Source organism: Caenispirillum salinarum AK4, from assembly GCF_000315795.1.
Lineage (GTDB): Bacteria > Pseudomonadota > Alphaproteobacteria > Rhodospirillales > Rhodospirillaceae > Caenispirillum > Caenispirillum salinarum.
The window spans coordinates 1-55,993 of sequence record NZ_ANHY01000010.1; the positions used below are offsets into that span (position 1 = coordinate 1).

Sequence of the window (55,993 nt, forward strand, 5' to 3'; positions counted from 1 at the left end):
GAGGTCGAGGTGAAGGAGAAGAAGGACCGCGTGGACGACGCCCTGCACGCCACCCGCGCGGCCGTCGAGGAAGGCATCGTCGCCGGCGGCGGCGTGGCGCTCCTGTATGCCGTCAAGGCGCTGGAAGGCCTGACCCCCGCCAACGACGACCAGAAGGTCGGCATCGAGATCGTCCGCCGCGCCCTGCAGGCGCCGGTGCGTCAGATCGCCATCAACGCCGGTCACGACGGCTCGGTGGTCGCCGGCAAGCTGCTGGAATCCAGCGACACCAACTGGGGCTTCAACGCCCAGACCGGCGAATACGTCGACCTGGTGAAAGCCGGCGTCGTCGACCCGACCAAGGTGGTCCGCACCGCGCTGCAGGACGCGTCCTCGGTCGCCGGCCTGCTCATCACCACCGAGGCGATGGTGGCCGAGAAGCCCGAGAAGAAGTCCGGCGGCGCCGGCATGGGCGACATGGGCATGGGCGGCATGGACTTCTAAGTCCGGCTGCTCCCTAAGCCTGAACACGCGGCGGGGCCGTCTCTGAAAGGAGGCGGCCCCGCTTCCGTTCCAGTGGCCGGCGCGCGAGCCGCCGAAACGGCAACCAACCGGACGGGCCCCTGCGCGTTTCCCTCCGTCAGCAACAGGAGAGACCGCTTCGCCCATGCCCGCCTTTCCCATCGATCCGGCGCCCGACGCATCGCTCGCGTTCCTGCGCGAGGGCTATGCCTTCATTTCAAACCGCTGCCGCAGGCTGGGGTCGGACGCCTTTCACACCCGCCTGCTCGGCCGCCCCGTCACCTGCGCTTCGGGCGCCGAGGCGGCCCAAATGTTCTACGAGCCCCGCCGCTTCACCCGCAATGGCGCCATGCCCAAAAGCGCCCTGAAGCTTCTGCAGGACGAAGGCAGCGTCGCCACCCTGGACGACGAGGCCCACCGCGTGCGCAAGGCCATGTTCCTCTCGCTGCTCGGCCCTGACCGTGCCCCCGAGGTGGCCCGCCTGGCGACCGAGGCCCTGCGCGAAAGTCTGGCGGCCTGGAGCCTCCAGCGCGATGAGCGGGTCCGCCTGCATTCCGCTTTGCACGCCATTCTCTGCCGCGCCGCCTGCGCCTGGGCGGCGGTGCCGGCGGATGCCGCGCGCATCGACCGCCTGACGCACGAACTGGCGGCCATGATCAACAACGCCGGCGCCTTCGGCCCACGCAACTGGCAGGCCCGCCTGCGCCGGAAGGAGGCGGAACGCTTTATGGCCGGCCTGGTGGAGGACGTCCGCGCCGGCCGCCGTCATCCGCCCGAGGACAGCCCCCTGGCCGTCATCGCCCGCCACCGCGACGCCGACGGCCGCGCCATGACGCCCGAGGTCTGCGCGGTGGAAATGCTCAACATCCTGCGTCCCGCCGATGCCATCGCACGGTTCCTGGCCTTCGGCGTCCTCGCCATGCACCGGCACCCCGCCGCCCGCGATGCCCTGCGCGCCGAGGCGACGCCGGGACCCCGCACCCATGCCTTCGTGCAGGAGGTGCGGCGGTTCTATCCCTTCTTCCCCGCCGTCGGCGGCAAGGCGCGCGAGGCGTTCTCCTGGCGGGGGCATGATTTTTCGGCGGGCGACTGGGTGATCCTGGACCTCTACGGCACCGACCACGACGCCCGCCTGTGGCCCGAGCCCGAGGCGTTCCGCCCCGAGCGGTTCCTGAACCGCGAGCCTGACGCCTATGCGCTCATTCCCCAGGGGGGCGGCGACCACGCCGTCAACCATCGCTGTCCCGGAGAGTGGGTGACCATCGAAACCATGACCGCCATGCTGCACGTGCTGGCGACGGAAGTGGCATACGACGTGCCCGATCAGGACCTGGGCATCTCCTTGCGCCGGATGCCCGCCCTGCCCGCCGACGGCATGGTCATCACCAACGTGCGGATGCGGACATGACGGAGCACGACCGCGCGCAAGCGCCGGCCCAGGTGCGCCGCCCCCGGCTCAGCGCCCCGCCGGTTTCCCCGGCACCGCCGCCACGCCGTCGAGCCAGAAGTCGCACAGCGCGCTGATCTTGGCGACCAGTTCATCCATGTCCAGCGGCTTGGTGACGTAGGCGTTGGCATGGGCGCGATAGCTTTCCTCCACGTCCATGCGGCTTTCCGAGGTGGTCAGCACCACCACCGGCAGCGCCTTCAGGGCCGCGTCCCCCTTGATCTCCATCAGCGTCGCGCGACCGTCCTTTCGCGGCATGTTGAGGTCGAGCAGAACCAGATGCGGGCGCGGCGCTTCCGTATAGGGCGGATGGCGGCGCAGGAAGGCCATGGCGTCGTCGCCGTCGCGCACCCATTCCAGGCTGACGGGGCGCCCGGCATCGGCGAAGGCCTCCTGCGTCAGGCGCGCGTCGGCGGGGTTGTCCTCCACCAGCAGAACGACGAAAGGCCCCTCGTCACCGACGGAAGCGCTCATGAAACATCCTCCTCGAGAACCCGGACCCGGGCCGCATCGGCACCGGCCGGAGGCTGTGATGATGATGATGATACCACGGCCGCCCCCGGGGACGGCAGGGAGACCATCGCCAGCCGCTCCGCCGCGGGACTGGCGGGATCGGGCAGCGTGAAGCGGATGGCGGTGCCCGTCTCGCCGTCGCTTTCCGCCCAGATGCGACCGCCGTGACGCTCCACGATGCGGCGGCTGATGGCGAGGCCGATGCCCGTGCCTTCGTAGGCCCCGCGCGTGTGCAGGCGCCGGAACAGCACGAACAGGCTTTTAAGGTGCGCCTGCGCGATGCCGATGCCGTTGTCGGACACGTGCACCTGCCAGAGGTCGCCGGCCCGCACCGCGCCGACGGATATGCGCAGCGGCCGCTCCGGGTGCCGGAACTTGACGGCGTTGCCGATCAGGTGATGCAGCACCAGCGCCAGCTGGCGGCGGTCGCAGGCCACCTCCGGCAGCGGGCCGATGCTCAGGGATGCGCCGGCCTCGGCGACCTCGCGGCTCATGGCGTCGCGCACCTGGGCCACCACGGCGCCCAGGTCCACGGGGTCGCGGCCCGGCGGGGTGACGTCGACGGCGCTGTAGTCCATGAGGTCGCGGAACAGCGCCTTCATGTGCTCCGCCCCCTGCACGACGAACTCGATGTAGCTGTCGGCCTCGGAGTCCAGCTTCTCGCCGTAGCGCCGCCGCAGAAGCTGGGCGAAGCCGGCCATGGCGCGCAGGGGCTCCTGCAGGTCGTGGGCGGCCAGCGAGGCGAAGTGCTTGAGTTCGGCGTTGGAGCGCTGCAGTTCCTCCACCGTCGCCCGCAGGCGGCTTTCGGCCTCCTTGCGCTCGGTGATGTCCTCCTTGACCGCGACGAAGCGGATGATGCGCCCGCGCCCGTCGCGCACCGGGGCGATGGCGGCGTGCTCCCACCACAGGCTGCCGTCCTTGCGGCGATTGAGAAGCTCGCCGCGCCAGACCCGCCCGGCCAGCAGCGTCGACCACAGGCTTTCGTAGTCGTCCCGCCGCATGTGGCCGGAGCGCAGGATGCGCGGCGTCTTGCCGATCACCTCCGGCGCCGAATAGCCGCTGGCCTCGGTGAACTTGGGGTTGACGTAGAGCAGCCGGCCCTGGGTGTCGGTGATCATGACGCTGGCCGCCGACTGCTCGACGGCGCTGGACAGTTGCCGCACCTCGGCCTGGGCGGCGTTGCGCTCGTGGTCGCCGGCCGCCAGCAGCAGGCCGGTGAGCGTCACCATGCCGATGAACACCTGAAGGCTGACAAAGCCGTCCGTGCCGGCGTCCTGGAAGTATCCCGCCCCGGCCGCGGCATGAAAGGCCGCCACCAGCGACAGGCCGCTGCCCACCAGCGCCGCGCCGCCGATGCCGAACCGCAGGGCGCCCCAGATGACGAAGGGCAGCAGCGCCCAAGACACCGCATGGCTGTCCAGCCGCACCCCCACCACATCGCCGTAGACCACCGCCGCCCCGGCCCCGGCGCACAGCAGCAGCACGGCCCCCTCCCCCACCTGGGCGACGCCCGGCGGGTCGTGGCGGGCGGCGTTCAGGGCAAGCAGCGCGGGGGCGACCAGCAGCATCCCGGTGGCATCCCCCACCGCCCAGCCGATGGCGACGTCGCGGAAGGCGGTCCATGTCACCTGCCCCATCTCCGCCACCATGGCCGCGCCGTACAGGCCGTGGGCGGCGCCGCCGACGATGGCGGCCAGCAGCAGAACCAGGACGGCGTTCATGGACGAAAACGGTGACTCGCCGCGCGGCCCGACCGGTCCCGCCAGGCGCGAGACCATCCACCAGCCGATCAGTGCCTCACCAGCGGCACCCAGGCCGGACAGGACCTTGAAGAGAAGCGGCCCGCCGGGTCCGAAGGCGACGACGGCCGCCCCGAGGAACACGCCGACGGCCATGCGCGGCCCCTTGAGCAGCAACGCCGCCAGGGCCACGCCGGTGGGCGGCCAAACAGGCGCGGCGACACCCTCCACGGTGACGAAGGCCAGCCCGGCCCAGGCCGCCAGGGCGTAGAGCACCGCCGTCGCGCCGATGAGGGCGACCTGACGTGTCCACGACTGATGACTGGCGTCCGTCACCCGCTCCCCCCCAGCCGGCTCGCGCGCATGTTGCGGCGGCACGGGAACCATGCCGCAGCAGCAGTGTCCGCCATTCGCGCGGCGACTGCAAGCGGCAGGGGAGTGACGGTTCAGTCCATGGAAACGCGCCCGCGCGCCTGCTTGATGGAGCCGCGCTTTTTCTTGGACTGGATGCGGCGTTCCTTCGCACCCTTGCTGGGGCGGGTCGGGCGGCGCTTGCGGGGAACGTGGAGGGCATCGCGCACCAGACCGGCCAGGCGCTCGCGGGCATCGGCGCGGTTGCGCTCCTGGCTGCGGTGGGCGCGGGCGTCGATGATGATGACGCCCTCCTGCGTCGCCCGGTGCCCGGCCAGCCGCAACAGCCGGTCCAGCACGCCCGGAGGCAGGGCGCTCGAGTGCACGGCGTCCCACCGAAGCTGCACGGCGGTGGACACCTTGTTGACGTTCTGGCCGCCCGGCCCGGAGGCGCGGACGAAGTTTTCCTCCAGTTCGTCCTCGGGGATGGCGATGTTGCGCGTAATCGTCAGCATGGGGCGGAGCTTATACCGAGCGACGCACAAAATCACACAGTTGTCGCTCGGCAAGGCCGACCGGCCGCCGCGCCTTATGGCGCGTGAGGCTGCGTGCCGACTGAACGCAGCGTTGATGATTACAATCATCAACGCGCACTAGAAGCGGAAGCGGCCCTGTCCACGGGCGGGCGCGCGGCCTATGCTGCCGGCGGTTGACCTGGGATTCGCAAGGAGCCTCCGCCCATGACCGCCCCGCCGCTGCTCAGCTTTGACGACTTCCACGAGGGCCAGGTGTTCGACCTGGGCCGCCGCGCCCTGTCGGCCGAGGAGATCAAGGCCTTCGCGCGGGACTGGGACCCCCAGCCCTTCCACACCGACGAGGCGGCGGCGGCGGCGAGCAGCTTTGACGGCCTGTGCGCCAGCGGCTGGCACACGGGCTGCGTCTTCATGCGGATGCTGGTGGACGGGCTGCTCTCGCGCTGCAAGAGCATGGGCTCACCGGGCCTGGACGAGGTGCGCTGGCTGGCCCCCGTGCGGCCGGGGCAGGAACTGGTGGGCCGCGTGACCATCGGCGCCTGCAAGGCGTCTCGCAGCAAGCCCGACCGGGGGTTCATCTCCCTGACGGGCGAGCTTGCGGACGCGGAGACGGGGGCGGTGGTCTACCGGATGGTGGCGCCGGTGATGGTGGGGCGGTGAGGTAGGACCGCGCCTCAAGCCCCGTGTCCGCAGAGAAATTTCTGGCCGGCAGCAGATGGACCCGTTGCACCTGCTCCGCAGCGCTCTTCCCGTATCCGGCGCCGGAATCTGGACACCCTTAACAACAGCCACCAAGAGGGTCCAACGACAGTCGTGAGCAGTCCCGCCGCAAGATTATGCGTAATCCTCAAAATCCAGATCAGACAAGCTGATACTCCTCAGCACTCTCATAATGTCGTGAACCTCCTTAAGCTTCCTTTGAGTAACGACCTTCCTTCTTTTTAATTCGTACTTTGTAGAATAAACTTTTTTTGTCGTATCAAAAAAGTATACACCTCTAGAATTCATAGCCTTAAAGAATGGCCGATCCATTAAATTTTTCGGGTCCGGCAGCCATCCCAGACGAATGGACTCATATGCAAGAAGCCAAACCCAGTCGGCATCAACCCGCTCCGGCCTGAAAGCTTCAACCCAGTCACCCTCCGGCAAGGGTCTTTGACATAACCCCCTCTTTTTCATATCCAAAAGTAAGAGCGCGGTAACGCTGGAGCATTTTTCTGAGATGCCGTCGCATATTTCCTTTGAACGCAGCGGGACATGAAGTCCCCGAAGCGAATAGATGAGCCAAATTAATTCATACATATTATCGTTGATAAGTGCACGCTCTGCCAGACGGGTAAATCTCTGTCCCACTCTTTTCCTGGATATTCTCTTGGTATGGTGGTCGATGTTAAGAAGAAGAGAGCATATTCTGTCCATTGAAACCGGAGAAACAACCGCAGCTTTTAGCAGAAACGATTCTATTTCTTCAGGATCAGGAGTCCTATGTATCCTGTTCTCCAGAATAGAGATAGTATACCCTACAACGGATTCGCTGCGGTTATCGGCTTGCAATTTAAGAGAAAGCGCCAAGAACTCTTTTAATCTTGACCCCTTTAATGTTCCCGGTCGGTGAGACAGGAAAGCAGATAGCTCTGATTTCCACTCTAGCTGGTGAGAAGAGATTACACGCTCGACGGAAGTTTTAGTCCCGTTAATTTCAAGGCCATAACCCCGGTATGCAGACGATATAGAAGCCAATACGCGCTCAGCATGCTCCAACGTTTCCAGGCCGACAAACCAATCATCCTGAAGACGATCCGCAAAATTAAATGCAACATCTGGGCAAATCTTTGTAAAATCATCATCGATTCTAGCAGATATTATCTCTGCAATTACCCGAGACGTCTCTGGGCCTATCGGAATACCAACTGTCTGATTTCGGTTGCAGGCTCTAACAATTCCATCGAGCCGGTCTGCAAGAGATCCTGAGTACAGATTAATATTTTGTTTGACTTTTTCCTTGCCGTACGCAGCCCATGAAATAGAATGAGTGTAAATAGTAGGATAGAAGCGATTTATGTCAGTTTTAACGATCCAGTCTGAAGTTCCTTGTATAAAGCTCTTTTTCACAGCATGAGCAGCAAAATTGATGGTGTCCAAAGCGCTAGAAAAATTTCCACTGAACTGTAGCCTATCGAGGGAATAGCGCCGACGCGAAAGCCATTTGAGAATTATTTTCCAATTCCGAGCGATCTCTAAGCTAAGCACTGCTTGAGGAACTGGGTGCGTAAGGTATATACTCCTTCTCTCATATCCACGCTTTGGCTTCGATATTAACTCGCTTTCCGTATCCGTCAGCTTGTACGAGTAACTTTTTGATTTGAACTTTTTGCCAAATGGTGTCTGCACTTTTCCCGGCGTTTTGCGCGAGAAAACACCAAGTCTCTCCCATTCTAGAAGAATGTCGTGGACGTGCTCACCGAATGGCCGTGACGTGAACGCCGGCGGCAGTTCGCGCGGTAAGTAGCCTCGCGCAACTAGCGCCTTCAGTCGAACTTCCGGATTCATGTGTCCTCACAACTACTTGACACTCCGTGCTTACGGTAGTTGAAGGGGGCTTCATAGACAATCCCGGATTGACCCTCTCACCGCACCGGCACCACCCCCGTCCACACCGGCCAGTCCCGATCCGCGCCAGGGTCGCCCGGCGGGCCGCTGCGGCTCTTGAGGCCCACCTCCACCAGCGGCACCTCGGCAATCGCCGTGGCCGCCGCTTCCTTCGCGTTCAACGGCCGGACCAAGGCGCCGCGGCCCGGCTCCACCTTGTCGATGAAGGGCGGGACCACCGCGTATTTTTCCTCGTCCGAGAGCAGGCGGCCCCGGCCGTAGAGCATCACGCAGCGGTAGTTCATGCTGTGGGCGAAGGCGGATTTCGCCAGGACCAACCCGTCCTCCAGCGTCACCGCAATCGACAACCGCTCGCCGCGCGCGATGGCCTTCATCAGGCCGCTCTTGTGGCCGCCGTGGAGGTAAATCGCCTCGCCGATGCGCCAGTAGTTGGTCGGATGCACCCGCGCCTGCCCCGCCTCGTCCACATAGGCCGCGTGGCAGACGAAGCCCTCGTCCAGGACGGCGTGCACGGCCTCCTTGTCGTAGGTCATGCGGTCCTTGCGGCGCGCCGTCGTGGCGGGCGAGCGGGCATAGGCGGGGCGTTCGGCGCCGGCACAAGCGGCGCCGCGGGGGTCCATCTTCCGGGGCATGTCACAGGTCCAGTCCGAGTGGGCGCGCCGGCGCCTCCTCCCATGCGGGAATACGGCGCCAGCGCCTCAACGGAAACAAGACTGCCGTGACAAGCGGACCCTTTGAAGGGCCGGATTATGCCGCGTGTATGGGGCCACTCGCCGCCGCGGCCGCCGCCGGGCGCCGCACGCCGGCGCGCAGGAAGGCGGGCTCGATGGCGTTGGCGAGCTGCTTGATGCGCAAGCCCATGCTGCGCGCATCCACCCCGGCAAAGCCCAGGATCAGACCCTGCTCGCGGCGGTCCTCGGCCAGGTACATCTGCGACAGCGGCGTCACGTTGATGCCGGCGGCGCGGGCGCGCTCAACCAGGTCGGCGTCCGCCACGCCCTCGGCCGTGCGGGCGATGAGCTGCAGCCCGCCCGAGGCCGGTTGCAGGTCCAGCATGCCGGCCAGGTGCTCGCGCCCGGCTTCCAGCATGGCCGTCTGGCGCTCGGCATAGAGCGAGCGCATGCGCCGGATGTGGGCGGTGAAGTGGCCTTCCTCCATGAAGTCCGACACCACCGACTGGTGGAACACCTGCAACAGCCCGTTGGCGACGATGCGCGCGCGGGTCACGTCCTGCACGAACTGCTCGGGCACCACCATGTAGCCCAGCCGCAGGTCGGGGAACAGGACCTTGGAGAAGGTGCCGACGTAGAACACCCGCCGGCCGCCGTCCAGCCCCTGCAGGGCCGTCAGCGGGCGGCCGCAGTAGCGGTATTCGCTGTCGTAGTCGTCCTCGATGATCCAGGCGTCGTTGCGCCGCGCCCAGTCCAGCAGGGCGAGGCGCCGGGCGACGCTCATCACCGGCCCGGTGGGGTACTGGCGCGAGGGCGTGATGTAGGCCAGCCGCGCGTGCGGGGCGCGGTCCTCGCCGGCGGCCACGTCCAGGCCCTCGCCGTCGACGGGCACCGGCACCAGGTCCAGACCCGCCCCCCGGAAGGCGCCGCGCGCCCCCAGGTATCCCGGGTCCTCGATCCACGCCTTGTCGCCGGGGTCGGCCAGGATGCGGGCGCAGAGGTCGAGGGCGGCCTGCGCGCCGTTGGTGATGATGACCTGCTCGGGCGAACACACCACGCCGCGCGCCGTCGCCAGATAGCTCGCCACCGCCCGGCGCAGGGGCTCGTATCCCGCCGCGGGGCCGTAGTTGCCGATGGCGGTCTCGCGCAGGCGCAGACGTTTGCTCGTCAGCCGCTGCCAGAGGGCGTGCGGAAAGGCGTCCAGCGCCGGAGTGCCGGGACGGAAGTAGGTGGCGGCGCGGCCAGGGTCGGTGACGATGCGCGCCGTCGACAGTATCTGCCCGCGCCGCGACAGGCCGGGGCCACCCTCCTCCGGTTCCGGCGGGGCGCTGGCCTTGGGGTTGTCGCAGCAGGCCTCCACCAGCGTTTCGCAGATGGTGTCGGTGACGTAGGAGCCCGAACCGACGCGCCCCTCGATGAAGCCTTCCGCGTAGAGCTGGTCGAAGGCCGCCGCCACCGTGTTGCGCGACACGCCCAGTTCCTGCGCCAGAACGCGGGTCGACGGCAGACGCGCCTTGGCCGGCAGCTGGCCGCCCAGAATCGCGCGGCGGATGTGCAGATAAACCTGACGGTAGAGCGGCGGGGCCTCGGGCCCGTCCTGAAGGTTGACGGGGCCGATCACCGCGCCCGAAGGGGCCTTACCCATGAGTGGACTCCTGCCGTGGGGGCGCAACGCGCCATCATTGGCCCGATCTTACGGGTGTCAAATGGTCCGCCTTAAGGGCCATTGACCCGCACATCATGGAGCCACTGCCACCGCAAAGCCAGTGTCAATGCGTCAGGCGGCCCCCTCAGGACGGCGAGTCGGAGGGGTCCGGCAGGGGCAATCCGGCCAGCGGCTTGATCTGGTTCAGGATGATGGAGGACCGCAGATTGCCCACGTTGGGCAGGGCCATCAGCCGGTGCATCACGATGTCGCTGAAGCTTTTCAGGTCCGGCGCGGCCACCCGCAGCAGGTAGTCGGCGTCCCCGGTGGTCAGGGCGCACTCCAACACCTCCGGCAGGCCCAGCACCGCGTCCTGGAAGGCCTGCACGGCCTCCTCGCCATGCTCCTTCAGCGACACGGTGACCAGCGCGATCACGTCCAACCCGATGGCCGCAGGGTCCAGCCGCGCCAGATAGCCGCGCACCAGCCCGGCCTGCTCCAGCCGCGCGATGCGGCGCGAGCATTGCGACGGCGACAGGTTCACACGCTCCGATAGGGCGACGTTGGAGATGCGCGCGTCCTCCTGCAGGGCCGCCAGGATCCTGATGTCATAGCCGTCGAGGCCCTCGATGCCGGCTTTCTTCATCATCCTGCTCCCGCGTGCACGGTTCGATCACCAATGTGCGATCTGAACGACAACGACGCAAGGACAGTGCACGCTGCTTGCGATATACTGCGAGGAAACAAAAATGAATGGCAGGCATGGACGGCGGCAACCCGGGCGGTCCGGGGGGCGTCGTTGACGCAAGGACACGGAGGTTCAGTCCCATGGTATTCGAACACGCCCACTTCGACGACCACGAGCGCGTGGTTTTCGTCCGCGACGAGGACAGCGGCCTGAAGGCCATCATCGCCGTCCACTCGACCGTCCTCGGCCCCACCATCGGCGGCTGCCGCGTGCGCGCCTATGCCGACAGCGACGAGGCCCTGACCGACGTGCTGAAGCTGTCGCGCGGCATGACCTACAAGGCCGCCATGGCGGACCTGCCCTTCGGCGGCGCCAAGTCGGTGATCCTCCACGACCCCCGCACGCCCAAAAGCCGCGCCATGCTGCTGGCCATGGGCCGCGCCATCAACAACCTGGGCGGCATGTACACCACCGCCGAGGACATGGGCATGGAGGAAGACGACCTGCGCATCATGCGCCGGACCACGCCCTACGTCGCCGGCCTGCCCGAGGACGGCCTGGGTGTCAGCCCCGGGCCTCTGACCGCCCTTGGCGTCTACCACGGCCTGCGCGCCGCCGCCCGCCACAAGCTCGGCAAGAACTCTCTGCGCGACGTGCATGTGTCGGTGCAGGGCGCCGGCCACGTGGGCGGCCCGCTGATCGAGAGCCTGGCAGCCGACGGCGCCCGCATCACCGTCGCCGATCCCGATGCCGGCCTGGCCGCGCGCATGAAGGCCGATTTCGGTGCCGAGGTGGTTGAGCCCGACGCCATCTACGACGTCAAGGCCGACATCTTCGCCCCCTGCGCCATCGGCGGCACGCTGAACGCCGCGACGGTCGCGCGCCTGGACGTCGGTTGCGTCGCCGGCAGCGCCAACAACCAGCTGGGCGACGACGACGCCGGCCGCATGATGCACGAGAAGGGCATCCTCTATGCCCCGGATTACGTCATCAACGCCGGCGGCCTCATCAAGGTCAGCCTGGACGTCATGGGCATGCGCCACGGCCGGAACCTGGGCGAGGACGCGGTGAAGGAGAAGGTCGTGCGCATCGAGGATCGCACGGCGGAAATCTTCAGCCTGGCGTCCAAACGCGGAATGCGTCCCGAGGAAGCCGCCGACCACCTGGCCCGCGAGCGCATCGGCAAGGGCAAGAGCGCCTGGGCGGCGTAATCACGCTAACTCCGGTCCCTCCGCATCACGGGATAGCCGCCGCAGGCATGGATGGCGAGCGCCACATCCTCGGCCCGGCAGCGCAGGGCGCCGACGTTCACCCGGACCTCGGCGCCCTTCTTCCTGCGGCGGCCGCGCCCCTGGGGATGGAGGGCGACGGCGAAGAAGGCGCGCATACCCCGCCCCCGCAACTCCACCGTCCGCACGTCGGCCCAGGAAATGCGGCGGCCGACGCGGCGGTCGAGGATGCCTTGCTCGTCCACCGTCAGAACCGGGCCGGCGCGCATGAAAAAGCGGGCCGCCGTAAGGCCGAGCCCGCTCGCCAGAATGACCGCAACGATGGCCGAGGCCGCCGCCCCGGTGCCGGCGCCCATGCCGGTGGTCTCGCGCAGCACCTCCGCCGCCTCACCCTCGGCCACGAACAGCAGCGCAAACGCGCCGCCCACCGCCGCCGTCACGGCAAGGCTGGCAAGGGTGAGAACCAGCAGCTTCAGCCGGTCGTATGGGAAGGTGTAGCTCATGACGCCTGCCACCCGTATCAGGATGTTGCGCTGCACCTACAGGTAGAGCACAACGACGCTCGGCTTACGACTCTTTTTTAGTTCAAAACCGCCGGAAGGTGGCAGGCGTCCGGAAGACTCTCCACCTTCAGGTGATCGGCCGCCGCCGCACGGCGCGCTTCCGGCGCACAGTCCTCAACCGAGAGGCGAACGTCATGCGGTCAATGCTGTCATGCCGGAATTTTTTGCGCCGCGAAGGACCGACTCGACTATGGTGGCGTTCTAGACACGGTGGCGCCGCGCAACGGGGCGTGGCACGCCAGGAGCCCGAGGCCGATGAAAGGATACCGCCGCATTGCGATGGTCCTGCTCGCCGCCGGCAGCCTTTCAATGGCGGCCGGCGCGGGCTCTGGCGCGGCCCTCGCGCAGGCCGCCGAGGCACCGTCAGCCGCGCTTACACTGGGCGGCCTGACTCTGGAAAACGGCGGCGGCCCGCTGAACCTCGCAGAGGATGCGCCGTCCCTGTCGCTCGGCCTCGCGCCCAGCCAGGACACCCTGCCGCTCTCCGCCCGCCCCCGCGCCCTGGCCGGCTCGGGCACGGAGATCGCCGACAACGCTGGCAGCCTCGGCACGCGCCTGACGATCGGGCAGCCCCTGGGCCTGGACTTCCTGGGCGGCAGCGTCGACTGGCAGGCCGCCGCGACGCTGGAGCAGGCCCCGCAAGGCGGCGACGCCTACGGGCTGAGCCTGTCCCTCGGCTCCATGGCGGAGTCGCCCGCCGCTCCGCCCTCGGACCTCCGGATCGGCCTCACCTATGGCCGCGAGCCGGAACTGGACGAGCACGGGGTTGTCCTCGACTTCTCCTATAGCTTTTAGCGATACCTCCCATCCGAAGGTCGTTATTGCGGTCGCGAAAGGACGGGCGTAGCCTTTTCGCATGTGCGGAAGACGGGTGCGGAGAGGGCCCATGCGCTATCGCGATGCCACCGACGCCGACGGCGATGCCGTAGCCGCCATCATCGAGGCGGTATTCGGCGAGTATGACGGCTGCACCTTCAACCGGGCGGCGGAGTTTCCCGACCTGGATCATGTCGCCAGCGCCTTCGCCGACCACGAGGGCGGTTTCTGGCTCGCCGAGGACGATGCCGGACGCGCCGTCGGCTGCATCGGCATCACCCGCACCGCGGATCCCGACACCTTCGAACTGCACCGCCTCTACGTCCTGCCGCACGCCCGCGGCACCGGCGCCAGCGCGCGCCTGCTGGCCCAGGCCATCCGCCACGCCCGCGAGCACGGCGCCCACCGCATCATCCTGTGGACCGACACGCGCTTCCACGCCGGCCAGCGCTTCTACGAGCGCCACGGCTTCGTGCGCCTGCCCGGCACCCGCGTGCTGGACGACGAAAGCATGAGCCAGGAATACCGCTACGTCCTCAGCCTGGACGCGGCCTGTCCGGCGGGGTCTGCTCTTTCCGCATCTCGATCATCGCGAAGTCCCAGCGCGGATGCGGGGTGCGGATGGCCGTTGCGCTCCATCCATGGGCGGCATAGAACCGCCGCGCCCCGGCATTAGGCTCCGCCACGTGCAGCCGCGCCACATCGTGCCCGCGGCCGAAGATCTCCCGCTCCGCCACCGCCAGCAGCAGCCGCCCGACGCCGCGCCCCTGCGCTTCCGGTGCCACGAACAGCTCCTGCAGCAGGTCGCCCTCGGTCAGCACCACGCCCAGGGCGCCGCCGCCGTCCGACCGCCTCGCCATCCAGCCACCCAGAAACGTCAGCCGGGCCGAGATGAAACCCGCCGGATCGCGCCGCGCCGCCTCGGCCACAGCCGGGCAGAAGGCGCCGTAGGTCTCGATCACCGTCCGCGCCACCAGCGAGCGGACGGCATCCACGTCCTCGGGCCGGACCGCGCGCAGTTCCACCGTCGCCATCCCCGCCGCCGGATCACATGGCGCCGGCCATGACCTTCCACCAGCGTTTGGCATCGCGCGCGGTCCAGGGGCCGCCGTGGCCGGAGAACAGCACCGTCCCGGCGGGCACTTTCTCCAGGAACCGGGTGATGGAGCGGACCAGGGTCGCCTGATCACCCCCGGGGAAGTCGGTGCGCCCGACGCCGCCCTGGAACAGCGTGTCGCCCGTCAGCGCGAAGCCGGGGAAGACGAAGCACACCCCGCCCGGCGTGTGGCCCGGAGTCGCCACCGTCGCGACCCTGGCGCCGCAGACGTCATGCTCCGGCTCGCCGCTGAACCAGGACACCTCCGGCACCTCCAGCGCCCGGCCGAGCAGCATCTGCCCCCACTGGCCGGCGTTGTCGAGGATCGGCCGCTCGTTGTCCTGCGCGATGACCGGCGCCCCCGTCTCCGCCGCCACGTGGGCGAGCGCGGCGATATGGTCCGGGTGGCCGTGGGTGAGCAGGATGGCGTCCACCGTATCCGCCCCGCCGTTCTCGGTCACCCGTGCGACGATCCGGTCCGCCGCGTCGCCCGGATCGACGATCACCTGCCGGCCCGTCGGGACGTGCTTCACTACATAGCAGTTCTGGTAGTACGGCGGCTCGCTGACGACGACGTGAACCTCGTAATCACCGATGACGGCGGGGCTTTCGAACGGCTGCATGGGCGCATGTTCCTTCCGGTTGTCCAGGCGCGGCGCAGCATAGACGAAGCCGCCCCGCCTTGACAGCCCGCCGCGCCCGTGGCACCACCATCGGCATCATGACCACGACCACGCTCGACCCCATCCTGCGCCCCGTCACGCCGCCGCCGGGCGGCCGCTGACCCATGCGCACCTGAAGCGGGCCGCTTCCGCCGCCCGTCCCTGCACCCGTGATCGAGCGTGCATTCCATGACCCACGAGATATCCTCTTCGCGCCACACCGGCGCGGCCCTCATCGCCATGAGCGCCCTGCTTTGGTCCACGGCCGGGCTGGTCTCCACCGGCCTGTTCGAGCATGTCCACCCCCTGACCGTCGGCTTCTGGCGCGTGGCGCTGGCCGTCCCCACCCTGCTGATCCTCGCCCGCGCCGCCGCCCGCTGGAGGCCGATCACCCGCCGCGCCGCCGGTCTGCTGGCGCTGATCGGCCTGACCCAGGCGGGATACCAGGGGTTCTACTTCCTGGGGGTTTCCGAACTGGGCGCCGGCCGGGCGACGCTTGTGGCACTCTGCGGCGCACCGGTGCTGATCTCGGTGCTCGGCGCGGCTGTGCTGAAGGATCGCCCCGGCCGGCTGGAGTGGGCCGCCGTGCCCGTCGCGGTGGCCGGCGCGGCCCTTCTGATCGGCGCCCCCGCGCCGGGGGTGGAGGGGTCTGTGCTGGGATACGCCGCCGCCGGGGCCGCCGCGCTGTCCTACGCCGTCTTCGCCCTGACGGCGCGGGAGCTGGCGGGGCTCTACCACCCCTTCCAGATCACCGCCATCGGGTTCGCCGTCGCCGCCCTGACGCTTCTGCCTCTGGCCGCCGGAGCCGGCCTGGTGCCGGCGCAGGGCTGGGGAACGCTGGCCTATCTGGGACTGGTGCCGACCGCGCTGGCCTACGCGCTGTTCTTCTTCGGCATGAGGACGGTGACCGCCACGGCCTCGGGCGTGCTGGTGCTGCTGGAACCCGCCGGCGCGGCCGTCCTCGCCGCCCTGCTGCTGGGGGAACGGTACGGGGCGCTGGGGCTGGTCGGCGGCGCGCTGCTGCTGGGGGCGGTGCTGATGGTGAACTTGGCGAAGAGGTGAGGCACTTCAGGGGACCTCGACCCCTCATGCGCCCCCGCATGGTGGCAACACTTCAGGGGACCTCGGTCCCCTGAACCCCTGATTGGGAGGCGCAGCCTCCCAACCCCTCCAGTTTTTTGAAAGTTGGAGCGGTGCTGGCGGCTGATGGCGTGCGTGGGCCCCTGCTTTCGCAGGGGCGACGTATTTTGTATGTTATTGATTTACCACACAAAGATGATCGTCATTCCTGCGAAAGCAGGAATCTACCTACGGCGCCAACCACCTGCCCGGCTCCCACTCAGCAAAAAACTGAGGGGTTCGGGGAGCTGCGCTCCCCGATCGGGCCCACGGGCGGAAGCCCGTTCGGCGTCAGCCGAGAAACAGACCGGCGGAAGCCCGTTCGGCGTCAGCCGAGAAACAGACCGGCGGAAGCCCGCTCGGCGTCAGCCGAAGAGCCGGTCAAATCAGCGGCCGCCCCGCGCCATCCCCGAAGTTCTCCACCACGTAATCGATATCCTTGTCGCCGCGCCCGGAGACGTTGACCAGGATGCATTCCCCGGCCGGGCGGTCCTTGGCGAGCTTCATGGCGTGGGCGAGCGCGTGGGCGCTTTCCAGGGCCGGGATGACGCCCTCGTACCGGCCGAGCGCGTAGAAGGCGTTCAGGGTTTCCTCGTCCGACACGGCGGCGTAGGAGACCCGGCCGCTTTCGTGCAGGAAGCTGTGCTCCGGCCCCACGCCCGGGTAGTCCAGGCCCGAGGCGATGGAGTGCACGGGGGCCGGGTTGCCCTCGGCGTCCTTCAGCATCAGGCACTTGAAGCCGTGGATGATGCCTTCCTCGCCGTAGGAGATGGTGGCGGCGTGCTGGCCCAGTTCCGTGCCGGTGCCGTGGGGCTCGACGCCGTGCAGGGCGACGTCCTCGTCATCGATGAAGCCGGCGAAGATGCCCATGGCGTTGGACCCGCCACCGACGCAGGCCACCACATGGTCGGGCAGCGCGCGGCCGGTGATCTCGGCGAACTGCTCGCGCGCCTCGAAGCCCATGACCGACTGGAAGTCGCGCACCATCATGGGGAACGGGTGCGGCCCCACCACGCTGCCGATGGCGTACATGGTGGTTTCGGGGTCCTTCAGGTAGGACATGAAGGCAGAGTCGACGGCCTCCTTCAGCGTCCGGCCGCCGAAGCCGACGGGGACGATGGTGGCGCCCAGCAGCTTCATGCGGGTGACGTTGGGGTGTTCCTTGGCGATGTCCACCTCGCCCATGTGGATCTCGCACTCCATGCCGAAGTACGCCGCCGCCGTCGCCAGCGCCACGCCGTGCTGGCCGGCGCCCGTTTCGGCGATGAGCTTTGTCTTGCCCATGTGCTTGGCGAGCAGTGCTTCGCCCATGCAGTGGTTGAGCTTGTGCGCGCCGGTGTGGTTGAGGTCCTCGCGCTTGAGGTAGATGGCGGCCCCGCCCAGCTTCTCCGACAGGTTCCCGGCATAGGCCACCGGGGTCGGCCGCCCCTGGAAGTGCTTGCGGATGTGCTTGAGTTCATTGATGAACGGCGCCGACCGCGAGATGCGCAGGTAGGCATCGCGGATGGCGGCCATGTGGGGCTCCAGCTCGGGTGGGATGAAGCTCCCGCCGAACTTGCCGAAGAAGCCCTCTTGGTCGGGGTACTTGCGCAGGTGACTCACGATGATGTCCCTCCCGGTGGTGCGGTCATGGCGTTGGGGGATGAGACACTAGCGGGGTTACGAAAGCGTGAAAAGCGGGCGGTGGTGGGGTGGGAGATTTGGGGGTGGGGCGGTGATGACGTAATGCGGTGGTGGGAATGATGACGTAAAGCTGTTCGACTCCGTTCCGCTCGCCCAGGCTCAAATGATTAGCCGCTTAGCCCCCTGACATTCGTCAGGGTTGCAACGGTATCGGCGAACTCTTAGCATCCGACAACTCAAAGGGGCGCACTGACGCGGATTGATCAAAAAGGACCGGAAGTTTGAGCAATCAAGGTCTTGAGCGCGGTGCCGACCCGCTGATTTTGCACTTCGATGTCTCTGAGCATGCACTTCCGACCCAAGCCTATGAGAAAGGCCTCAGTAGTATTCTGGCCATAGCCGAGAACCTCGGTGAACGGCTTTTTTCCGACCAATTTTCCATTGAGGTTTTTAGCTATCCCGATGAGCCGGGTGGGTTCATCAGCAAAACCAAAATTAAGGCCTCTTTGAAATGGGCGGCCAAAATCGCCAGCGGCATAGCAGTTGCGATTACGATATACGAGTCAGATACGGCCAAAAACGTCGTGAAAAACCTTACGGGTTATGACTTAAAACCAGAACACACAGTTGAAGAAATCGAGACGCTTTTTGAAAAATTGATAGAGTCTATTTTATACACAGAAACCTATCGCCTTGATAGAAAGCTTCCAGATGCCATAAATATCGATAAATCTATCAAAGCCAAAAGTGACTTCTATAAATCGCTCATCCAAAATTCTAAGATCCGTGCGATCGGCTTTGACAGAAGTCATGACTTCCCAATTGGTCGAGACAAATTCCCACATCACCTATCGAAAGACCGAATTAGAGAAATCGAACCCGAAAAAGAACTGGTAGAGGGTATCATTATCTCTCCTGTCACTGTAGATCGTGACAACTCCTGGACCTTCCTCGACAAAAAATCTGGTAAAATCATAAGGGCAAAGATGAGGGATGATGAATTCAAGAAGGAATTCCTCGGCGGCAAGCATCCTCTCAAAGAATCAGTTTCTGATGACACCTTTCTAGTGAATGTCGTTTACAGGATGCAAGAACGGAATGGCGAGCCAGAGATCAGGGAAACGTTAATCTCTGATGTGTTCAGCATGAATGGAAAAGAGATTAAAGAAAGTAAAACCGCGAACGATGGCGGAGAAAAGCAGTCTCCTGACCTACCTCTTTTCGAACATGCGCGCTTTACAGACAAGCGGAGTCGAAGAACCACCTAGTTGAACCCCACGGTTTCTTTCAACCTTCTTAATTATTACTCCACCAACAACGCATCCACCGTCGTATCCAGCGCCGCCGCAAGCTTGCGGTAGGCGTCCACGCTGCCGACCTTCTTCCCCGCCTCGATCTCCGAGACGTACCCCGGCTGCATCCCCGCACGCTCCGCCAGGGCGCGCAGGGTCAGGCCCCGGTATTCACGCCAGACGCGGACGGGGTGCGCTTCGTCCATGATAATCCGGCGGGCGTGCTCTATGGGCAGCGCCTCGCCGCCAGAAGCCTCGCGGGCTGCAAGGATGTCCTCCAGGTCTTCTATCCGCGCCAGAAGCGCGTCGTAGTCCTGGCGCGGCACCATGTCGTTGTGGGCGGGCTCAGTCATAGGCTTCCTTCCTGTGCCGGACGCGCTTGACCACCATCACCCTGATCTCGCCGTCCTCGACGGCGAAGATCACGCGGTAGTCGCCGACGCGCAGACGGTAGAGGTCCGATCCCTGCAAGCTCTTGACGTTGTTCGCCAAGGCGGCCGGGTCCGTCGCGTACTGGTCGATCTTGGTCAGGATCGCCGCGCGAATTCGGGCTGGAAAGGCGCGCATGTCCTTGATCGCCTTCGTGTCGATCCGAACCCGCACGCCTGCCCTCCTCCCCGTCAGGCGTATACGTTCTCAAATTGAGAACAAGTCGTCAAGCGGCCTCAAACCCGCACAATCTTCCCCGGGTTCATGATGTTCTCCGGGTCCAGCGCGCGCTTGATGCTCGCCATCACGTCCAGCATGTCCGGTCCGTGCTCCGCCTCCAGGTAGGCCATCTTGCCGTGGCCGACGCCGTGTTCGCCCGTGCAGGTGCCGTCCATCGCCAGCGCCCGCTCCACGATGCGGGCGTTCAGGCGTTTGGCCTCGGCGATTTCCTCTGCATTATCAGGGTCGAAGACGAACAGCACGTGGAAGTTCCCGTCCCCCACATGCCCCACGATGGGCGTGAACATCGTCGTGCCGTCCAGGTCCGCCTTGGTCTCCACAATGCAGTCCGCCAGGCGCGAGATCGGCACGCACACATCCGACGAGAACGCCTTGCACCCCGGACGCATGGAAATCCCCGCATAGTACGCATTGTGACGAGCGTGCCACAGCCGGCTCCGCTCCTCCTCCGATCGCGCCCACTGGAAGTCCGTCCCGCCGAACTCCGACGCGATGGACTGCACCATCTCCACCTGCTCCCGCACGCCGGTCTCGGAGCCGTGGAACTCGAAGAACAGCGTCGGCACCTCGGCGTAGTCGGTCTTGGAGTAGGCGTTCACCGCCGCGATCTGGGCTTCGTCCAGGAATTCGATCCGCGCGATGGGAACGCCGGCCTGGATGGTGGTGATGACGGTGTTCACCGCCTCCGCCACGCCGGGGAAGGGGCAGACGGCGGCCATCACGGCCTCGGGGATGCCGTGGAGGCGGAGCGTTACCTCCGTCACCACGCCCAGCGTGCCCTCCGACCCCACGAACAGGCGCGTCAGGTCATAGCCCGCCGAGGACTTGCGCGCCCGGCGGCTGGTGCGGATCACCCGGCCGTCGGCCAGCACCACCGTCAGGCCCAGCACCGCCTCGCGCATGGTGCCATAGCGCACCGCGTTGGTGCCGCTCGCCCGCGTGCTCGCCATGCCGCCGATGCTGGCGTCCGCGCCCGGATCGATGGGGAAGAAGAGCCCTGTGTCGCGCAGGTACTCGTTGAGCTGCTTGCGCGTCACGCCGGCCTGGACGGTGACGTCCATATCCTCCGCCCGGACCGCCAGAACCTCTTTCATCTGGCTGACGTCGATGCACACCCCGCCCTGAAGGGCTGCCACATGCCCCTCCAGCGAGGTGCCCGTGCCGAAGGGAATGACCGGCACCTTGCGCGCCGCGCAGGCCTTCACCACCGCCGCGACCTCTTCCGTCGTGCGGCAGAAGGCCACCGCGTCGGGGGCGGCGGGGGTGTGGTAGCTCTCGTCCCGCCCGTGCTGCTCGCGAACCGCCGAGGCGGTGGACAGGCGCTCGCCCAGCAGGCCCTCCAGCTCGGAAATCAGCTCGGGCGGCGCGGCGCGCAGGGGAACGGCGGTGTCGAGAGCGGTCATGGGGAAGGTCCTTGGCGATTGTTGTCGAGGCCACCAAGACACAAAGGACACCAAGAGGGCGGAGTCAAGCGGGACCGCCTTGCGGCGGTGTCATGCGAGGGGGATGCGATCCCCCTCGCGCTCCCGCGTTTCGTTGGGGCGGGAGGGGGCTCGAAGCGTTTTCGCAAGGTGTTTGGCAGCGGATGCATTTATGGCGGCGACGGCATCGCCGGACGCTTCGGGTGCGCCGCAGGATGGCTTGCACCGTATGTGGATTCCCGCTTTCGCGGGAATGACGAGTATTTTATCCCCTGCAAAAGCAGGACCCCCCACACCGCCAGCCGCCCCGCCGCAGCCCACGCACCGGGAGCGCGAGGCGCCGTCGCGCCTCGCATCACCCCATCGCGGCGCAGCCGCGAAGCCCTCGCACCCTTTCGCCTCACCGCAAGTCCGCTTCCACCACCTCATGCCCCGTATGTGCGATGAACCGGCGCAGGTCCTTGGGGGCGATGACCGTTGTGGCTGCGTTGTCCAGCGGGTGATAGCCGCAGCGGGGTTCGGTCATCATCTCGGCATCCAGCACCACGGTCACGCGCGCCTCGCGGTCGTTCATCAGCGAGAACGGCGTCACCGAGCCCGGCGTCACCCCCAGCACCTCCAGCAGCAGGTCCGGCTTGCCGAAGGACAGGCGTTTGGAGCCGATCTTGCCCGGCAGGGTCTTCAGGTCGATGTCCCGGTCACTGGGGCAGGTGACCAGCCACAACTGTTTCTTCGCGTCCTTGAGGAACAGGTTCTTGCAGTGGCGGGCGGGGATGTCGTCCCACACGCCGTTGCCTTCCTCGACGGTGAAGACGGGCTCGTGCTCGTGGGTTTCATGCTCGATCCCCAGGTCTTCGAGCAGGCGCATCAGGTCATCGCGGGTGGCGTGCGGGTTCACGGGCGTCGGTCCTTCGGCTTTTGCGCTGGTCTGTTCGCAGCGCATGGTGCAGGCTGCCGAAACACCTCGTCAAGAAGCCGGAACACGTCATGAGCATCTGGGGGAAGATCATCGGCGGTGCCGCCGGCCTGGTCATGGGCGGGCCGCTGGGCGCCCTTGTGGGCGCGGCCGTCGGCCATGCCGCCTATGACCGCAACCAGCCCTCCGCCGAGGGGGAGAAGGAAAAGAGCCGCCTGTTCCACGGTGACCCGCTGTCGGGCGTGAAGGACCGGGCGCGGCAGGTGGCCTTCACGGTGGCCGTGGTGACGCTGGGCGCGAAGATGGCCAAGGCCGACGGCCATGTCAGCCGTGCCGAGGTGGACGCCTTCAAGCGCGTCTTCAACATTCCACCCGGCGATGTGGCGACGGTCGGCCGCCTGTTCGACCAGGCCAAGCAGTCGGCCGACGGCTTCGAGATCTACGCCCGGCAGGTGGCGTTTCTGTTCAAGGACAGCCCGCAGGTGTTGGAGGAGTTGCTGGGCGCGCTGTTCCTCATCGCCCAGGCCGACGGCGAGGTGAACGCGGCGGAGCTGGCGTTCCTGGAGAAAGTGGCGCAGATCTTCGGCCTGCCGCCGCGGGCCTTCGAACGCGCCCGCGCCACCCACCGCGCCGGGGAAGGCGCGCGCGCCCGCACCACGGCGTTCGATGATCCCTACGCCGTGCTCGGCTGCGCGCGCACAGCCCCGACCGACGAGATCAAGGCCACCCACCGGCGGCTCCTGCGCGAGAACCACCCCGACGTTCTGGTCTCGCAAGGCCTGCCGCAGGAGTTCCTGGAAATGGCCGAGGACAAGATGAAGGCCGTCAACGCCGCCTGGGACCAGATCCAGCGCGAACGCGGGTTGAAATGATCCGCGCCCGGCGCCTCGGCGTTACCGGTCATTCGCATTGATGGAGAGACGCTCATGCGCATCCGCATCACGACGCTCGCCGCGTCCGCCGCCGCTGCTCTGGTGCTGGCGGCCTGCTCCCCCGGCGCCCACCAGCAGGCCGAGGTGCGCGGCACCGCCGGCCCGCCGGGCAGCATCGAGACCCGCGACACCTGGGCGCCCGGCTACCAGTACGACGTGGACGAAGGCAAGTACTATCGCATCAGGCCCGCAGACGGCGACCGACAGGTCCAGTAGCGCGGGCGGAAAACGCCGCCGGATGACCCCGCCGGAGAGCGGACGGCCGCTCCCCGACGGGGCGCGACCTCAGTTGTCGCCGCCGGACGAGCCGCCGCTGGCATGGTCGCCCATGCCGCCGTCCTGCGCCGCGTCACTGACCGAGCCACCGAAGTCCCGGCCGCTCTGCCCGTGGGCGTCAGGCATGCCGCCGCCCTTGCCGCCGCTGGCGTGGTCGCCGATGCCGCCGTCCTGCGCGGCTTCGCTGACAGAGGCGCCGAAGTCCCGGCCGTCCTGGCCATGCCGGTCCGGCATGCCTTCAGCCCAGGCGGCACCGGCCGTCAGGCCGAGGCAGAACGCGGCAGCGGCGGTCATGGTCGCGAAACGCTTCGTCATGTGAAACCTCCCTTGATCGCTGGTCTTCCGACGGGTCCATCCCGTCAGAACAATGGTAATGACGGACACCGCCCGCCGAGCCTGCGATGAGGGTTTAGGCCCCTCGTCGGCCCCTGGGCACGAAAGGCGCAGACTGCGCCGAAATATCGATGCCCGGTCGCCCAAGCGGCCCCACCGCCCTCGCCTGAATGTCACTCGACACGTCGCGGCGCGCCGCGCACCGTGTGGGCGGTTCGTTCGCCTGTTCCTCCAGCCGTGAAAGTCTTTCCCGTGCCGACGCGCGACCTGCTGCTCGGCCTCATGGTGGTATTGCTGTGGGGCTTCAACATCGTCACCGCCAAGTGGGGCGTGGCGGCCATTCCGCCGCTGTTCTTCACGGCGCTGCGGTTTGCCTGCGTGGCCGCGCTGGTGGTGCCGTTCTTTCCCCTGCCCCGCAGCGCATGGCGGCCGATCCTCATCCTGTCGGTGACCTTCGGCACCGGCGGCTTCGGGCTGATGTTCACGTCATTCACGCTGCTGGAGGGCTCCACGGCGGCCATCGTGCAACAGCTGGTGGTGCCGTTCTCCGTCATCGTCGGCATCGTCGCGCTGGGGGAGCGGCCGGGCTGGCGGCGGCTGTCGGGCATCGGCCTGGCGCTGGCGGGCATCGTGCTGATCGCCGGCGAGCCCGGCCGCGCGCCGCTGGCCGGCGTGCTGCTCATGGCGGCGTCGGCGGCGTCGACGGCGATCGGCAATCTCTACCTCAAGAAGCTGACCATGCTGCCGCCGCTGGGCGTGGTGGGCTGGATGTCGCTGCTGGCCGTGCCGCAACTGGCGATCCTGTCGCTGCTGCTGGAGGAGAACCAGCTTGGTTCGCTGGCCGGGGCGGACACGCGCATCTGGCTGTCGCTGCTCTACACGGTGATCGCCGCCTCCATCATCGCCCACAGCCTTTGGGCGGGGCTGGTGCGCCGGCATGAGCTGAGCCGTATCGTCCCCTTCGCGCTGCTGGCGCCGGTGACGAGCGTGCTGTGCGCGACCCTCTTCCTGGGAGAACCGTTGACGCCGCTGAAGGTGGTCGGCGGCCTGGTGACCATGGCCGGCGTCGCCGTCATCCAGCTGCGCCAGGCCTCCCGCGCCCCCGCCCGTCCCGCCGTCGAAACGCCCGCCGAAACCGCCACGCCCGGCGGCGCGCCCTGAAGGAGCCTCCATGCCCGCTCGCGACATCCTGCTGGCACTCCTGGTCCAGGCCATCTGGGGTCTGAACATCGTGGTCGCCAAGGCCGGGGTGGAGGCCCTGCCGCCGCTGTTTTTCACCACGTTGCGCTTCGCCCTGGTGGCGGCGCTGGTGCTGCCGTTCTTCCGTATTCCCTGGCACGCCATGAAGGGGCTGGCGCTCTTGTCGTTCACCTTCGGCACCCTGCACTTCGGCCTGCTGTTCACAGGCCTGAGCGGCATGGGGGCGGCGGCGGCGGCCATCGTCATCCAGCTCGGCCCGCCGTTTGCGGTGCTGCTGGGGGTGCTGATGTTCAAGGAAAAGCTGGGACCCAAGCGGATCATCGGCACCGTGCTGGCGTTCTCCGGCGTCGTGCTTCTGGCCGGCGAGCCGACGGTGCCGAGCCTGGTGCCGCTGGTCATCATGGTGTTCGCGGCCTTCGGCTGGGCGCTTTCGAACGTCGTCGTCAAGCGCCTGCCCGAGGTGAACCCGGTGCTCATGACCGGCTGGCTGAGCGCCATGGCGGTGCCGCAGGTGGGCTTGCTGTCGCTGCTGCTGGAGGACGGGCAGATCCCGGCGCTTCTCTCTGCCGACTGGCGGGGCTGGGGGGCGATCGTCTACACTGCCGCCGGCGCGTCGATCGTCGCCCATTCGCTGTGGTACGGGCTGGTGCGCCGGCACGAGATGGGACAGGTGGCGCCCTTCGGCCTGCTGGCGCCGGTCATCGGCATCGTGGCGGCGGTCCTGCTGCTGGGCGAGCCGCTGACGTGGCAGAAGCTGGCCGGCGGGACCGTCACCATGGTCGGCGTCGCGATCATTCAGTTGCGGTGGGCGCGCCTGCGCAAGCGTCCGCCCGAGGAAGTGGGGAGCCCGACGTAACCATGCTCAAGCCAGTCCGCCATGCGCGGTCGCCCAACCACGGCCCGCGCGAGAAGACGCAGCCCGTGGACATGCTGGTGCTGCACTACACCGGCATGAAAAGCGCGCAGGAGGCCCTGCAGCGCCTGTGCGACGAGGCCAGCTCCGTCTCCGCCCATTACCTGATCGAGGAGGACGGCACCGTCCACGCCCTGGTGCCGGAGAACCGCCGCGCCTGGCACGCCGGGGTGTCCAGCTGGCGCGGGCGCACCGACGTCAACAGCCGCTCCATCGGGATCGAACTGGTCAACCCCGGCCACGAGTTCGGCTACCGCCCCTTCCCCGAGCCGCAGATGACCGCCCTGATCGCGCTGTGCCAGGCGGTGCTGGCGCGCCACCCCATCCCGGCGCGCAACGTGGTCGGCCATGCCGACGTCGCCCCCCTGCGGAAGGAAGACCCCGGCGAGTTGTTCGACTGGAAGCGCCTGGCCGCCGAGGGCATCGGCCTGTGGCCGGCCGACGTGGAGGCCTTCCCCACCGAGCAGCCGCCGTCCATCGCCGCGGTGCAGGAGGAACTGACCGCCATCGGCTATGCCGCCCCGCGCTCGGGCGCGCTGGACGAGGCCACCGCCAAGGCGCTGACCGCCTTCCAGCGCCACTTCCGTCCGGCGGACCTGTCAGGCGTGCCCGACGCCGAGACCTGGGCCATGCTCAAGGCCGTACGGACCGCCGCCGACGCCGACCGCGCCCACCAGCTCGACGGCTGACCGGCGGCGGGGCTTGGTCCTTGACGGGCCGGCCTCATGCTCTATTTTCCGTTGCGCGTCAGTCGGCTGGATGGCCGCTTCGGGTGTCGTTTACGACGGCCCGGGGAGGAAAGTCCGGGCTCCACGGAAGGACGGTGCCGGATAACGTCCGGCGGGGGCGACCCCAGGGAAAGTGCCACAGAAAGCAAACCGCCCGCGCCGGCGGGGCCTCGTGCCCTGGCTCGCGCGGGTAAGGGTGAAAGGGTGCGGTAAGAGCGCACCGCGGGCCCGGCGACGGGACCGGCACGGTAAACCCCACCGGGAGCAAGACCAAGAGTACGGCACGCGCCACAGCCGTGGCGCACGGTGCGTTCCGAGCCGCCGTAGTGGTAGGTTGCTAGAGGCGTCCGGCAACGGGCGTCCCAGATGAATGGCCATCCATCGCCCCTCGCGGGCGGGGACAGAACCCGGCTTACAGGCCGACTGACGCTTTATCCCGCCCTTATGGTCCCACATGGGACGGCATGGGTCGACCTCGCCCTTCGCCCATCCACCGGCCATACACGGTCTCCCACAATTTTTCCACATGCGCGTCCGGTGCATGGCGGGCATGGGTCAGCCATGGGACGGTATGGGACACTGCCGTGGGACGGCATGGGACAGACCCTGAAACCAGCGGTTTTCCAGGCTTTATGGGAGACCTTCGACGCCTGCGGGATGACTGGCCGGGCCGTTTCAGGGCCGGCGACCCATACCGTACCCAAATCGCCGCCCACCACTTTCCCACAGATTTATCCACAGGAACATCTGCCGAACAGTATTTGGACAGACTTTTCCGACTCGTTGGAAACTCTTGTGTTGACGCGGGAGTCCGACCTGTGGACAACTACTTTCGGCCCTGTCAGTGAAACCGGTCACACCCCTAGGTACAGGGGCTTGTGGTTACTCCCCGCGTGTCGTTGACACCCATGATTTCCCATGCGATACCATGAAGGACCAATGGGCGATCGCTTGCGATTCCGACACGCCCAGGCGTCGGGGAACCGCTTCGGTCACAACGGGGAAATCACGGGGGGCGCGCGATGCTCGCGCTGTTCACGGGCACCCACACGAACAAGGTCGACAAGAAGGGCCGCGTCAGCGTTCCGGCGCCCTTCCGCGCGACCTTGTCCGCGCAGGGGTTCGAGGGCGCCTGGCTGTTCCCCAACTTCACCGGCGCCCAGTGCATCGAGGGTTGCGGCGCCGAGTTCATGAAAAAGCTGGCCGCGAAGATCGAGGAAAGCGCTGACCCGTTTTCCGAGACCGAGGACGACTACACGTCGCTGGTCTTTGCGGAAAGCCAGCAGGTCGCCTTCGATCCCGAAGGCCGGATCATCATTCCCAAGGCATTCATGGAATTCGCCGGCATCACCGAGCGGGCGTCCTTCGTCGGCACCGCCAACCGCTTCCAGATCTGGGAGCCCGAGGCACGCGAGGCCTACATGGCCGAAAAGCGCGCCGCCCGCGCCAAGACGCCGCCGCGCCTGTCCGCCCGACCGACCGAGGGAGGCATGGCATGAGCGCACCCGCCCCCCACATCCCGGTCCTGCTGAACGAGGTCGTGAACGGCCTGCAGCCCCGCGACGGCGGCGTCATCGTCGACGGCACCTTCGGCGCCGGCGGCTACACGCGCGCCATCCTGAACGCCGCCGACTGCCGCGTCGTCGGCATCGACCGCGATCCCACGGCACAACGCCACGCCGAGGCCGTGACGGCGGACCACCCCGGCCGCTTCACGCTGATCCCCGGGCGCTTCGGCGAGATGGCCGCCCTGCTGCCGGCCAACGGCTTTCCCGATCCGGTGGACGGCGTGGTGCTGGACATCGGCGTGTCCTCCATGCAGATCGACGAGGCCGAGCGCGGGTTCTCCTTCGCCAAGGACGGCCCGCTCGACATGCGCATGGAAAAGTCCGGCCGCACCGCCGCCGACGTGGTGAACGAGGAAGAGGAAGGGCCGCTCGCCGACCTGATCTATCTTTACGGCGAGGAGCGCCACTCGCGCCGTGTCGCCCGCGCCATCGTCCAGGCGCGCCAGGAAAAGCCGTTCACCCGCACGGGCGAACTGGCCGACGTCATCCGCCGCGTCGTGCGCAAGAGCAAGGACGGCATCGACCCCGCCACGCGGACCTTCCAGGCCCTGCGCATCGTCGTGAACGACGAACTGGGCGAGCTGGAACGCGGCCTGGATGCCGCCGAGCGCCTGCTGAAGCCCGGCGGTCGGCTGGCCGTCGTCACCTTCCACTCGCTGGAGGACCGCGTGGTCAAGCGGTTCATCCGCGAGCGCAGCGGGCGCGCGGGCGGCGTCTCCCGGCACCTGCCGGACGCCGGCGCCGCAGGGCCCGCGCCCACCTTCAAGGACATCACCCGCAAGGCCGTCGGGCCGTCGGCGGAGGAGGCCCGCGCCAACCCGCGCGCCCGTTCCGCGAAGCTGCGGGTGGCGGAGCGCACCGAGGCTCCGGCCCCCTTCGGCAGCCATGCCGCGGGAGGTGCGTCATGATCCGTCCCGCCGCCATCCTGTGGGGCACGCTGGCGCTGGGCGTCGGCACCGGCCTGTTCGTGCTGAAGGTCGAGGTGCAGGCGCTGGAGGACAAGCTGACGCGCCTCAACGCCCAGATCCGCAGCGACCGCGCCGCCGTCCACGTGCTGGAGGCCGAGTGGAGCTACCTCAACGACCCGGCCCGCCTGCGCGACCAGGCGCAGCGGCTGCTGGGCATGAGCCCGTTCGCGCCCAGCCAGGTGAATTCCATTGCGCAGCTGCCACTGCGTCCTGCCCCGCCGCCGCCCGAGGCCGCGCCCGAACCGGAGACGGCCCCGGTTCCCGGCGGTCCCGCCGGGCCCATGGTCCGCGTGCCGGCGGCGCCGGCGGCCGAGGAACTGGCGAGCGCACCGGTTCACGGGGGGACGGATCAATGACGCTCAACGCCCTGCGCCGCCTGGTCAAGAAGGACGCCGGCCCGTTCCTCTATCCCGGCGAAGAGATCCGGCCCAGCAAGCGAGCCTCGCGCGTGTCGCTGCACGGCACGCAGAAGCGCCATGTGGAGATGGGCCGCACGCGGCTGGTGGTCGCCGCCGGCCTGTTCGCCTGCGCCTTCTCGCTGGTGGGCTTCCGGCTGGTGGACCTGATGCTGCTGGACGGCGGCGAGCCGCCCGTCACCACCGCCCGCCGCGCCGCCACCGCCGAGTTCGAGGAAAGCCGCGCCGACATCGTCGACCGCAACGGCGTCCTTCTGGCGACCAACCTGCCGACGGTGAACCTCTACGCCCACCCCTACAAGATCGGCGATCCTGCCACCGCGGCGCGCCGGATCGTGGAGGTCCTGCCCGACCTGTCCTTCGACGACGTGCACCGCAAGCTGGCATCGGGGTCCAAGTTCGTCTACCTGGACCGCAACCTGACGCCGCGCGAAAAGCTGGAAATCAATGCCCTGGGCATCGTCGGCGTGGATTTCGAGGACGCCGAGCGCCGCGTCTATCCGCAGGGTGCGCTGGCCTCGCACGTGGTCGGCGCGACCGACCTGGACAACAACGGCATCGCGGGGCTGGAAGCCTCGCTGAACGAGACGCTGTCCCAGGGCGGCGAGCCGGTGCGCGTGGCGCTGGACGTGCGCGTGCAGCACGCGGTGCGCGAGGAACTGGCCTACGCCATGGCCAAGTTCCGGGCCGTCGGCGCCACCGGCATCGTGCTGGACAGCAAGACGGGCGAGCTGATCTCCATGGTCTCCCTGCCCGACTACGACCCCGAGCACATCGGCGACGCCACCGAGGACCAGCGCTTCAACCGCGCGACGCTGGGCGTCTACGAAATGGGCTCCACCTTCAAACTGTTCAACACGGCCATGGCCCTGGACAGCGGCCGCATCGGTCCCTCCGACCAGTACGACGTGGAGAACCCCATCCGCGTCGCCCGGTTCACCATCCGCGACCACCACCCCGAAAAGGGCGACATGTCGGTGGCCGACATCCTGGTGAACTCGTCCAACATCGGCTCGGTGCGCATGGTGATGGAGTTGGGCACCGAGGCGCAGCAGAAGTTCCTGGACGAGCTGGGCCTGCTGGACCCGGTGTCGCTGGAACTGCCCGAGAACGGCAAGCCGCTGGTGCCGAGCCCGTGGCGCGAGGTCAACACCATGACCATCAGCTTCGGCCACGGCATCGCCGTGACGCCCGTCCACATGGCGCGGGCCACCGCCGCCATGGTCAACGGCGGCGCGCTGACGCCGGTGACGCTGCTCAAGCGCGAGGCGGATGAAGTTCCCCCCGGCCGTGCCGTGATTTCGCCGCAGACGTCGCAGAGGATGCGCGAGCTGATGCGGATGGTCGTCACGGACGGCACGGCCGGCAAGGCCGACGTTCCGGGCTATCGCGTCGGCGGCAAGACGGGGACGGCCGACAAGGTGTCGGCGGCCGGCGGCTACGCCCACCGCGCCGTGCGCACCAGCTTCGCCGGGGCCTTCCCCATGGACAACCCGCGTTACGTGCTACTGGTCGTGCTCGACGAACCCCAATCCACCAAGGACACCTACGGTTTCATCACCTCGGGCTGGAACGCCGCCCCGACGGCGGGCCGCATCGTCGCCCGCATCGCGCCGACGCTGGGCGTCTTCCCCAGCTTCGTGCCGCAGGGCCCGGTCGTCCGCCCCGAACGCCGCCCCATGGACCTCATCCAGGCCGCCGCCGCAAGGGGGACCGATGCGATCGCTGACTGATCTCATCCGCGCCTCCGGGGCCGCCATCGCCGCCGGAGAAGACCGCGCCGAAGCCGTGACGGTTTCCGGGCTCACCGCCGACAGCCGGGCGGTCGGGCCCGGTGCCGTCTTCGCCGCCCTGCCGGGGGCGAAGGCCGACGGCCGCGCCTTCATCGCCCAGGCGGTGCAAAGCGGCGCCGTCGCCGTGCTCGCCCCCACCGGCACGACGCTGCCCGAGGGCGTGGGCGCGGACACGGTGCTGCTGACCCACGATGCGCCGCGGCTCGCCTTCAGCCTCATGGCCGCGGCCTTCCACGGCCGCCAGCCGGAAACGGTGGCCGCCGTGACGGGCACCAACGGCAAGACGTCCACGGCCAACTTCGCCCGGCAGCTCTGGGCCGCGCTGGGGATGCAGGCCGCGAGCCTGGGGACGCTGGGCGTCATCGGCCCCGACTGGACCATCGAGGGCAAGCTGACCACGCCCGACCCGAAACGGCTGCACGCCCTGCTGGCCGAGATCGCCGACCGCGGCGTCACGCACCTGTGCATGGAGGCCTCCAGCCACGGCCTCGACCAGCACCGGCTGTCCGGCGTGATGGTCGCCGCCGGCGGCTTCACCAACCTGTCGCGCGACCACCTGGACTACCATGGCACCATGGAGGCCTACCTGGCCGCCAAGGCCAAGCTGTTCGGCGAGGTGATGCACGAGGGCGGCGCGGCGGTGCTGAACGCCGACATTCCCGAGTTCGCGACCCTCAAGGCCACCGCCGAGGCGCGCGGCCTGCGGGTCATCGACTACGGCCGCGAGGCCGCCGCCATAAAGCTCCTGGATATCGCGCGCACCGCGCACGGCCAGCGCCTGACGCTGGCGCTGGACGGCGCCGATCCGCTGACGGTGGAACTGCCGCTGGCCGGCACGTTCCAGGTGGAAAACGCGCTGTGCGCGCTGGGCCTCGTCATCGGCTGCGGGGCGGAAGCGGAGCGCGCGGCGCGGGCGCTGGAAACGCTGTCGGGCGTGGCCGGGCGGCTGCAACTGGTGGCGACACGCGCGAACGGCGCTGCCGTCTACGTCGACTACGCCCACACCCCCGACGCCCTGGAAACGGTGCTGGAGGCCCTGCGCCCGCATGCGGCCGGCCGGCTGGTCTGCGTCTTCGGCGCGGGCGGCGACCGCGACCCCGGCAAGCGCCCGCTCATGGGGCAGGCCGTGGCGAAGCTGGCCGACGTCGCCATCGTCACCGACGACAACCCCCGCACCGAGGACCCCGCCGCCATCCGCTCCGCCGTCATGCAGGGCTGCCCGGAGGGGCTCGACGTGGGCGACCGCCGCGCCGCGATTGCGGAGGGCGTGCGCCAGCTCGGCCCCGGCGACGTGCTGCTGGTGGCCGGCAAGGGGCACGAGACCGGGCAGACGGTGGGCACGGTGGTTCATCCCTTCGACGACGCGGCCGAGGCCCGTGCCGCCGTCGAGGCTGCCGACGGGAGGGTCGCATGACCGACGCCACGAACACGCCCCTGCCTCCTTCCGCCCGTCCGGCGCTGTGGACTGCCGCCGAGGCGGCCGCCGCCAGCGGCGGCAAGGCCTCGGGTGACTGGACCTGCACCGGCGTCTCCATCGACAGCCGCACGGTCGGTGCCGGCGACCTGTTCATCGCCATCGCCGGCCCCACCCACGACGGACACGCCTTCGTCGCCGACGCCCTGGCGAAGGGTGCGGTCGCCGCCATGGTCCATGCGGTGCCCGAAGGCTTCAGCCAGCCGGAAAAGCTGCTGGTGGTCGACGACACCTTCGCCGGCCTTCAGGCGCTGGGCCGGGCGGCGCGGGAACGGCTGACCGGCAAGGTCATCGCCGTCACCGGCAGCGTCGGCAAGACCGGCACCAAGGAAATGCTCGCGCTGGCCTGCGCGCGGCTCGGCGGCGGCGCCGTTCACGCCACGCAGGGAAACCTGAACAACCACTGGGGCCTGCCGCTCACCCTGGCCCGGTGCCCGCGCGACGCGGCCTGGTGCATCCTGGAAATGGGCATGAACCATGCCGAGGAAATCCGGCCCCTGAGCCGCCTCGCCAAGCCCCACGTGGCCGTCATCACGGCGGTGGAGGCCGTGCACCTGGAGCACTTCGACAGCGTGGAGGGCATCGCCCGCGCCAAGGCCGAGATCATGGACGGCGTGGTGGAGGGCGGCACGGCCGTCCTGCCCCGCGACAACCCGCACCATTCCCTGCTGCTGGCAACGGCGGAGCGCCTGGACCTGCGCACCACCAGCTTCGGCGCACACATCCACGCCAGCGCCCGCCTGCTTCACACCAACACCACCGACACCGGCCTGCGCGTGCTGGCGGACTTCTACGGCGCCAACCTGGAATACACGGTGGGCGCCACCGGCCGCCACTGGGCGATCAACAGCCTGGCGGTGCTGGCCGCCATCCGTGCGGCGGGCGGTGACGCGGCCGAAGCGGCTCTCGCGCTGAGCGCGATGACGCCGCCCAAAGGTCGCGGCAAACGTCAATCCATTTCTTTGCCGGAAAGCCGCGGCGGAGGGCTTCTCACGATCATCGATGAGAGTTACAACGCCTCGCCCGTGTCGATGCGGGCAGCCCTGACGGTGCTGGACGGCATGACGCCCGGGCGCGGCGGACGCCGCGTCGCGGTGCTCGGCGACATGCTGGAACTGGGCGGCGAGAGCGACGCGCTTCACGCCGGCCTGGCCGACGCCGTTTCGGGCTCGCGCATCGACCGCGTCCATACCTGCGGCACCCACATGGCGCATCTCGCGTCCGCCCTGCCCCAAGACCGGCGCGGCCGCCACGCCGACGACAGCACCGCCCTGGCCCAGCTGGTGGCGGCGGATGTGCGGGGCGGCGACGTGGTGATGGTCAAGGGCTCGCTGGGCAGCCGCATGGCGACCGTGCTGGAGGCACTGCTGGCGCTGGATGCCGACGGCAAGGGTGGCGGAACCGATCACGACGACACGGGCAACGGGTAAAGAGAGAGCTAGGGGAAAGACCTCGGGACCATGCTGTATTTCCTGTCCCAACTGTCCGGCGAACTGGGCGCGCTGAACCTCTTCCGGTACCTGACCTTCCGGGCCGGCGGCGCTGTCGTGACGTCGTTGATCGTGGCCTTCATCGTCGGGCCCATGCTGATCCGCTGGCTGCGGAAGAAGCAGCGCGAGGGCCAGCCCATCCGCGACGACGGGCCCGAAAGCCACCTTTTGACCAAGAAGGGCACGCCCACCATGGGCGGCCTGATGATCCTGTTCGCCACCCTGGTCTCCACCCTTTTGTGGGCGGACCTGACCAACGTGTTCGTCTGGGCCGTGCTGCTGGTCACCGTCGGCTACGGCCTGCTGGGGTTCGCCGACGACTACCTGAAGGTCACCAAGCGCAACACCAAGGGCGTGTCGGGCAAGGGCAAGCTGGCCGCGCAGTTCGGCATCGCGCTGGTCGCCGCGCTGCTCATCAGCTACGGCACCACGGGCAACCTGGACAACCACCTTGCCATGCCGTTCCTCAAGAACGTGCTTCTGGACATGGGCCTGCTGTACGTGCCCTTCGCCATGCTGGTGATGGTGGGCAGTTCCAACGCCGTCAACCTGACCGACGGACTGGACGGCCTGGCCATCGTGCCGGTGATGATCGCGTCGGGCGTCTTCATGCTGATCAGCTACCTGGTCGGCAACGCCATTTTCGCCGACTACCTGCAGATCCATCATGTGATCGGCACCGGCGAGCTTGCCATCCTGTGCGCCGCCCTGGTCGGCGCCGGCATGGGCTTTTTGTGGTTCAACGCGCCCCCGGCCATGATCTTCATGGGCGACACGGGCTCGCTGGCTCTCGGTGGTGCCCTTGGCGCCATCGCGGTGGCCACCAAGCATGAGATCGTTCTTGCGATCGTTGGTGGCCTGTTCGTGCTGGAGACCGTGAGCGTCATCGTTCAGGTCGCCAGCTTTAAACTGACCGGAAAGCGGGTCTTCCGCATGGCTCCGCTCCACCACCACTTCGAGAAAAAAGGGTGGGCGGAAAGCACGGTGGTCATCCGCTTCTGGATCATTGCCGGCATCCTGGCGATCGCCGGTCTGAGCACCCTGAAACTCCGCTGACGGAGTGTCCGGGGAAGGTACGAGAGAGAAGAAGAGAGAGACCGCCCGGCGATCCCCACGGCACAAAAAAGGGGGACGCCGGGCGGGCGAGATCGAAGAGGAACACCGGGCGCGCACGCGCCGGGACAGGACCTTCAGGGGGATTTGAAACGGTGACCATGGTGATCCCGCACTACGCCGGCCGCACGGTGGCGGTCCTCGGCCTCGGCAAGACCGGGCTGACGGCGGCGCGTGCGCTGTCCATGGGCGGCGCCCGCGTCAAGTGCTGGGACGACACCGCCGACCGCCGGGCCGAGGCCGAGGCCGCCGGCTTCACCTGCGTCGAGCCCACGCCCCGGTCCTGGAGCGACATCGTTGCCTGCGTCTGGAGCCCCGGCATTCCCCACACCTTCCCGAAGCCGCACCCGGCCAAGGCGATCCTCGAGGCCAAGGGCATCGCGCCGGTCTGCGACATCGAGCTTCTGCTGAACCGCTGCGCCGACGCCTTCACAGTCGCCATCACCGGCACCAACGGCAAGTCCACCACGACCGCCCTGATCGGCCACATCCTGGCGTGCGCCGGCCATCGGGTGGAAGTGGGCGGCAACCTGGGCACGCCGGTTCTGGAACTCGCGCCCCTGCCCTTCCACGGCACCTATGTGCTGGAGATGTCGAGCTACCAGCTCGAGCTGACGCCGTCGCTGTCGCCGGACGTGGCCTTGCTGCTCAACATCACGCCCGACCATTTGGCCCGCCACGGCGGCATGGACGGCTATGTCGCGGCGAAGGAGCGGATTTTCGCCAACCAGTGGCAGCCCGCCGTCGCCGTCATCGGCCAGGACGACAAGCACTGCCGCGCCATGACGCGCCGCGTTGCCCACGCCTGCAACGCCGACGTGATCCCCGTGCGCGCCGACGGCGAGGAACCGGGCGGCATCTTCACGCTGGACGGCGTGCTGTTCGACGCGACGGAGCGGGGCGGGCCGCGCGAGGTCTGCGACCTGCGGACCATACCCGCCCTGCCAGGCGCCCACAACTGGCAGAACGCCTGCGCCGCCTATGCCGCCTGCCGGGCGCGGGGCGTGCATCCGCAGACCATCGTCGCCGCCATGCGCACCTTCCCCGGCCTCGCCCACCGCCAGGAGACGGTGGCGATGATCGACGGCGTGCGCTTCGTCAACGACAGCAAGGCGACCAACGCCGAAGCGGCCGAAAAGGCGCTGACCTGCTACGGCGCCGTCTACTGGATCGCCGGCGGCCAGGCCAAGGAAGGCGGCATCGACGCGCTGAAACCCCACTTCAAGCGCATCCGCCACGCCTTCCTCATCGGCGAGGCGGCCGCGGAATTCGCCACGGTGCTGAAGGCCGAGGGCGTGCCCGTCACCATGGCCGGCACCCTGGATGAGGCCGTTCCCGCCGCCGCCGTGCGCGCCGCCCGCGACGACGTGCGCGACCCGGTCGTCCTGCTGTCGCCGGCCTGTGCGTCGTGGGACCAGTTCAAGAGCTTCGAGCACCGGGGCGACACCTTCCGCGCCCTGGTCGCGCGCATGGAGGCGCGCGGCGCCGCCGCCGGTGGAGGCGCCGCATGACGACCATCTCCATCTCGCGCACCGACACGAGCATTCTCGGCCGCTGGTGGTGGACGGTCGATCGCCTGATGCTGGCCGCCGTGGTGGCGCTGATCGGCATCGGCGTGTTCCTGGTCATGGCCGCCGGCCCCGCCGCCGCCGGGCGCATCGGCGTCGACCCCTTCCACTTCGTCAGCCGGCAGGCGGTGTTCCTGCCCATGGCGCTCGCGGTCATGCTGTTCGTCTCGCTGCTGGACCCGCGCACGGTGCGGCGCCTGGCCGTGCTGGGCTTTGCCGGCACGGTGGTGGCGCTGGCGGCGACGCTGGTGGTCGGCACCGAAATCAAGGGCGCGGCCCGGTGGATTCACCTGGGCCCCCTGTCGGTGCAGCCGTCGGAGTTCGTGAAACCATTCTTCGCCGTCACCGCCGCCTGGATGTTCGCCGCCGCGCGCGAGCATGAAGGCTTCCCCGGCCAGTGGATCAGCATCGGCCTGTACGCCGTGGTGGCGGCCCTGCTGCTGGCCCAGCCGGACGTCGGCATGACGCTGGTGGTTTCCAGCGTCTGGGCGGCGCAGTTCTTCCTGGCCGGCCTGCCCATGGTGCTGGTGGTGCTGTTCGCCGCCGCCGGCCTGGGCGCGGCGGTGGGCGCCTACTTCCTGTTCGACCACGTCAAAAGCCGCGTCGACCGCTTCCTGGACCCGGCCAGCGGCGACACCTACCAGATCGACAAGGCGATGGAAGCCTTCCGCGACGGCGGCCTGTTCGGCCGCGGCCCCGGCGAGGGCCGGGTGAAGGAGCTGCTGCCCGACGCCCACACCGACTTCATCTTCGCCGTCGCCGGGGAAGAGTTCGGCCTGCTGCTGTGCCTGGTGATCGTCGCCCTGTTCGCCTTCATCGTGCTGCGCGGCATCTCGCGCGCCATGCAGGAGGACAACCTGTTCGTCCTGCTGGCCGTCGGCGGTCTGGTCTGCCAGTTCGGCCTGCAGGCGCTCATCAACATGGCGTCCAGCCTGCACCTGATGCCCACCAAGGGGATGACGCTGCCCTTCGTGTCCTACGGCGGCTCGTCGACGCTGGCTCTGGCGCTGGCCTTCGGGATGCTGCTGGCGCTCACCCGGCGTCGCCCCGCCGGACAGGGAGGCTTCTGATGGCCAGGATCGTCCTTACCGCCGGCGGCACCGGCGGCCACGTCTTCCCCGCCGAGGCCCTGGCCGCGACCCTGCTGGAGCGCGGCCACGACCTGACGCTGGTCACCGACGCCCGCGGCGCCGAATACGGCGGCGTGCTGGGCCAGTTGAAGACCGTGCGCGTGCGCGCCGGGCAGGTCGCCGGGCGCGGCCGCCTGGGGCAGATGGCGGGCCTGTTCGACATCCTGCGCGGCGCCTGGGAGGCCCGGAGGATCCTGGCCGGCATGAACCCGGCCGTGGTGGTGGGCTTTGGCGGCTATGCCTCGATCCCGGCCATGGCGGCGGCGTCCATGCTGCACCTGCCGACCATCATCCACGAGCAGAACGGCGTGCTGGGCCGCGCCAACCGGATGCTCGCGAAAAAGGTTACCGCCGTCGCCACCAGCTTCGAGGACGTGCGCCGTCTGCCGCCCGGCGTGGCGCACGAGCGCGTCGGCATGCCGGTGCGTCAGGCCATCGTCGATGTGCGCGACACCCCCTACCCCGACACCGGGCCCGACGCCCGCCTGCGCGTGCTGGTGCTGGGCGGCAGCCAGGGCGCGCGCGTGCTGTCGGACATCGTACCCGGTGCGCTGGCCGCGCTGCCCGAGGGCCTGCGCCGTCGGCTGGAGGTCACGCAGCAGTGCCGGCCCGAGGACCTGGACCGGGTGCGCGGCGCCTATGACGAGGCCGACCTGGGTCATGTGGCGCTGTCGGATTTCTTCTCCGACGTGCCGCAGCGGCTGGCCGAGGCGCATCTGGTGATCGCCCGCGCCGGCGCCTCCACGGTGGCCGAGGCCATGGTGGTGGGACGCCCCGCGATCCTGGTGCCCCTGCCCCACGCCATCGACGATCACCAGACGGCCAATGCCCAGGCACTGGACGCCGCCGGGGGCGGCTGGCTGATCCCGCAGGACCGCTTCACGGTGGAGCTTCTGGCCGCCCGCCTGACGGACCTGTTCGAGATGCCGGCCACGCTGCGCGCCGCCGCCGGGGCCGCGCGCGCCGTGGGCGTGCCCGACGCCGCCGCCCGCCTGGCCGACCTGGTGGAGGCCACGATGCGCAAGCCCGCCGGTGGAGCCGGCGCGGCCGAGGCCGAGACGACAGAAAAGACCGTGACCAAGGAGACCGCCCAATGAGGGCCATGCCGCTCGACATCGGACCCATCCACTTCGTCGGCATCGGCGGCATCGGCATGTCCGGCATCGCCGAAATCCTGGCGAACCTGGGATACCGCGTGCAGGGCTCCGACATGGCGGAAAACGCCAACGTGCAGCGCCTGCGCGGCCTGGGCGTCACGGTCAACATCGGCCATTCGGCGGAAAACCTGGGCGACGCGCAGGTGGTGGTGATTTCCTCCGCCGTCAAAAGCGACAACCCCGAGGTTCAGGCCGCCCGCGCCAACCTCATCCCCGTGGTGCGCCGCGCCGAGATGCTGGCCGAGCTGATGCGCCTGAAGTGGGCCATCGCCGTCGGCGGCACCCACGGCAAGACGACCACCACCAGCATGGTCGCCAACATGCTGGACGGCGCGGGCATGGACCCCACCGTCATCAACGGCGGCATCATCAACGCCTACAAGACCAACGCGCGCCTCGGCGACGGCGAGTGGATGGTGGTGGAGGCCGACGAGAGCGACGGCACCTTCACCAAGCTGCCGGCGGTGATCGCCATCGTCACCAACATCGACCCCGAGCACATGGACCACTACGGGTCCTTCGACAAGCTGCGGGAAGCCTTTCAGACCTTCATCACCAACATCCCGTTCTATGGCCTGGCGGTGCTGTGCATCGACCACCCGGAGGTCCAGGCCATGATCCCGCGCGTTTCCGACCGGCGCGTGGTGACCTACGGCTTCAGCCCGCAGGCCGACATCCGGGCGGTGAACGTGCGCATCGGCGTCGGCGGCGCGCGGTTCGACGTGGTGGTGACGGACCGCGTCTCGGGCACGTCGCGCACCATCGGCGACCTGCGCCTGCCCATGTTCGGCGAGCACAACGTGGTCAACAGCCTCGCCCCCATCGCCATCGCGGTGGAGATGGGTGTTGCCGACGACGTCATCCGCCAGTCCATGGCGCAGTTCTCGGGCGTCAAGCGCCGCTTCACCAAGACCGGCGAGGCCGGCGGCGTGACCGTCATCGACGACTACGGCCACCACCCGGTTGAGATCGCCGCCGTGCTGCGCGCCGCCCGCGCCGCAACGACCGGCAACGTCATCGCCGTCATGCAGCCGCACCGCTACACGCGGCTGAAAAGCCTGTTCGAGGACTTCTGCACCTGCTTCAACGACGCCGACACGGTGATCGTCGCCGACGTCCACGCCGCCGGAGAGCAGCCCATCGAGGGGGCCGACCGCGACGCGCTGGTGGACGGCCTGCGCCAGCGCGGCCACCGCGGCGCCATTCCGCTCAACGGCCCCGACCACCTGGCCGAGACGGTCAAGCGCGTGGCACGCAAGGGCGACATCGTCGTCTGCCTGGGCGCGGGCAGCATCACCAACTGGGCGCACGCCCTGCCGGCGCAACTGGCCGAGCTTTATGGTCCGGAGGGCGCCGCCGAATGACCCTCGACCCGCGCCGGACCGCCGCCACCGCCGTTCCCGACACCGCCCTCGCCCGCCGCCTGGGCGATGGGCTGGCGCGCGTGCGCGGCCGGGTGAGCGCGGGCGCGGACCTGGCCCGCATCACCTGGTTCCGCGTCGGCGGCCCGGCGGAGTTGATGATCCGCCCCGTCGACGTCGACGACCTGGCCGTGGTGCTGGCCGCCAAGCCGGCCGACGTGCCGCTGACGGTGATCGGCGTGGGGTCGAACCTGCTGGTGCGCGACGGCGGCATTCCCGGCATCACCGTGCGCCTCGGCCGGGGCTTCGCCGAGATCGAGGCCGAGGACGGCTGCTTCATCCGCGCCGGCGCCGCCGCACTGGACGCGAACGTCGCCAAGGTCGCCCGCGACCACGGCATCGCGGGCCTTGAGTTCCTGACCGGCGTGCCCGGCACTATGGGCGGCGCGCTGCGCATGAACGCCGGCGCCTACGGCCGCGAGATCAAGGACGTGCTGGTGACCGCCGAGGCGCTCGACCCGGCGGGGCGGCTGCACACCCTGCGGCCCGAGGACATGGACCTGTCCTACCGCCATTGCGGCGTGCCCGAGGACTGGGTGTTCGTCGCCGCCACCCTGAAGGGCGAGCCCGGCGACCCCGACGCCATCGCGGCCCGGCTCGACGAAATCCGCAGCCAGCGGGAGGACAGCCAGCCCATCCGCACCCGCACGGGCGGCTCCACCTTCGCCAACCCGGACGGCCACAGCGCCTGGAAGCTGGTGGACGCCGCCGGCTGCCGGGGACTGACCATCGGCGGCGCGCAGGTGAGCGAAAAACACACCAACTTCCTCATCAACACCGGCACGGCCACCGCCGCCGACCTGGAAGCCCTGGGCGAGGAAGTCCGCAAGCGCGTCAGGGAAACCTCCGGCGTGGAGTTGCGCTGGGAAATCCGCCGCGTCGGCGTGCCCGCCGACCACCCGGACGCCGTCGCCGCCACCGACACCTCCGAGACGGGAGACGACGCATGACGAGCCCGCTTACCCGCCGCGTCACCGTGCTCATGGGCGGCTTCTCGGCCGAGCGCGAGGTGTCGCTCAACTCGGGCGCCGCCGCCGCCAAGGCGCTGAAGGACTACGGCTACCAGAACGTCGCCGTCATCGACGTGCCGCGCGACGTGCCGGCCTTCGTCTCGGCGCTGGCGGAGACCAAGCCCGACGTGGTGCTGAACGCGCTGCACGGCCGCTTCGGCGAGGACGGCGCCATCCAGGGCATCCTCGACATCATGGGCATCCCCTACAGCCACTCGGGCCGGCTTTCCAGCGCGATCGCCATGGACAAGCCCACCGCCAAGCTGCTGTTCGAGCGCGCGGGCATCCCGGTCGCCGCCGACCGGGTGGTGACGCGCGCCGAAATGCTGGCCGAGGGCGACCCGCTGCCGCGCCCCTACGTCATCAAGCCGCTGAACGAAGGCTCGTCGGTCGGTGTCCACATCGTGCAGGAAGGCGACAACTTCCGCCCCTTCGTGGAAGAGGACTGGCCCTTCGGCGAGAACGTCATGGTGGAAGCCTTCATCCCCGGCCGCGAACTGACGGTGGCCGTCATGGGCGACCGGCCGCTGGGGGTGACGGAAATCTTCACCGACCGGGGCTTCTACGACTACGACGCCAAGTACGCCGCCGGCGGCTCCACCCACCAGTGCCCGGCCGACATTCCGCCCGCGCTGGCGGAGGAAGCCATGGCGCTGTCGGTCAAGGCGCACGAGGCGCTGGGCTGCCGGGGCGTGTCGCGCACCGACCTGCGCTACGACGGCGAGACCCTGTACATCCTGGAAGTGAACACCCAACCCGGCATGACCGGCACCTCGCTCGTGCCCGAGCAGGCGGCCCATGCCGGCATTTCCTTCCCCGAGCTGTGTCACTGGATGGTGGAGACGGCGCGATGCGACTCTTGAGCCTCGCCATTCCCTTCCCGCCCTTGCCGGGCCTGACCGGCCGCACCGCCCGCGCCAGGGCCGCCGGCCGCCGCGCGCCGCTGCGCCGCCGCATGCCGGACCCCAAGCTCGCCGCCCTGGCCGTCGGGCTGGTGGCGCTGTCGGGCAGCGGTGCCTGGGCCGTCGGCTCCGGCGTTCTGGACCAGAAGCTCGCCCATGCCTCCAGCGGCATCGTCAGCGCCTCGGCCAAGGCCGGGCTGGCGGTGCAGAGCCTGGAAGTGGAAGGTCGCAACCGAACCTCGGGCGCGGCCATCCTGCGGGCGCTGAACGTGACACGGGGCGATCCCATCCTCGCCCTCGACATGCAGGCGGCGCGCGAGGCCGTTGAAAGCCTCCCTTGGGTCAAGGAAGCCGTGGTCTCCCGCCGCCTGCCCGGCACGCTGCACGTCGACATCACCGAACGCCATCCCATCGCGCTCTGGCAGCGCGCGCCGGGCGACTTCGTGTTGACCGACGGCACCGGCACGCCGATCGCCATCGACGACCTCTCGCGCTGGGGCCACCTGCCGGTGATCGTCGGCACCGGCGCGCCCGAGACGGCCGCCGACCTGTTCCGCCTGCTCAACACCGAACCCGCCATGGCGACCCGCGTGAAGGCCGCCACCCGCCTTGGCGACCGGCGCTGGAACCTGCTGCTCGACGATTTCGAGGCCGGCATAACGGTCAAGCTGCCCGAGCACGGCGCGGAAGCGGCCTGGAACCGCCTCGCCCGCATCGAGCGCGAGCACGGCATCCTGCGCAACGACTTGGCCGCCATCGACCTGCGCATGAGCGACCGCATGATCGTGCGGCTCAACGGCGACGGCATCCCGCCGGGCGACGCCATGAAGGGCGGCCCGGACCTGGACCGCTCGCTGCCGCTGGCGCCCGACGCCGGAACGGAGGCCTGAGCATGACCGCCATCACAGCCAACCGATTGACTCACAAGGGATAAGACGAAGGTGTCCAAGGCCAAGCGCACCGGGCTGATCGCTGCCCTCGATGTCGGGACCACGAAGGTCGCCTGCTTCATCGCCCATGCGGACGATGACGGGGGCCTGCGCGTGCTCGGCGTCGGGCATCATCGTTCCCGCGGGATGCGCGCCGGCCAGGTCGCCAACATGGAGGAACTCGAAGCCTCCATCCGCGCGGCCGTCGACGCCGCCGAGCAGATGGCCAACCAGCGCGTCCAGCGCGTGCTGGTCAACGTCACCGGCGGCAGCCCCCGATCCGAGCAGGTGGAGGTCGACGTCTCCGTCGCCGGCCATGAGATCCGCGACAAGGACGTGCGCCGCATCCTGGAGGCCGGGCAGCACCACGAGATCGGCGAGGAACGCGAACTGATCCACTGCGTGCCCGTCGGCTACACCATCGACGGCACGCCGGGCATCGTCGACCCGCGCGGCATGTACGGCGACCGCCTGGGCGTCACCATCCACCTGATTTCCGCCGCCATCGGCGCCTCGCGCAACCTGGCGACGGTGGTGGAGCGCAGCCACCTGGAGATCGAGGCGCGCGTGGTCAGCCCCTATGCCTCGGGCCTCGCCTGCGCGGTGGACGACGAGAAGGAAATGGGCGTCACCGTCATCGACATGGGCGGCGGCACCACCACCGTTTCCGTCTTCCAGGACGGCCACATCCTGCACGTCGGATCTGTGCCCGTGGGCGGCAACCACGTCACCAACGACATCGCCAAGGTGCTGTCCACTCCGGTCTCCAACGCGGAACGGCTGAAGACGGTCTACGGCAGCGTCATCTCCACCCCCGCCGACGACCGCGATCTTCTGAAGGTGCCGCTGGTCGGCGAGGAGGACGACACCACCCCCAACGAGGTGCCGCGCAGCCAGCTGGTCCACATCATCCGCCCGCGCGTGGAAGAGACGCTGGAGCTGGTGCGCCGCCACCTGGACGCCGCGGGGCTGCTGCATCAGGTCGGCCCGCGCTGCGTCATCACCGGCGGGGCGAGTCAGATCGCGGGCCTGCGCGACCTGGCGGAAAGCATTCTGGAAAAGCAGGTCCGCCTCGGCCGGCCGCTTCGCATCAAGGGCCTGCCGGAGAGTGTCTCCGGCCCGGCCTTCTCCACCGTTGCCGGCCTGGTGCGCTATGCCGCGCAGGACCACGTGGAGACGCCTGACCAGAGGGACGCCGACGACGACCGCGCGGCCTCCGGCAAGGGCAAGGGAAAGAGCAAGACCAAGGGCAGCAAGGGCAAGGGCAAGGCCGAAACGGCCACCGGCCTCGGCCGCATCACACAGTGGTTTCGGGAGAACTTCTGATGTCTGGACACAGCGACTGGCGAATGATGGACGAGCACGGCCGCGTGATCGGCCCGGACGGTCTCCCGATCGTGTGGGAGAAGCGGGCCGAACCCGCAGAGGCACCCGGCGGCGCCGCGGCGCGCGAGGTGCGGGCCCTGGCGGCCACCGTGGCCGGGGCCGAGGCCCTGCACGTGCTGCTCTACGGCGCACCCGCCGAAGAGTCCGACGGTGCGGCCGACAAGACTCCCGAAGTAATGGAACACGCCGAAGGTGGTAGCCCGGAACCGGAAGTGTCCTCGCAACCAGCGGAACCGGCTGATAAGAATCAGGAATTGGGTCTTGCGGACGATGTTCTGGACGTGACGCCCTCGAGCATGGCGCCCCGCCCGGAAAACCGTGAGAGTCCAGCAGCAAGCGACGTCCTGACCGATCAGGAACGGAACCTGCTGGACTCCCTTTCGAGTCCACTCGAAAGGGCAGATTTGGATGCCGAGAGGGGAACTGACAGCGAACATCCCGAAGATTTTGCGACTCGGGAAAAAACTTCGCTGAACAAAGAAGAAAATCCTGCTATTCCTACCGATGTTCAGACGCACACGGAGGCTAACATGCCGATCAATTTCCATGCGCCCGATGGGCCCGGAGCGCAGCTGAAGCCCCGCATCACCGTGGTGGGTGTCGGCGGCGCCGGCGGAAACGCCGTCAACAACATGATCACCAGCGGTCTGGAAGGTGTCGACTTCGTCGTCGCCAACACCGACGCGCAGGCGCTGGCCCACGCCCGCACCGACCGCCGCATCCAGCTCGGCCAGGACGTGACGCAGGGCCTGGGCGCCGGCGCCCGCCCCGACGTCGGCATGGCCGCGGCGGAAGAGACCTACGAGACCATCGCCAAGGAGATGGAAGGCTCGAACATGGTGTTCATCACCGCCGGCATGGGCGGTGGCACGGGCACCGGCGCGGCGCCGGTCATCAGCCGCATCGCGCGCGACATGGGCATCCTGACCGTCGGCGTCGTGACCAAGCCCTTCCAGTTCGAGGGCGTGCACCGCATGCGCCTGGCCGAACAGGGCATCGAGGAGCTGGCGCAGTACGTCGACACGCTCATCATCATCCCCAACCAGAACCTGTTCCGCGTCGCCAACGAGCGCACGACCTTCGCAGACGCCTTCAAGATGGCCGACGATGTGCTGAACTCGGGCGTGCGCTCGGTCACCGACCTGATGGTGATGCCGGGCCTCATCAACCTTGACTTCGCCGACGTCCGCACCGTCATGTCCGGCATGGGCCGCGCCATGATGGGCACCGGCGAGGCCGACGGCGAAAGCCGCGCCATCCAGGCCGCCGAGGCCGCCATCGCCAACCCGCTGCTGGAAGACACCTGCATGAAGGGCGCCGGCGGCGTGCTGATCAACATCACCGGCGGCCCCGACATCACCCTGTTCGAGGTCGACGAGGCCGCGAACCGCATCAAGGACGAAGTGGAAAGCCCCGACGCGCACATCATCTTCGGCTCCTGCTTCGACGAGGGCATGGAAGGCAAGATGCGCGTCTCGGTCGTCGCCACCGGCATCGCCGCCGAGGCCGTCATGGCCCATCCGCGCAGCACCGGCATGAGCGCCGGCGGCATGGGTGCGCCCCGCCCGGCCCCGCTGAGCGTCAGCAGCCCCTCCGCCGCCGAGAAGCCGGCCCAGCCGCAGCGCCAGCAGCCGGCCGCCACCGAGGAAGACGCCGAGCCCATGACGGCCCGCCTGCAGCGCGCCGCCGAGGCGCTGGACGTCGGCCGCGAGCGCGAGGCCGCCCCGGCCGGGCAGCACCAGCCGCAGCCGGTGGAGGCCCGCGCCGAACACCAGCACCAGCAGGAGCACCGCGCCACCGGCACCGACGGCGCGCCCGCGCCGACCGGCTTCAGCCAGCCGCGCTTCCCGCAGCCGCGCGAGAGCTTCATCCCGCGTCCGCCGGTCAGCCCGAACGGCGGCCACGACACCGGCCGTCCGTCCGAGCCGGCACCGGAAAGCCGCGGCTATCAGGCCCAGCCGCAGCCGCACTCGCGCGAGGCCGCCCCGGCGCCGCAGCAGCGTCCGCAGCCCCAGCAGCCGGCCGCCCCGCGCGCCGTTTCGCCGGCGCCGCGTCCGCAGCCGCTGGCGAGCCCGCAGCGTCCCGCCACCGGCGGCGGGTCCGGCCAGTCCGAGGAGCCCCGCGGCCTGGCCGGCGGCCTGCTCGCCCGCATGACCGGCCTGGCCCGGCGCCATGCCGCGCCGCAGGCCCAGGAGCCCGAGGTCCGCACCAGCGCGCCCCAGGCCCGCCGGACCGAGCCGCAGCGCGAGGAGCCGGCGGCCCGCGACCAGCAGCACCAGCCGGCGCAGCAGCCCGAGGGCAACCGCGCCCGTGACGACCAGTACCGCCTGGCCGTCGACCCCGATGACCGGGTCCAGACCTCGTCCCAGGAAGACGACGAGCTGGAAATCCCGGCCTTCCTGCGCCGTCAGGCCAACTGATCTGACGCAGCGCACCGGCAGCCTCTGCCGGACGTCTGAACAAAAACTCATACCGGTCCGTCTTCTGGCGGACCGGTTTTTTTCTTGCACGGCCTCCACGAAGACTAGAGGCGCGCATCTTTCTTTTCTACCGTTGCGCGGCCGGGAGCCCTTCCCGGCGCGGGTCGCCCAGCCGCCTTCCGCCCTTCGATCATGGAGCCGAATTCCCCCTGCGGGCGTCCCCGCGGCGCCGGCTGATGCGCCTGAAACGCCGGTAACATTCTGCAACAAACATTGATTTGAGACCTGGGCAGGCGCGGGGTACAAACGCACCATCGCGAGAGAGCGAGCAGAAGCCCCCAGGGGCGTCGGCAGTCCCCGATAAAGAGTGGACGCCACGATCCGACAAAAAGGGGGCGATCGCGGAAGAGGAAGTAGAAATGTTCGTCGAAAAATCCCAGGCCGAGTTCAAGGCTGGCGCCACCGCCGCCTACGTGCCCCAGCGCACCCTCAAGACGTCCATTTCCTGCACCGGCGTCGCCCTGCACACGGGCGCCAAGGTGACCATGACCCTGCGCCCGGCCGAGCCCGACACGGGCATCGTGTTCCGCCGCACCGACATCGCCGGCCGCGGCGCCGAGATCCCGGCGCGGTGGGATCATGTCGCCGATAGCCGCCTGTGCACCGTCATCGCCAATGCCGACGGCGTCACCGTCGCCACCATCGAACACCTGATGGCCGCCCTGGCCGGCATGGGGATCGACAACGTGGTGGTGGAGCTGAACGGCCCGGAAGTTCCCGTCATGGACGGCTCCTCCGCGCCGTTTGTCTTCCTGATCGAATGCGCCGGGGTGCTGGCCCAGGCCGCGCCGCGCAAGGCGATCCGGGTTCTCAAGCCGGTCAGCCGCAGCAACGGGCAGACGGTGGCTTCCTTCACGCCGGCCCACGATGGGCTGACGCTGGACTTCGAGATCGATTTCGCGGCCAAGGCCATCGGCCGCCAGCGCGAGGCCTTCCTGCTGACGCCGGCCACCTTCAAGGCTGAAATCGCGCGCGCCCGCACCTTCGGCATGCTGGAAGACATTCCCAGAATGCGCGAAGCGGGCCTCGGCCTCGGCGGGTCGCTGGACAATGCGGTGGTTGTGAACGGCGACCAGATCCTCAACGAGGACGGCCTGCGCTTCGACACGGAATTCGTGCGCCACAAGATCCTGGATGCCGTTGGCGACCTGGCGCTGGCCGGGCATCCCATCGTCGGCCACTATCACGGCGTGCGCTCCAGCCATGCGCACAACAACGTCCTGCTGCGCGCCCTGCTGAACGATCCCGCGGCCTGGACGCTGGAGCCCCTGCGCCCCGGCGTGCACGCCCCGGCCGGCAGCGCCGCCGCCGAGGCCGAACAGCGCCTGAGCGCCTGAGGCGCGCACCCCGGCAAAGCGCATCTTTTCCTCTTCCCCAACGTCGCCGCGCCCCGTCGCGGCGACGTTTTTCTTTGCGGAAGAACCGGCCGGACACTAACTGCTGACACTGCCGCCGCCGGTGCTGTATAGTGCGCCAGCCGTCGAACAGCCTGCGAACATTCACGAGCCGAGATGACCGCGTTCCTCCCCTCCGCCTCCGCCGTCCTGCGCCGCACCGCCCTGGCCGCGGCGCTTGCCGCCGCGCTGGCCGCCTGCTCCTCCAACGATGAACCGGAGCCCTATGTGGAGCGGCCGGTGGAGGAGTTGTACAACGAGGCCATGGACAGCCTGGACTCGGGCAACTTCAAGCAGGCCGCCCAGGCCTTCGACGAGGTGGAGCGCCAGCATCCCTATTCCTCGTGGGCGACGCGCGCGCAGTTGATGTCGGCCTATTCCTATTACGAGGACGAGGCCTACGACGACGCCATCATCGCGCTCGACCGCTTCATCCAGCTGCACCCCGGCAACGAGGACGTGCCCTACGCCTACTATCTGAAGGCGCTGAGCTATTACGAGCAGATCAGCTCCGTCGGGCGCGACCAGAAGATGACCCAGTTGGCCGCCAGCGCGCTGCAGGACGTCATCAACCGCTTCCCCGACACCCGTTATGCCCGCGACGCCAAGCTGAAGCTTGACCTGACCGTGGACCACATGGCGGGCAAGGAAATGCACGTCGGCCGCTACTATCTGCGGCAGAAGCAGTACCTTGCGGCCGTGAACCGGTTCCGCGAGGTGGTCGAGAACTACCAGACCACCACCCACGTCCCCGAAGCCCTCTACCGTCTGGTGGAGGCCTACACCCTGCTCGGCATGGACGGAGAAGCGCAGAAGGCGGCCGCGGTGCTCGGCCACAACTACCCCGGCAGCGAGTGGTACCAGGACGCCTACGCCGTGGCCCAGGGCGGCGAGCCCGTGACCGACACGGCGCAGGACGGCTGGATGCCCGAACTTCCGAAGATCTGGTAACGGGAACGGCGGCGCCTCCATGCTTGTCAGCCTGTCGATCCGAGACGTCGTCCTGATCGACCGCCTGGACCTCCACTTCGAGGGAGGCTTGAGCGTCCTCACCGGCGAGACCGGTGCCGGCAAGTCCATCCTGCTGGACAGCCTGGGGCTTGCGCTGGGCGACCGGGCCGACAGCGGCCTCGTCCGCCACGGCTCGGACCAGGCTGTGGTGACGGCCGTCTTCGACCTGCCGCCCGGCCACCCGGCACGCGACATCCTCGGCGAACAGGGCCTGGACGCCGGCGAGGACGTGCTGACGGTCCGCCGGGTCGTCACCAGGGACGGCCGCTCGCGCGCCTTCGCCGACGACCAGCCGGTCTCCGTCGGCCTGCTGCGCAAGCTGGGCGACACGCTGGTGGAAATCCACGGCCAGTTCGACACCCATGGCCTGCTGAACCCCGCCACGCACCTGGGCATCCTCGATGCCTACGGCGGCCTGGAGAAGCAGGCCGCCGCCGTCAAGCGCGCCTGGACCGGCTGGCGCGCCAAGGCCGCCGAGCGCGCCCAGGCCGAGGCCGACCTCGCCAAGGACCGCGAGGAGGAAGAGGCCCTGCGCCATTCCGTGGAGGAACTGCGCGCGCTGAACCCCAAGCCCGGCGAGGAAGCGGAGCTTGCGGAAAAGCGGGGGCAGCTCATGCACGGCGAGCAGATCGCCGAGAGCCTCAACGGCGCGCTGAATGCGGTTTCGCAGGACTGCGACGTGGAGGCCGCCTTCCGCCACGCCCAGCGGTCGCTGCAACGGGTGCTCGACAAGGCTGAAAGCACGGTGCAGCCCATCCTGGACGCGCTCGACCGCGCCGCCATCGAGGCGTCGGAGGCGCTCAACCAGTTGGAACGCGCGGTGGGCGAGATCGACCTGGACCCGCGCCATCTGGAGCAGGTGGAGGAACGCCTGTTCGACATGCGCGCGCTCGCCCGCAAGCATTCCTGCGAGCCCGACGACCTGCCCGCCGTGGCGGAGCGCTTCGAGAAACGGCTTGCGGCGCTGGAAGGCGGCGGGTCGGACATCGCCCGCCTGCTGCGCGAGGAACAGGCCGCCCGCCAGACCTATGTGGAGGCCGCCCGCGCGTTGTCGAAGGGCCGCGCCGCCGCCGCCGGCACGCTCGACCGCAAGGTCAAGGCGGAGCTGGCGCCGCTCAAGCTGGACAAGGCGGCCTTCGTCACGCGCGTGGAGGAACGGCCGGAGGAGGACTGGTCCTCGGACGGGCTGGACCGCGTCGCCTTCCTGGTCGCCACCAACCCCGGCGCGCCGCCGGGGCCGCTCAACAAGATCGCCTCGGGCGGCGAACTGTCGCGGTTTACCTTGGCGCTGAAGGTGATCCTGGCCGCCATCGGGCCGGTGCCGTCGCTCATCTTCGACGAGGTCGACGCCGGCATCGGCGGCGCCACCGCCGCCGCCGTGGGCGAGCGGCTGGAGCGCCTCGCGGCCGAGCTTCAGGTGCTGGTGGTCACCCACAGCCCGCAGGTGGCCGCGCGCGGCCAGCACCACTTCCGCGTCGCCAAGTTCGAGACCAAGGGCCGCGTCTCCACCACCGTCACCCGTCTTGACCAGCCCGAGCGCCGCGAGGAAGTGGCGCGCATGCTGGCCGGCGAGCGCGTGACGGAAGAGGCCCGCGCCGCCGCCGACAGCCTTCTCACCGCCACGACGACTGCCTGATGCCGACCGAGACCGACACCGCCGCCGCCCTGCGCACCAAGCCCGTCCCCGAGCTGACGCGGGAGGAGGCGGAAACCGAGCTTGCCGCGCTGGCCGCAGTCCTGGCGGAGCATGACCGGCTGTACCACACCGAGGACGCGCCCGAGGTTTCCGACGCCGAATACGACGCGCTGAAGGCCCGCAACGCCGACATCGAGAAGCGGTTCCCGGCTCTGGTGCGGGCCGACAGCCCGTCGCAGCGGGTGGGCGCGGCGCCGGCGGCTGGGTTCTCCAAGGTGCGCCACCGCGTGCCCATGCTGTCGCTGGACAACGTGTTCTCGGAAGACGAACTGCGGGACTTCCTGGCCGGTCTCCGCCGCTTTCTCAAGCTGGACGACGACGCGGACCTGGAGATCGTCGCCGAGCCCAAGATCGACGGCCTGTCCTTCAACGCGCGCTACGAGAACGGCGTCTTCGTCCAGGCCGCCACCCGCGGCGACGGGCAGGAGGGCGAGGACATCACCGCCAACATGCGCACCATCGCCGACCTGCCCGACCGCCTGACCGGCGACGCGCCTGAGGTTCTGGAGGTGCGCGGCGAGGTCTACATGAGCCGCGACGCCTTCTTCGCCCTGAACGAACGGCAGGAGGCCGCCGGCGCCAAGGTCTTCGCCAACCCGCGCAATGCCGCCGCCGGATCGCTCCGGCAGCTCGACCCGAAGGTCACGGCCTCGCGTCCGCTGGCGCTGTTCGCCTATTCCTGGGGCGAGGTCGTGGGATACGAGGCCGACACCCACTGGGGCTATCTGGAGCAGCTTCATGCCTGGGGGCTGCCGACCAACCCCGAGGCGCGGTTGTGCCGAAACGTCGATGACTTGATGACACTTTATCAAGAAATCTTCGAGAAAAGGCCGACGTTGCCCTACGACATCGACGGCATCGTCTACAAGGTCAACCGCATCGACTGGCAGAAGCGCCTGGGCTTCGTCAGCCGCAGCCCGCGCTGGGCCGTGGCGCACAAGTTCCCGGCCGAGCAGGCCCAGACGGTGCTGGAGGCCATCGAGATCCAGGTCGGCCGCACCGGCGCGCTGACGCCCGTCGCCCACCTGACGCCGGTGACCGTCGGCGGCGTGGTGGTCAGCCGCGCCACGCTGCACAACGAGGACGAGATCGCGCGGAAGGACGTGCGCGTCGGCGACACGGTGCGCATCCAGCGCGCCGGCGACGTCATCCCCCAGGTGCTGGGCGTGGTGGAGGGCACCGAACGCGGACCGGAGCCCTACGTCTTCCCCGACCACTGCCCCGTCTGCGGCAGCCAGGCCATCCGCGAGGAAGGCGAGGCCGTGCGCCGCTGCACCGGCGGCCTGATCTGCGCGGCGCAGGCCAAGGAGCGCCTGAAACACTTCGTCAGCCGTGACGCCTTCGACATTGAGGGCATGGGCGCGAAGAACGTCGAGTTGTTCTTCGAAAAGGAGTTCATCCGCGCCCCCGCCGACATCTTCAAGCTGCACGAGTTGGAGCAGCCGGGCCAAAAGCGCATCTCCAGCCTGCCCGGCTTCGGTGAAAAATCGGCGCAAAAGCTGTTCGCCGCGATCGAGGAGCGCAAGCGGATCAGTCTGGATCGCTTCATCTATGCACTCGGCATCCGTCAGGTGGGCCAGGCCACCGCGCGGCTTCTGGCCCAGAGCTACCACACGCTGGACGCCCTGCGCGAGGCCATGATCGCGGCGGCGGATAAGGAGTCCGACGCCCACAAGGACCTGGTGAACATCGAGGGCATCGGCGAAAGCATGGCCGACGACATCACCGGCTTCTTCACCGAGGAGCACAACCAGCAGGTCCTTGACGACCTTCTGGCGGTGGGTCTGGAGGTCCAGCCTTTCGAGGGCCGGGTTTCCACCGACAGCCCCATCGCCGGCAAGACGGTGGTCTTCACCGGCGCCCTGGAAACCATGAGCCGCGGCGAAGCCAAGGCCCGCGCCCAATCGCTCGGCGCCAAGGTGGCGGGCTCCGTCTCCAAGAAGACCGACCTGGTGGTCGCCGGCCCCGGCGCGGGCTCCAAGCTGAAGCAGGCGCAGGAACTCGGCGTGGAGACCATGACGGAAGAGGAATACCTGGCGTATATTGGGAGCTGATCCCGCCGGCCGAGGACCCGCCATGGAAGACCTGCCGTACCGCGAGGAGTTCGTCAGGGCCGTCGAAATCCTGGCGCAGGCGAACCGTGAACTCGGTCCCGACAGCGGGAAGATGCCCATCATCGTGGGTGGCGCGGCGGTCGAGTTCTACACCTCCGGCGCTTTCGACACGGGCGATATCGATCTTGTCGCCGCGTGGCCTTCATCTGCCCCGAGGACCTGATCGCCGACCGCCTGGGCCAATATGCCTGCCATCCCGCCAGCATGATGTCACGGCTGGACCAGGCCATTGCCGTCTGGGAAAACCTGTCCGATACTGTGGATCTCGATTATCTGGACAAGCAGATATGCCGCCAAGCGCCGGGTTTGTCTCTCGAATGGCTTGAGCAGGAAGCCTTGAAGGCTCGAAGACACACGCCATGACCACCGTCGACTTCTTTACCTTCGGCCGCGAAATGCGGGCGCGGTTCGAGCGCCAGGGCCTGACGGACGAGGATGTGAAGCGGATGCGCACGCCCGATGAAGCGCGCACCGAAAGCAAACGAGTGCTTCTGGCCTCTATTCGCGCCAACGCGGAAGCACGCGGCCTGAAGCAGTGGTGAGCGGCTGACCGCCCTCCCCTATTCCGCCTCAAGCAGCGGCGGGGCCTCGCCTTTGGGGTCCTGGATGCTTTGCAGGTAGGCGACCAGTTCCACCAGCCGGCCCAGCACGATCTGGCGGCGGGCCTCGTCGGGCATGGGCAGGTCCTCGTAGGTGCCCTCGATCATGTAGCGCTGGCCCCACACCGGCATAAGGCGCTCGCCGTGGGCTTCCAGGCTGGCGCGGCCGTCGATCATGCGGAAGACCTCGATCACCGGAAAGCGGCCCTCGTTGGCCTCGGCCAGCTTGGTCAGGTCGGGGAAGCGCTGGCCCACATAGTTCGCCACCGGCCCGTCGCCCGCCGCGGACTCGCCGTGGCAGGGGGCGCAACTGTTCATGTATTCCAGCCGGCCCGCATCAAGCGCCGAGCCAGGTCCTGCGTCCTGCGCGGCGGCGGGCGGTGCCAGGGCCAGCACAATCAGGCCGGCGGCGGCGGTCGTGCGGCGGATGGCGGGTCGCGGGATCATGGTGGTGCCCTCCCCTGATCGGTCCTTTTCATACGCCTCGATGATTGAAATCATCGAGGCTGCGTTCACGCGCCACGCAGGCTCACGCGCCATAAGGCGCGGCGGCCAGTCGGCCTTGCCGGACGACAAGTGTATGTTTTCGAGTGTCGTACGGTATCATGCTCCCGCGAAGCACCGCCGCCCATCAATAACGCGCATGGCGAAGGCGTGTCCTCCGTCCGGCGGGCGCGGCCTTGCCTTTCGGTGGCAGGTGGGGCAGGCTGTTCAATATTTTCACCGCGCGCTCATGATCTTGAGCGCCCAGCCGCCGCAAGGTGCCCCATGAGCCGTTTCGCCGACGCCCAGGAAGCCCGCGACTTCCTTGCCGCCAACCCGGACATTCGCCGCGTCCACCTGCTGTTCACCGACATGACGGGCGTCTTCCGCGGCAAGGCGATCCAGGCGCACGAGTTGGAGGCGGCCTACCGCACGGGCCGTCCGCTGCCCACCTCCACGCTCGCCATGACGGTGCGCGGGGTCGACGTGGAAGACGCCGGCCTGCTGTGGGAGATCGGCGACCGCGACTGCACGCTGCGCCCCGTGGCGGGCACGCTGGTGCGCTGCCCGTGGATGGCGACGCCGACGGCGCAGGTTCTCATGGCGGTGGACCCCGACAGCCTGCCGGCCTACCACGCCGACCCGCGCGGCCTGCTCGCCCGGGTGGTAGACGGCATGGCGGCGGACGGGCTGCACCCGGTCATGGCGGTGGAGCTGGAGTTCTACCTGTTCGACGCCGACCGCGCCCCCGGCGCCCCGCTGGAACCCGCGCGCGGCCAGTTGTCCGGCGTTCGCCCGACCCATTCGGAAATCTGCCACACCACGGCCATCGAGGACATGGCCCCCTTCCTGGACGAGGTCTACGACGCCGCCGAGGCGCAGGGTATCGCCGCCGAAACCGCCATCAGCGAGTTCGCCGCCGGCCAGTACGAGGTCACCCTGCACCACCGCACCGACCCCATGCGGGCGGTGGACGAAGGCGTCATGCTCAAGCGCCTGGTGAAGGCGGTCGCCCAGCGTCACGGCATGGTGGCGACCTTCATGGCCAAGCCCCTGACCCATGAAGCCGGCAGCGGCATGCACCTGCACGTCAGCCTGTGCGACGCAGCGGGCCGCAACGTCTTTGCGGGAGCGGAGCCGGAAGGCAATCCGCCCCTGCGCCACGCGGTCGCGGGCCTTCTGGACACCATGGCCGACGCCACGCTGGTCTTCGCGCCGGGTGCCAACAGCTACCGCCGGTTCCAGCCGGGCTCCTACGCGCCGGTGACGCGCACCTGGGGCCTCGACAACCGGACCGTGGCGGTGCGGGTGACGGCCGGAGACCCGGAAACCCGCCACATCGAGCACCGCGTCGCGGGCGCCGACGCCAACCCCTACCTTGCCGCCGCCGCCGTGCTGGCGGGGC

The 55,993-nt window shown here is 68.7% G+C and carries 53 protein-coding genes, 1 other RNA gene and 1 pseudogene (1 of these 55 cut by a window edge); 38 read left to right on the forward strand and 17 right to left on the reverse strand.

Translation table 11 applies throughout. The features are described from left to right. On the forward strand, positions 1-483 hold a 483-nt coding region (locus C882_RS11105; RefSeq protein ID WP_043645087.1), incomplete at its 5' end, for a TCP-1/cpn60 chaperonin family protein. Between the two features lie 163 nt (positions 484-646). Then, entirely contained in the window at positions 647-1,909 is a 1,263-nt protein-coding gene (locus C882_RS11110; RefSeq protein WP_009540695.1) for a cytochrome P450, read from the forward strand. Positions 1,910-1,957: 48 nt separating this feature from the next. Here the strand turns inward: C882_RS11110 and C882_RS11115 are convergent, their stop codons facing one another. The 3 genes from C882_RS11115 to arfB all read right to left on the reverse strand — a co-directional run bounded on the left by C882_RS11115 (position 1,958) and on the right by arfB (position 5,066). Next, complete coding sequence (locus C882_RS11115) at positions 1,958-2,422, reverse strand: response regulator (RefSeq protein WP_009540696.1); 465 nt, start codon at positions 2,420-2,422, stop codon at positions 1,958-1,960. Then, positions 2,419-4,536: an MASE1 domain-containing protein gene (locus C882_RS23205; RefSeq protein WP_009540697.1), complete on the reverse strand. Its 2,118-nt coding sequence runs from the start codon at positions 4,534-4,536 to the stop codon at positions 2,419-2,421. The genes C882_RS11115 and C882_RS23205 overlap by 4 nt, the downstream gene beginning before the upstream one ends. 110 nt (positions 4,537-4,646) lie before the next feature. Next, on the reverse strand, positions 4,647-5,066 hold the full coding sequence (gene arfB, locus C882_RS11125) for an alternative ribosome rescue aminoacyl-tRNA hydrolase ArfB (RefSeq protein WP_009540698.1): 420 nt from the start codon (positions 5,064-5,066) through the stop codon (positions 4,647-4,649). A gap of 225 nt (positions 5,067-5,291) precedes the next feature. Between arfB and C882_RS11130 the strand changes: the two genes are divergently transcribed. After that, complete coding sequence (locus tag C882_RS11130; RefSeq protein WP_009540699.1) at positions 5,292-5,744, forward strand: MaoC family dehydratase; 453 nt, start codon at positions 5,292-5,294, stop codon at positions 5,742-5,744. A 174-nt stretch (positions 5,745-5,918) separates the two neighbouring features. Here the strand turns inward: C882_RS11130 and C882_RS23985 are convergent, their stop codons facing one another. From C882_RS23985 to C882_RS11145, 4 genes are all read right to left on the reverse strand, one after another. Further along, positions 5,919-7,634, reverse strand: a complete 1,716-nt coding sequence (locus tag C882_RS23985; RefSeq protein WP_009540700.1) for an RNA-directed DNA polymerase — start codon at positions 7,632-7,634, stop codon at positions 5,919-5,921. Between the two features lie 77 nt (positions 7,635-7,711). After that, the gene (locus C882_RS11135; RefSeq protein WP_009540701.1) at positions 7,712-8,326 is read right to left on the reverse strand and encodes a pyridoxamine 5'-phosphate oxidase family protein; all 615 of its coding nucleotides are present in this window, start codon (positions 8,324-8,326) and stop codon (positions 7,712-7,714) included. Positions 8,327-8,441: 115 nt separating this feature from the next. Further along, the gene (gene pdxR / locus C882_RS11140; RefSeq protein ID WP_009540702.1) at positions 8,442-10,010 is read right to left on the reverse strand and encodes a MocR-like pyridoxine biosynthesis transcription factor PdxR; all 1,569 of its coding nucleotides are present in this window, start codon (positions 10,008-10,010) and stop codon (positions 8,442-8,444) included. Positions 10,011-10,155: 145 nt separating this feature from the next. After that, positions 10,156-10,659 (reverse strand): Lrp/AsnC family transcriptional regulator, encoded by a 504-nt coding sequence (locus tag C882_RS11145; protein WP_009540703.1) that lies wholly within the window; start codon positions 10,657-10,659, stop codon positions 10,156-10,158. A 179-nt stretch (positions 10,660-10,838) separates the two neighbouring features. Between C882_RS11145 and C882_RS11150 the strand changes: the two genes are divergently transcribed. After that, positions 10,839-11,909, forward strand: a complete 1,071-nt coding sequence (locus C882_RS11150; protein ID WP_009540704.1) for a Leu/Phe/Val dehydrogenase — start codon at positions 10,839-10,841, stop codon at positions 11,907-11,909. 5 nt (positions 11,910-11,914) lie between these two features. On the opposite strand, the gene C882_RS11155 is transcribed toward C882_RS11150, so the two are convergent. After that, entirely contained in the window at positions 11,915-12,430 is a 516-nt protein-coding gene (locus tag C882_RS11155; RefSeq protein ID WP_152415301.1) for a hypothetical protein, read from the reverse strand. Between the two features lie 315 nt (positions 12,431-12,745). Here C882_RS11155 and C882_RS11160 point away from each other — a divergent pair, with 315 nt between their 5' ends. Next, entirely contained in the window at positions 12,746-13,285 is a 540-nt protein-coding gene (locus C882_RS11160; RefSeq protein WP_009540706.1) for a hypothetical protein, read from the forward strand. Between the two features lie 91 nt (positions 13,286-13,376). After that, on the forward strand, positions 13,377-13,982 hold the full coding sequence (locus C882_RS25450) for a GNAT family N-acetyltransferase (RefSeq protein WP_009540707.1): 606 nt from the start codon (positions 13,377-13,379) through the stop codon (positions 13,980-13,982). A gap of 10 nt (positions 13,983-13,992) precedes the next feature. On the opposite strand, the pseudogene C882_RS25455 reads toward C882_RS25450, so the two are convergent. Together C882_RS25455 and C882_RS11170 are read right to left on the reverse strand one after the other, a co-directional pair. Next, positions 13,993-14,394 (reverse strand): annotated as a pseudogene (locus C882_RS25455) (N-acetyltransferase family protein); the annotation flags it as partial. Then, positions 14,354-15,025, reverse strand: coding sequence for an MBL fold metallo-hydrolase (locus tag C882_RS11170; RefSeq protein WP_009540708.1), 672 nt, complete (start codon positions 15,023-15,025; stop codon positions 14,354-14,356). The gene C882_RS11170 and the pseudogene C882_RS25455, both read right to left, overlap by 41 nt. Before the next feature lie 228 nt (positions 15,026-15,253). Between C882_RS11170 and C882_RS11175 the strand changes: the two genes are divergently transcribed. Further along, positions 15,254-16,126 carry a DMT family transporter gene (locus tag C882_RS11175; RefSeq protein WP_009540709.1) on the forward strand — a complete coding sequence of 291 codons (873 nt, stop codon included), beginning with the start codon at positions 15,254-15,256 and terminating at the stop codon, positions 16,124-16,126. A 438-nt stretch (positions 16,127-16,564) separates the two neighbouring features. Here the strand turns inward: C882_RS11175 and trpB are convergent, their stop codons facing one another. Further along, entirely contained in the window at positions 16,565-17,785 is a 1,221-nt protein-coding gene (trpB, locus tag C882_RS11180) for a tryptophan synthase subunit beta (protein ID WP_009540710.1), read from the reverse strand. A 302-nt stretch (positions 17,786-18,087) separates the two neighbouring features. Here trpB and C882_RS24645 point away from each other — a divergent pair, with 302 nt between their 5' ends. Further along, positions 18,088-19,074, forward strand: a complete 987-nt coding sequence (locus C882_RS24645) for a hypothetical protein (RefSeq protein WP_152415302.1) — start codon at positions 18,088-18,090, stop codon at positions 19,072-19,074. 35 nt (positions 19,075-19,109) lie between these two features. On the opposite strand, the gene C882_RS11185 is transcribed toward C882_RS24645, so the two are convergent. The 4 genes from C882_RS11185 to C882_RS11200 form a co-directional block, all read right to left on the reverse strand. After that, positions 19,110-19,451 (reverse strand): helix-turn-helix domain-containing protein, encoded by a 342-nt coding sequence (locus C882_RS11185; RefSeq protein ID WP_009540713.1) that lies wholly within the window; start codon positions 19,449-19,451, stop codon positions 19,110-19,112. After that, on the reverse strand, positions 19,444-19,701 hold the full coding sequence (locus tag C882_RS11190; RefSeq protein ID WP_009540714.1) for a type II toxin-antitoxin system RelE family toxin: 258 nt from the start codon (positions 19,699-19,701) through the stop codon (positions 19,444-19,446). Before C882_RS11190 ends, C882_RS11185 begins: the two co-directional genes overlap by 8 nt. Before the next feature lie 62 nt (positions 19,702-19,763). Further along, positions 19,764-21,170, reverse strand: coding sequence for an FAD-linked oxidase C-terminal domain-containing protein (locus C882_RS11195; RefSeq protein WP_009540715.1), 1,407 nt, complete (start codon positions 21,168-21,170; stop codon positions 19,764-19,766). Between the two features lie 418 nt (positions 21,171-21,588). After that, positions 21,589-22,086 (reverse strand): prolyl-tRNA synthetase associated domain-containing protein, encoded by a 498-nt coding sequence (locus tag C882_RS11200; protein ID WP_009540717.1) that lies wholly within the window; start codon positions 22,084-22,086, stop codon positions 21,589-21,591. Between the two features lie 89 nt (positions 22,087-22,175). Between C882_RS11200 and C882_RS11205 the strand changes: the two genes are divergently transcribed. Both C882_RS11205 and C882_RS11210 read left to right on the forward strand, forming a co-directional pair. Further along, positions 22,176-22,976 (forward strand): TerB family tellurite resistance protein, encoded by an 801-nt coding sequence (locus C882_RS11205; protein ID WP_009540718.1) that lies wholly within the window; start codon positions 22,176-22,178, stop codon positions 22,974-22,976. 54 nt (positions 22,977-23,030) lie between these two features. After that, a complete protein-coding gene (locus C882_RS11210) occupies positions 23,031-23,252 on the forward strand; it encodes a hypothetical protein (protein WP_009540719.1) in 222 nt (73 codons plus the stop codon). A gap of 69 nt (positions 23,253-23,321) precedes the next feature. Here C882_RS11210 and C882_RS11215 read toward each other — a convergent pair whose 3' ends face one another. After that, on the reverse strand, positions 23,322-23,627 hold the full coding sequence (locus C882_RS11215; RefSeq protein ID WP_009540720.1) for a hypothetical protein: 306 nt from the start codon (positions 23,625-23,627) through the stop codon (positions 23,322-23,324). A 270-nt stretch (positions 23,628-23,897) separates the two neighbouring features. On the opposite strand from C882_RS11215, the gene C882_RS11220 reads away from it, so the two are divergent. The 27 genes from C882_RS11220 to C882_RS11340 all read left to right on the forward strand — a co-directional run bounded on the left by C882_RS11220 (position 23,898) and on the right by C882_RS11340 (position 54,048). Then, complete coding sequence (locus C882_RS11220) at positions 23,898-24,806, forward strand: DMT family transporter (protein WP_009540721.1); 909 nt, start codon at positions 23,898-23,900, stop codon at positions 24,804-24,806. A gap of 10 nt (positions 24,807-24,816) precedes the next feature. Further along, a complete protein-coding gene (locus tag C882_RS11225) occupies positions 24,817-25,701 on the forward strand; it encodes a DMT family transporter (protein ID WP_009540722.1) in 885 nt (294 codons plus the stop codon). 2 nt (positions 25,702-25,703) lie between these two features. After that, complete coding sequence (locus C882_RS11230) at positions 25,704-26,447, forward strand: N-acetylmuramoyl-L-alanine amidase (RefSeq protein ID WP_009540723.1); 744 nt, start codon at positions 25,704-25,706, stop codon at positions 26,445-26,447. Positions 26,448-26,505: 58 nt separating this feature from the next. Next, an RNA gene (rnpB, locus tag C882_RS23220) (RNase P RNA component class A) lies at positions 26,506-26,917 on the forward strand. A 591-nt stretch (positions 26,918-27,508) separates the two neighbouring features. Beyond that, entirely contained in the window at positions 27,509-27,985 is a 477-nt protein-coding gene (locus C882_RS11235; protein ID WP_009540724.1) for a division/cell wall cluster transcriptional repressor MraZ, read from the forward strand. After that, entirely contained in the window at positions 27,982-28,962 is a 981-nt protein-coding gene (rsmH, locus tag C882_RS11240) for a 16S rRNA (cytosine(1402)-N(4))-methyltransferase RsmH (RefSeq protein WP_009540725.1), read from the forward strand. The genes C882_RS11235 and rsmH overlap by 4 nt, the downstream gene beginning before the upstream one ends. Further along, a complete protein-coding gene (gene ftsL, locus C882_RS11245) occupies positions 28,959-29,378 on the forward strand; it encodes a cell division protein FtsL (RefSeq protein ID WP_009540726.1) in 420 nt (139 codons plus the stop codon). Before rsmH ends, ftsL begins: the two co-directional genes overlap by 4 nt. After that, positions 29,375-31,171 (forward strand): peptidoglycan D,D-transpeptidase FtsI family protein, encoded by a 1,797-nt coding sequence (locus tag C882_RS11250; protein ID WP_009540727.1) that lies wholly within the window; start codon positions 29,375-29,377, stop codon positions 31,169-31,171. Before ftsL ends, C882_RS11250 begins: the two co-directional genes overlap by 4 nt. Beyond that, on the forward strand, positions 31,155-32,645 hold the full coding sequence (locus tag C882_RS11255) for a UDP-N-acetylmuramoyl-L-alanyl-D-glutamate--2,6-diaminopimelate ligase (protein ID WP_009540728.1): 1,491 nt from the start codon (positions 31,155-31,157) through the stop codon (positions 32,643-32,645). Before C882_RS11250 ends, C882_RS11255 begins: the two co-directional genes overlap by 17 nt. After that, positions 32,642-34,135, forward strand: a complete 1,494-nt coding sequence (locus tag C882_RS11260) for a UDP-N-acetylmuramoyl-tripeptide--D-alanyl-D-alanine ligase (protein ID WP_009540729.1) — start codon at positions 32,642-32,644, stop codon at positions 34,133-34,135. The genes C882_RS11255 and C882_RS11260 overlap by 4 nt, the downstream gene beginning before the upstream one ends. A 30-nt stretch (positions 34,136-34,165) precedes the next feature. Continuing rightward, a complete protein-coding gene (mraY, locus tag C882_RS11265; protein WP_009540730.1) occupies positions 34,166-35,251 on the forward strand; it encodes a phospho-N-acetylmuramoyl-pentapeptide-transferase in 1,086 nt (361 codons plus the stop codon). A 158-nt stretch (positions 35,252-35,409) separates the two neighbouring features. Then, positions 35,410-36,819 (forward strand): UDP-N-acetylmuramoyl-L-alanine--D-glutamate ligase, encoded by a 1,410-nt coding sequence (gene murD, locus C882_RS11270; protein ID WP_009540731.1) that lies wholly within the window; start codon positions 35,410-35,412, stop codon positions 36,817-36,819. Beyond that, entirely contained in the window at positions 36,816-37,946 is a 1,131-nt protein-coding gene (gene ftsW / locus C882_RS11275) for a putative lipid II flippase FtsW (RefSeq protein WP_009540732.1), read from the forward strand. Before murD ends, ftsW begins: the two co-directional genes overlap by 4 nt. Next, positions 37,946-39,103, forward strand: a complete 1,158-nt coding sequence (gene murG / locus C882_RS11280; RefSeq protein WP_009540733.1) for an undecaprenyldiphospho-muramoylpentapeptide beta-N-acetylglucosaminyltransferase — start codon at positions 37,946-37,948, stop codon at positions 39,101-39,103. Before ftsW ends, murG begins: the two co-directional genes overlap by 1 nt. After that, positions 39,100-40,527, forward strand: coding sequence for a UDP-N-acetylmuramate--L-alanine ligase (murC, locus tag C882_RS11285; RefSeq protein WP_009540734.1), 1,428 nt, complete (start codon positions 39,100-39,102; stop codon positions 40,525-40,527). The genes murG and murC overlap by 4 nt, the downstream gene beginning before the upstream one ends. Next, the gene (gene murB / locus C882_RS11290) at positions 40,524-41,534 is read left to right on the forward strand and encodes a UDP-N-acetylmuramate dehydrogenase (protein ID WP_009540735.1); all 1,011 of its coding nucleotides are present in this window, start codon (positions 40,524-40,526) and stop codon (positions 41,532-41,534) included. Before murC ends, murB begins: the two co-directional genes overlap by 4 nt. After that, on the forward strand, positions 41,531-42,457 hold the full coding sequence (locus C882_RS11295) for a D-alanine--D-alanine ligase (RefSeq protein WP_009540736.1): 927 nt from the start codon (positions 41,531-41,533) through the stop codon (positions 42,455-42,457). The genes murB and C882_RS11295 overlap by 4 nt, the downstream gene beginning before the upstream one ends. Continuing rightward, positions 42,445-43,386 (forward strand): cell division protein FtsQ/DivIB, encoded by a 942-nt coding sequence (locus C882_RS11300; RefSeq protein WP_009540737.1) that lies wholly within the window; start codon positions 42,445-42,447, stop codon positions 43,384-43,386. The genes C882_RS11295 and C882_RS11300 overlap by 13 nt, the downstream gene beginning before the upstream one ends. Positions 43,387-43,437: 51 nt before the next feature. Next, positions 43,438-44,751 (forward strand): cell division protein FtsA, encoded by a 1,314-nt coding sequence (gene ftsA / locus C882_RS11305; protein ID WP_009540738.1) that lies wholly within the window; start codon positions 43,438-43,440, stop codon positions 44,749-44,751. Between the two features lie 590 nt (positions 44,752-45,341). Continuing rightward, positions 45,342-47,231 carry a cell division protein FtsZ gene (ftsZ, locus tag C882_RS11310; protein ID WP_043645093.1) on the forward strand — a complete coding sequence of 630 codons (1,890 nt, stop codon included), beginning with the start codon at positions 45,342-45,344 and terminating at the stop codon, positions 47,229-47,231. A 419-nt stretch (positions 47,232-47,650) separates the two neighbouring features. Beyond that, on the forward strand, positions 47,651-48,628 hold the full coding sequence (gene lpxC, locus C882_RS11315) for a UDP-3-O-acyl-N-acetylglucosamine deacetylase (protein WP_009540740.1): 978 nt from the start codon (positions 47,651-47,653) through the stop codon (positions 48,626-48,628). Positions 48,629-48,802: 174 nt separating this feature from the next. Then, positions 48,803-49,636, forward strand: a complete 834-nt coding sequence (locus C882_RS11320; protein WP_009540741.1) for an outer membrane protein assembly factor BamD — start codon at positions 48,803-48,805, stop codon at positions 49,634-49,636. 19 nt (positions 49,637-49,655) lie between these two features. Continuing rightward, positions 49,656-51,332 (forward strand): DNA repair protein RecN, encoded by a 1,677-nt coding sequence (gene recN / locus C882_RS11325; RefSeq protein ID WP_009540742.1) that lies wholly within the window; start codon positions 49,656-49,658, stop codon positions 51,330-51,332. Continuing rightward, the gene (gene ligA, locus C882_RS11330; protein ID WP_009540743.1) at positions 51,332-53,446 is read left to right on the forward strand and encodes an NAD-dependent DNA ligase LigA; all 2,115 of its coding nucleotides are present in this window, start codon (positions 51,332-51,334) and stop codon (positions 53,444-53,446) included. Before recN ends, ligA begins: the two co-directional genes overlap by 1 nt. A gap of 22 nt (positions 53,447-53,468) precedes the next feature. After that, entirely contained in the window at positions 53,469-53,669 is a 201-nt protein-coding gene (locus C882_RS24650; RefSeq protein WP_009540744.1) for a hypothetical protein, read from the forward strand. Then, positions 53,642-53,869, forward strand: a complete 228-nt coding sequence (locus tag C882_RS24655; RefSeq protein ID WP_152415304.1) for a hypothetical protein — start codon at positions 53,642-53,644, stop codon at positions 53,867-53,869. Before C882_RS24650 ends, C882_RS24655 begins: the two co-directional genes overlap by 28 nt. After that, entirely contained in the window at positions 53,866-54,048 is a 183-nt protein-coding gene (locus tag C882_RS11340) for a hypothetical protein (RefSeq protein ID WP_009540745.1), read from the forward strand. The genes C882_RS24655 and C882_RS11340 overlap by 4 nt, the downstream gene beginning before the upstream one ends. Positions 54,049-54,066: 18 nt before the next feature. On the opposite strand, the gene C882_RS11345 is transcribed toward C882_RS11340, so the two are convergent. After that, positions 54,067-54,552, reverse strand: a complete 486-nt coding sequence (locus C882_RS11345; protein ID WP_009540746.1) for a cytochrome c family protein — start codon at positions 54,550-54,552, stop codon at positions 54,067-54,069. Positions 54,553-54,873: 321 nt separating this feature from the next. Between C882_RS11345 and C882_RS11350 the strand changes: the two genes are divergently transcribed. Further along, a protein-coding gene (locus C882_RS11350) for a glutamine synthetase family protein (protein WP_009540747.1) crosses the window boundary here: on the forward strand, positions 54,874-55,993 show its 5' portion. 251 nt of this gene lie beyond the right edge of the window; 1,120 of the gene's 1,371 nt are visible here — the first part of the coding sequence; its start codon is at positions 54,874-54,876; its stop codon lies beyond the right edge, outside the window.

Coding starts and splice junctions, on each gene's coding strand:
- C882_RS11110 (WP_009540695.1), top strand. CDS start 647: ATGCCCGCCTTTCCCATCGATCCGGCGCCCGACGCATCGCTCGCGTTC.
- C882_RS11115 (WP_009540696.1), bottom strand. CDS start 2,422: ATGAGCGCTTCCGTCGGTGACGAGGGGCCTTTCGTCGTTCTGCTGGTG.
- arfB (WP_009540698.1), bottom strand. CDS start 5,066: ATGCTGACGATTACGCGCAACATCGCCATCCCCGAGGACGAACTGGAG.
- C882_RS11130 (WP_009540699.1), top strand. CDS start 5,292: ATGACCGCCCCGCCGCTGCTCAGCTTTGACGACTTCCACGAGGGCCAG.
- C882_RS23985 (WP_009540700.1), bottom strand. CDS start 7,634: ATGAATCCGGAAGTTCGACTGAAGGCGCTAGTTGCGCGAGGCTACTTA.
- C882_RS11135 (WP_009540701.1), bottom strand. CDS start 8,326: ATGCCCCGGAAGATGGACCCCCGCGGCGCCGCTTGTGCCGGCGCCGAA.
- pdxR (WP_009540702.1), bottom strand. CDS start 10,010: ATGGGTAAGGCCCCTTCGGGCGCGGTGATCGGCCCCGTCAACCTTCAG.
- C882_RS11145 (WP_009540703.1), bottom strand. CDS start 10,659: ATGATGAAGAAAGCCGGCATCGAGGGCCTCGACGGCTATGACATCAGG.
- C882_RS11150 (WP_009540704.1), top strand. CDS start 10,839: ATGGTATTCGAACACGCCCACTTCGACGACCACGAGCGCGTGGTTTTC.
- C882_RS11155 (WP_152415301.1), bottom strand. CDS start 12,430: ATGAGCTACACCTTCCCATACGACCGGCTGAAGCTGCTGGTTCTCACC.
- C882_RS11160 (WP_009540706.1), top strand. CDS start 12,746: ATGAAAGGATACCGCCGCATTGCGATGGTCCTGCTCGCCGCCGGCAGC.
- C882_RS25450 (WP_009540707.1), top strand. CDS start 13,377: ATGCGCTATCGCGATGCCACCGACGCCGACGGCGATGCCGTAGCCGCC.
- C882_RS11170 (WP_009540708.1), bottom strand. CDS start 15,025: ATGCAGCCGTTCGAAAGCCCCGCCGTCATCGGTGATTACGAGGTTCAC.
- C882_RS11175 (WP_009540709.1), top strand. CDS start 15,254: ATGACCCACGAGATATCCTCTTCGCGCCACACCGGCGCGGCCCTCATC.
- C882_RS11185 (WP_009540713.1), bottom strand. CDS start 19,451: ATGACTGAGCCCGCCCACAACGACATGGTGCCGCGCCAGGACTACGAC.
- C882_RS11195 (WP_009540715.1), bottom strand. CDS start 21,170: ATGACCGCTCTCGACACCGCCGTTCCCCTGCGCGCCGCGCCGCCCGAG.
- C882_RS11205 (WP_009540718.1), top strand. CDS start 22,176: ATGAGCATCTGGGGGAAGATCATCGGCGGTGCCGCCGGCCTGGTCATG.
- C882_RS11210 (WP_009540719.1), top strand. CDS start 23,031: ATGCGCATCCGCATCACGACGCTCGCCGCGTCCGCCGCCGCTGCTCTG.
- C882_RS11215 (WP_009540720.1), bottom strand. CDS start 23,627: ATGACGAAGCGTTTCGCGACCATGACCGCCGCTGCCGCGTTCTGCCTC.
- C882_RS11225 (WP_009540722.1), top strand. CDS start 24,817: ATGCCCGCTCGCGACATCCTGCTGGCACTCCTGGTCCAGGCCATCTGG.
- C882_RS11230 (WP_009540723.1), top strand. CDS start 25,704: ATGCTCAAGCCAGTCCGCCATGCGCGGTCGCCCAACCACGGCCCGCGC.
- C882_RS11235 (WP_009540724.1), top strand. CDS start 27,509: ATGCTCGCGCTGTTCACGGGCACCCACACGAACAAGGTCGACAAGAAG.
- rsmH (WP_009540725.1), top strand. CDS start 27,982: ATGAGCGCACCCGCCCCCCACATCCCGGTCCTGCTGAACGAGGTCGTG.
- ftsL (WP_009540726.1), top strand. CDS start 28,959: ATGATCCGTCCCGCCGCCATCCTGTGGGGCACGCTGGCGCTGGGCGTC.
- C882_RS11250 (WP_009540727.1), top strand. CDS start 29,375: ATGACGCTCAACGCCCTGCGCCGCCTGGTCAAGAAGGACGCCGGCCCG.
- C882_RS11255 (WP_009540728.1), top strand. CDS start 31,155: ATGCGATCGCTGACTGATCTCATCCGCGCCTCCGGGGCCGCCATCGCC.
- C882_RS11260 (WP_009540729.1), top strand. CDS start 32,642: ATGACCGACGCCACGAACACGCCCCTGCCTCCTTCCGCCCGTCCGGCG.
- mraY (WP_009540730.1), top strand. CDS start 34,166: ATGCTGTATTTCCTGTCCCAACTGTCCGGCGAACTGGGCGCGCTGAAC.
- murD (WP_009540731.1), top strand. CDS start 35,410: ATGGTGATCCCGCACTACGCCGGCCGCACGGTGGCGGTCCTCGGCCTC.
- ftsW (WP_009540732.1), top strand. CDS start 36,816: ATGACGACCATCTCCATCTCGCGCACCGACACGAGCATTCTCGGCCGC.
- murG (WP_009540733.1), top strand. CDS start 37,946: ATGGCCAGGATCGTCCTTACCGCCGGCGGCACCGGCGGCCACGTCTTC.
- murC (WP_009540734.1), top strand. CDS start 39,100: ATGAGGGCCATGCCGCTCGACATCGGACCCATCCACTTCGTCGGCATC.
- murB (WP_009540735.1), top strand. CDS start 40,524: ATGACCCTCGACCCGCGCCGGACCGCCGCCACCGCCGTTCCCGACACC.
- C882_RS11295 (WP_009540736.1), top strand. CDS start 41,531: ATGACGAGCCCGCTTACCCGCCGCGTCACCGTGCTCATGGGCGGCTTC.
- C882_RS11300 (WP_009540737.1), top strand. CDS start 42,445: ATGCGACTCTTGAGCCTCGCCATTCCCTTCCCGCCCTTGCCGGGCCTG.
- ftsZ (WP_043645093.1), top strand. CDS start 45,342: ATGCCGATCAATTTCCATGCGCCCGATGGGCCCGGAGCGCAGCTGAAG.
- lpxC (WP_009540740.1), top strand. CDS start 47,651: ATGTTCGTCGAAAAATCCCAGGCCGAGTTCAAGGCTGGCGCCACCGCC.
- C882_RS11320 (WP_009540741.1), top strand. CDS start 48,803: ATGACCGCGTTCCTCCCCTCCGCCTCCGCCGTCCTGCGCCGCACCGCC.
- recN (WP_009540742.1), top strand. CDS start 49,656: ATGCTTGTCAGCCTGTCGATCCGAGACGTCGTCCTGATCGACCGCCTG.
- ligA (WP_009540743.1), top strand. CDS start 51,332: ATGCCGACCGAGACCGACACCGCCGCCGCCCTGCGCACCAAGCCCGTC.
- C882_RS24650 (WP_009540744.1), top strand. CDS start 53,469: ATGGAAGACCTGCCGTACCGCGAGGAGTTCGTCAGGGCCGTCGAAATC.
- C882_RS11340 (WP_009540745.1), top strand. CDS start 53,866: ATGACCACCGTCGACTTCTTTACCTTCGGCCGCGAAATGCGGGCGCGG.
- C882_RS11345 (WP_009540746.1), bottom strand. CDS start 54,552: ATGATCCCGCGACCCGCCATCCGCCGCACGACCGCCGCCGCCGGCCTG.